The 44,973-nt window shown below is 60.9% G+C and carries 42 protein-coding genes (1 of these 42 only partly in view); 21 read left to right on the top strand and 21 right to left on the bottom strand.

The genetic code is table 11. The features are described from left to right. Positions 1-110: 110 nt before the first annotated feature. The gene (gene tyrS, locus H7995_RS06355) at positions 111-1,310 is read right to left on the bottom strand and encodes a tyrosine--tRNA ligase (protein ID WP_166591538.1); all 1,200 of its coding nucleotides are present in this window, start codon (positions 1,308-1,310) and stop codon (positions 111-113) included. A gap of 209 nt (positions 1,311-1,519) precedes the next feature. Here tyrS and H7995_RS06350 point away from each other — a divergent pair, with 209 nt between their 5' ends. Both H7995_RS06350 and H7995_RS06345 read left to right on the top strand, forming a co-directional pair. Beyond that, positions 1,520-2,938, top strand: coding sequence for a peptidoglycan DD-metalloendopeptidase family protein (locus tag H7995_RS06350; RefSeq protein ID WP_166591539.1), 1,419 nt, complete (start codon positions 1,520-1,522; stop codon positions 2,936-2,938). Between the two features lie 3 nt (positions 2,939-2,941). Beyond that, positions 2,942-4,033, top strand: a complete 1,092-nt coding sequence (locus H7995_RS06345; protein ID WP_185818132.1) for an anhydro-N-acetylmuramic acid kinase — start codon at positions 2,942-2,944, stop codon at positions 4,031-4,033. A gap of 72 nt (positions 4,034-4,105) precedes the next feature. Here the strand turns inward: H7995_RS06345 and erpA are convergent, their stop codons facing one another. Next, positions 4,106-4,456: an iron-sulfur cluster insertion protein ErpA gene (gene erpA / locus H7995_RS06340; protein ID WP_027617200.1), complete on the bottom strand. Its 351-nt coding sequence runs from the start codon at positions 4,454-4,456 to the stop codon at positions 4,106-4,108. 166 nt (positions 4,457-4,622) lie between these two features. After that, positions 4,623-5,657, bottom strand: coding sequence for an N-acetyl-gamma-glutamyl-phosphate reductase (gene argC, locus H7995_RS06335; protein ID WP_182342579.1), 1,035 nt, complete (start codon positions 5,655-5,657; stop codon positions 4,623-4,625). Positions 5,658-5,792: 135 nt separating this feature from the next. Here argC and hemJ point away from each other — a divergent pair, with 135 nt between their 5' ends. The 6 genes from hemJ to coq7 all read left to right on the top strand — a co-directional run bounded on the left by hemJ (position 5,793) and on the right by coq7 (position 10,233). Further along, positions 5,793-6,224, top strand: a complete 432-nt coding sequence (hemJ, locus tag H7995_RS06330; RefSeq protein ID WP_095170520.1) for a protoporphyrinogen oxidase HemJ — start codon at positions 5,793-5,795, stop codon at positions 6,222-6,224. Between the two features lie 33 nt (positions 6,225-6,257). Continuing rightward, entirely contained in the window at positions 6,258-7,226 is a 969-nt protein-coding gene (locus H7995_RS06325) for an NAD(P)H-dependent flavin oxidoreductase (RefSeq protein WP_182342582.1), read from the top strand. A gap of 77 nt (positions 7,227-7,303) precedes the next feature. Beyond that, positions 7,304-8,209 (top strand): DUF805 domain-containing protein, encoded by a 906-nt coding sequence (locus H7995_RS06320; RefSeq protein ID WP_166591543.1) that lies wholly within the window; start codon positions 7,304-7,306, stop codon positions 8,207-8,209. Between the two features lie 62 nt (positions 8,210-8,271). Next, positions 8,272-9,060: an SDR family NAD(P)-dependent oxidoreductase gene (locus H7995_RS06315; protein WP_159998201.1), complete on the top strand. Its 789-nt coding sequence runs from the start codon at positions 8,272-8,274 to the stop codon at positions 9,058-9,060. Between the two features lie 81 nt (positions 9,061-9,141). Then, complete coding sequence (locus H7995_RS06310) at positions 9,142-9,480, top strand: histidine triad nucleotide-binding protein (protein WP_166591544.1); 339 nt, start codon at positions 9,142-9,144, stop codon at positions 9,478-9,480. Between the two features lie 105 nt (positions 9,481-9,585). Beyond that, on the top strand, positions 9,586-10,233 hold the full coding sequence (gene coq7, locus H7995_RS06305; RefSeq protein WP_095170529.1) for a 2-polyprenyl-3-methyl-6-methoxy-1,4-benzoquinone monooxygenase: 648 nt from the start codon (positions 9,586-9,588) through the stop codon (positions 10,231-10,233). A 111-nt stretch (positions 10,234-10,344) separates the two neighbouring features. Here coq7 and H7995_RS06300 read toward each other — a convergent pair whose 3' ends face one another. Continuing rightward, a complete protein-coding gene (locus tag H7995_RS06300) occupies positions 10,345-10,767 on the bottom strand; it encodes an OsmC family protein (RefSeq protein WP_005792019.1) in 423 nt (140 codons plus the stop codon). A gap of 238 nt (positions 10,768-11,005) precedes the next feature. Here H7995_RS06300 and crp point away from each other — a divergent pair, with 238 nt between their 5' ends. Beyond that, a complete protein-coding gene (gene crp, locus H7995_RS06295) occupies positions 11,006-11,650 on the top strand; it encodes a cAMP-activated global transcriptional regulator CRP (protein ID WP_166591545.1) in 645 nt (214 codons plus the stop codon). Here the strand turns inward: crp and H7995_RS06290 are convergent. The 4 genes from H7995_RS06290 to H7995_RS06275 all read right to left on the bottom strand — a co-directional run bounded on the left by H7995_RS06290 (position 11,647) and on the right by H7995_RS06275 (position 14,900). After that, on the bottom strand, positions 11,647-12,348 hold the full coding sequence (locus H7995_RS06290; RefSeq protein ID WP_166591546.1) for a lipoate--protein ligase family protein: 702 nt from the start codon (positions 12,346-12,348) through the stop codon (positions 11,647-11,649). The genes crp and H7995_RS06290 overlap by 4 nt on opposite strands. Positions 12,349-12,414: 66 nt before the next feature. Continuing rightward, on the bottom strand, positions 12,415-13,251 hold the full coding sequence (gene trpC / locus H7995_RS06285) for an indole-3-glycerol phosphate synthase TrpC (protein ID WP_185818131.1): 837 nt from the start codon (positions 13,249-13,251) through the stop codon (positions 12,415-12,417). Further along, positions 13,248-14,297, bottom strand: a complete 1,050-nt coding sequence (gene trpD / locus H7995_RS06280; protein WP_166591548.1) for an anthranilate phosphoribosyltransferase — start codon at positions 14,295-14,297, stop codon at positions 13,248-13,250. Before trpD ends, trpC begins: the two co-directional genes overlap by 4 nt. 9 nt (positions 14,298-14,306) lie before the next feature. Continuing rightward, positions 14,307-14,900 (bottom strand): aminodeoxychorismate/anthranilate synthase component II, encoded by a 594-nt coding sequence (locus tag H7995_RS06275; RefSeq protein ID WP_166591549.1) that lies wholly within the window; start codon positions 14,898-14,900, stop codon positions 14,307-14,309. Between the two features lie 400 nt (positions 14,901-15,300). Here H7995_RS06275 and estP point away from each other — a divergent pair, with 400 nt between their 5' ends. Then, entirely contained in the window at positions 15,301-17,211 is a 1,911-nt protein-coding gene (estP, locus tag H7995_RS06270) for an esterase EstP (RefSeq protein WP_185818130.1), read from the top strand. 66 nt (positions 17,212-17,277) lie between these two features. On the opposite strand, the gene trpE is transcribed toward estP, so the two are convergent. The 10 genes from trpE to H7995_RS06220 all read right to left on the bottom strand — a co-directional run bounded on the left by trpE (position 17,278) and on the right by H7995_RS06220 (position 29,443). Continuing rightward, entirely contained in the window at positions 17,278-18,759 is a 1,482-nt protein-coding gene (trpE, locus tag H7995_RS06265; protein WP_182342594.1) for an anthranilate synthase component I, read from the bottom strand. A 70-nt stretch (positions 18,760-18,829) separates the two neighbouring features. Next, complete coding sequence (locus H7995_RS06260; RefSeq protein ID WP_166591552.1) at positions 18,830-19,648, bottom strand: phosphoglycolate phosphatase; 819 nt, start codon at positions 19,646-19,648, stop codon at positions 18,830-18,832. Further along, positions 19,645-20,319, bottom strand: coding sequence for a ribulose-phosphate 3-epimerase (gene rpe / locus H7995_RS06255; RefSeq protein ID WP_095170546.1), 675 nt, complete (start codon positions 20,317-20,319; stop codon positions 19,645-19,647). Before rpe ends, H7995_RS06260 begins: the two co-directional genes overlap by 4 nt. Positions 20,320-20,399: 80 nt before the next feature. Beyond that, positions 20,400-21,548, bottom strand: a complete 1,149-nt coding sequence (locus H7995_RS06250) for an iron-containing alcohol dehydrogenase (RefSeq protein WP_182342597.1) — start codon at positions 21,546-21,548, stop codon at positions 20,400-20,402. Between the two features lie 151 nt (positions 21,549-21,699). Continuing rightward, on the bottom strand, positions 21,700-22,524 hold the full coding sequence (locus tag H7995_RS06245; RefSeq protein WP_027926741.1) for an ABC transporter permease: 825 nt from the start codon (positions 22,522-22,524) through the stop codon (positions 21,700-21,702). 13 nt (positions 22,525-22,537) lie between these two features. Further along, positions 22,538-23,785, bottom strand: coding sequence for an ABC transporter permease (locus tag H7995_RS06240; RefSeq protein WP_166591554.1), 1,248 nt, complete (start codon positions 23,783-23,785; stop codon positions 22,538-22,540). Between the two features lie 136 nt (positions 23,786-23,921). Further along, a complete protein-coding gene (locus tag H7995_RS06235; protein ID WP_166591555.1) occupies positions 23,922-24,965 on the bottom strand; it encodes an ABC transporter substrate-binding protein in 1,044 nt (347 codons plus the stop codon). A gap of 44 nt (positions 24,966-25,009) precedes the next feature. Then, positions 25,010-26,134 carry an ABC transporter ATP-binding protein gene (locus H7995_RS06230; protein WP_166591556.1) on the bottom strand — a complete coding sequence of 375 codons (1,125 nt, stop codon included), beginning with the start codon at positions 26,132-26,134 and terminating at the stop codon, positions 25,010-25,012. Between the two features lie 259 nt (positions 26,135-26,393). Continuing rightward, positions 26,394-27,023 carry a response regulator gene (locus H7995_RS06225; protein WP_084318557.1) on the bottom strand — a complete coding sequence of 210 codons (630 nt, stop codon included), beginning with the start codon at positions 27,021-27,023 and terminating at the stop codon, positions 26,394-26,396. 17 nt (positions 27,024-27,040) lie between these two features. After that, complete coding sequence (locus tag H7995_RS06220) at positions 27,041-29,443, bottom strand: PAS domain-containing sensor histidine kinase (RefSeq protein ID WP_185818129.1); 2,403 nt, start codon at positions 29,441-29,443, stop codon at positions 27,041-27,043. A gap of 74 nt (positions 29,444-29,517) precedes the next feature. Here H7995_RS06220 and H7995_RS06215 point away from each other — a divergent pair, with 74 nt between their 5' ends. Next, positions 29,518-30,507: an alpha/beta hydrolase family protein gene (locus H7995_RS06215; protein WP_166591558.1), complete on the top strand. Its 990-nt coding sequence runs from the start codon at positions 29,518-29,520 to the stop codon at positions 30,505-30,507. A 16-nt stretch (positions 30,508-30,523) separates the two neighbouring features. Here H7995_RS06215 and H7995_RS06210 read toward each other — a convergent pair whose 3' ends face one another. The 3 genes from H7995_RS06210 to H7995_RS06200 are packed head-to-tail and all read right to left on the bottom strand — an operon-like array spanning position 30,524 to position 32,986. Next, a complete protein-coding gene (locus H7995_RS06210; RefSeq protein WP_166591559.1) occupies positions 30,524-31,291 on the bottom strand; it encodes a TerB family tellurite resistance protein in 768 nt (255 codons plus the stop codon). A gap of 1 nt (position 31,292) precedes the next feature. Beyond that, positions 31,293-31,964, bottom strand: coding sequence for an N-acetylmuramate alpha-1-phosphate uridylyltransferase MurU (murU, locus tag H7995_RS06205; protein WP_185818128.1), 672 nt, complete (start codon positions 31,962-31,964; stop codon positions 31,293-31,295). Then, on the bottom strand, positions 31,961-32,986 hold the full coding sequence (locus H7995_RS06200) for an aminoglycoside phosphotransferase family protein (protein WP_182342607.1): 1,026 nt from the start codon (positions 32,984-32,986) through the stop codon (positions 31,961-31,963). Before H7995_RS06200 ends, murU begins: the two co-directional genes overlap by 4 nt. A gap of 130 nt (positions 32,987-33,116) precedes the next feature. Between H7995_RS06200 and H7995_RS06195 the strand changes: the two genes are divergently transcribed. From H7995_RS06195 to H7995_RS06150, 10 genes are all read left to right on the top strand, one after another. Continuing rightward, positions 33,117-35,930 (top strand): LPS-assembly protein LptD, encoded by a 2,814-nt coding sequence (locus tag H7995_RS06195; protein WP_185818127.1) that lies wholly within the window; start codon positions 33,117-33,119, stop codon positions 35,928-35,930. Next, on the top strand, positions 35,911-37,227 hold the full coding sequence (gene surA, locus H7995_RS06190) for a peptidylprolyl isomerase SurA (protein ID WP_166591563.1): 1,317 nt from the start codon (positions 35,911-35,913) through the stop codon (positions 37,225-37,227). Before H7995_RS06195 ends, surA begins: the two co-directional genes overlap by 20 nt. Next, on the top strand, positions 37,224-38,213 hold the full coding sequence (gene pdxA, locus H7995_RS06185) for a 4-hydroxythreonine-4-phosphate dehydrogenase PdxA (RefSeq protein ID WP_185818126.1): 990 nt from the start codon (positions 37,224-37,226) through the stop codon (positions 38,211-38,213). Before surA ends, pdxA begins: the two co-directional genes overlap by 4 nt. After that, positions 38,210-39,022, top strand: a complete 813-nt coding sequence (rsmA, locus tag H7995_RS06180; protein ID WP_095170572.1) for a 16S rRNA (adenine(1518)-N(6)/adenine(1519)-N(6))-dimethyltransferase RsmA — start codon at positions 38,210-38,212, stop codon at positions 39,020-39,022. Before pdxA ends, rsmA begins: the two co-directional genes overlap by 4 nt. 208 nt (positions 39,023-39,230) lie before the next feature. Beyond that, positions 39,231-39,611 (top strand): Co2+/Mg2+ efflux protein ApaG, encoded by a 381-nt coding sequence (gene apaG / locus H7995_RS06175; protein ID WP_166591565.1) that lies wholly within the window; start codon positions 39,231-39,233, stop codon positions 39,609-39,611. Next, entirely contained in the window at positions 39,611-40,492 is an 882-nt protein-coding gene (locus H7995_RS06170) for a symmetrical bis(5'-nucleosyl)-tetraphosphatase (protein ID WP_185818125.1), read from the top strand. The genes apaG and H7995_RS06170 overlap by 1 nt, the downstream gene beginning before the upstream one ends. A gap of 33 nt (positions 40,493-40,525) precedes the next feature. Continuing rightward, entirely contained in the window at positions 40,526-40,855 is a 330-nt protein-coding gene (glpE, locus tag H7995_RS06165) for a thiosulfate sulfurtransferase GlpE (protein WP_166591567.1), read from the top strand. A 286-nt stretch (positions 40,856-41,141) separates the two neighbouring features. After that, on the top strand, positions 41,142-43,064 hold the full coding sequence (locus tag H7995_RS06160) for a PrkA family serine protein kinase (protein ID WP_095170580.1): 1,923 nt from the start codon (positions 41,142-41,144) through the stop codon (positions 43,062-43,064). Positions 43,065-43,267: 203 nt separating this feature from the next. Next, entirely contained in the window at positions 43,268-44,539 is a 1,272-nt protein-coding gene (locus tag H7995_RS06155; protein ID WP_166591568.1) for a YeaH/YhbH family protein, read from the top strand. Then, positions 44,536-44,973 carry the 5' portion of a SpoVR family protein gene (locus tag H7995_RS06150; RefSeq protein ID WP_166591569.1) on the top strand. 1,125 nt of this gene lie beyond the right edge of the window, so 438 of the gene's 1,563 nt are visible here — the first part of the coding sequence; the start codon lies at positions 44,536-44,538; its stop codon lies off the right edge, out of view. The genes H7995_RS06155 and H7995_RS06150 overlap by 4 nt, the downstream gene beginning before the upstream one ends.

Raw genomic sequence — 44,973 nt, 5'->3', positions numbered from 1 at the left:
ACGAAAACTGCGCAACTCATTGTTTACCAAGGAGTTTTCCGTTTCGACTGCGCCGGAAGTGGGGCGAATTATAGACTGTTACAATTCGCCGTCAAGCCCTTATTTCAACATTACTCGGATTTAAGCGTAATACGCGCAAATGCCTTCTTGCCAGCCTGGCAAACATGGGTCGCACCCAGTACGCATATAAAGGTGCGATCAACCACTTCACCATCAACGCGTACACCACCCGAACCGAGCAAGTCACGAGCAACCGCCGAGTTCTTTACCAGCCCCGCCTTATTAAGAACGGCCGCGATCGGCATATCTTCAGTGGCCGTCAGTTCGATTTCCGGCAGGTCGTCTGGCAGCTCGCCTTCTTTCATGCGATTGCCCGCCGCGCGGTGAGCATTGGCCGCAGCCTCTTCACCATGGAAGCGCGCGACGATCTCTTCAGCCAGCTTGATCTTGATATCCCGCGGATTGGCACCCGCCTCGACATCGGCACGCAACGCATCGATCTCTGCCATCGAGCGGAAGCTCAGCAGCTCGAAATAACGCCACATCAGCGCATCCGGAATCGAAACCAGTTTGCCGTACATGACGCCCGGAGCCTCCTGAATCCCGACGTAGTTGCCCAAAGACTTGGACATCTTCTTGACGCCATCCAGCCCCTCAAGCAACGGCATGGTCAGAATGCACTGAGCTTCCTGACCATAACCCCGCTGCAGCTCACGCCCCATCAACAGATTGAACTTCTGGTCGGTGCCGCCCAGCTCGACATCGGCGCGCAAAGCCACCGAGTCGTAACCCTGGACCAGCGGATAGAGGAACTCGTGAATCGCGATTGGTTGATTGGTCGAGTAGCGCTTGTCGAAGTCATCGCGCTCAAGCATCCGCGCCACGGTGTACTGCGAAGTCAGGCGAATGAAGTCCGCCGGCCCCATCTGATCCATCCAGGTGGAGTTGAACGCCACTTCGGTCTTCGCCGGATCGAGGATCTTGAACACCTGAGTCTTGTAGGTCTCGGCATTCTCGAGAACCTGCTCACGGGTCAGGGGCGGACGGGTCGCGCTCTTGCCGCTCGGATCACCGATCATCCCGGTGAAGTCGCCAATCAGGAAGATCACCTGGTGACCCAGATCCTGGAACTGACGCAGCTTATTAATAAGCACCGTGTGACCCAGGTGCAAATCGGGCGCAGTTGGATCAAAGCCAGCCTTAATACGCAGCGGCTGGCCGCGCTTGAGCTTCTCGATCAGCTCGGACTCGACCAACAGTTCTTCCGCACCACGTTTGATCAGCGCTAGCTGCTCTTCAACCGACTTCATAACCAACCTGCAAGGCTCAGATTCAAAGGGACCCAACCATACAAGATCGCGCACCAAATACAAGTTTTGCCCGGCGCACGGCCAGCAATCCACGAACAGAGCACTCGCGGCTTGCTTAAGAGATGATTTGGTTATATTTTATACAGTTATTTCATCTTCATCATGTCATTCATCTTTTCCAATTCATCTTTTCCAAAGTCAAATTACCTATGACCACAGAACCGTCTAAAGCGCCGCCGCTTTATCCGAAGACTCACCTGCTCGCTGCGAGCGGCATTGCCGCCTTGCTCAGCCTGGCGCTCCTGGTGTTTCCATCCAGTGACGTCGAAGCCAAAAAGACCACCCTGAGCCTTGAACTGGAAAGCCCCTTAGAACAACTGACACAAGATCAAGACGCTGCCGACACCGCCCAAGCCACAATTGAACCCGTAGAACCCCCCTTCGCCCAGATCGAAAACAGCACCGAAGACACCCCGCAAACCGCTCAAGCGGCCCCTGCTCCGGTGGTTGAAGAGAAAAAAGCGCCGAGCCACCGCGAAGTAATTGTTGCCAAGGGTGACACGCTGTCCACGCTGTTTGAAAAAGTTGGCCTGCCCTCCACGACCGTGAGTGAAATCCTCGCCAGCGACAAGCAAGCCAAGCTCTTCACCCAGCTCAAACGCGGCCAGAAACTCGAGTTCGAGCTCGGCCCGGACGGCCAACTGACGACGCTGCACAGCAAGATCAGCGACCTCGAAAGCATCAGCCTGAGCAAGAATGCCAAGGGTTACGCCTTCAATCGCACTACGGCCAAGCCGACCGTACGCACCGCTTATGTCCACGGCGTGATCAACAGCTCGCTGTCCCAGTCGGCCGCGCGTGCCGGCCTGTCCCACAGCCTGACCATGGACATGGCCAGCGTGTTTGGCTACGACGTCGACTTTGCCCAGGACATTCGCCAGGGTGACGAATTCGACGTGATCTACGAACAGAAAGTGGTCAACGGCAAAGCTGTCGGCAATGGCCCGATCCTGTCCGCCCGCTTCACCAACCGCGGCAAGACCTACACCGCCGTGCGTTACACCAACAAACAAGGCAATAGCAGCTACTACACCGCCGATGGCAACAGCATGCGCAAGGCGTTCATCCGCACACCGGTGGACTTCGCCCGTATCAGTTCGCGTTTCTCCATGGGCCGCAAGCACCCAATTCTGAACAAAATCCGCGCCCACAAAGGCGTCGACTACGCCGCGCCACGTGGTACGCCGATCAAGGCTGCCGGTGACGGCAAGGTCCTGCTGGCAGGTCGTCGCGGTGGCTACGGCAACACCGTGATCATTCAACACGGCAACGCCTACCGCACCCTGTACGGGCACATGCAAGGCTTCGCCAAAGGCGTGAAGACCGGTGGCAGCGTCAAGCAGGGCCAGGTGATCGGCTACATCGGTACCACTGGCCTGTCGACTGGGCCGCACCTGCACTATGAGTTCCAGGTCAACGGCGTCCACGTCGATCCTCTGGGCCAGAAACTGCCCATGGCGGATCCGATCGCCAAGGCCGAACGAGCGCGCTTCCTGCAACAGAGCCAGCCGCTGATGGCGCGCATGGAACAAGAGAAAGCCACCCTGCTCGCTTCGAGCAAACGCTAAGCCATGGCGCTCTATATCGGCTTGATGTCCGGGACCAGCCTGGATGGCCTGGACATTGCGCTGATCGAGTACGAGGGGGCGATCAAGCTGATTGCCACCCACTACATCCCCATGCCTGACTCCCTGCGCACCGAGCTGCTTGGCTTATGCGCCAGCGGCCCGGACGAGATTGCCCGATCGGCGATTGCCCAGCACAACTGGGTCACCCTGGCGGCGAAGGGCATCAATGCCCTGCTGGCCGCGCAACAGCTCCAAGCCGCCGACATCCGCGCGATCGGCAGCCACGGCCAGACCATCCGCCACGAGCCCGCACGGGGATTCACCGTGCAAATCGGCAACCCAGCCCTGCTCACCGAGCTCACCGGCATCAGCGTCGTCAGCGACTTCCGCAGCCGTGATGTCGCGGCCGGTGGCCAAGGCGCACCGCTGGTACCAGCCTTCCACGAAGCCCTGTTTGGCCAGCATCACGGCAATCGTGCGGTGTTGAACGTGGGTGGCTTCAGCAACCTGAGCCTGATTGAAACGGGCAAGCCGGTCTCGGGATTCGACTGCGGCCCCGGCAACGTCCTGCTGGATGCCTGGATTCATCAGCAACGCGGGGAAACCTTCGACCGCGATGGCGTTTGGGCGGCCAGTGGCCGTGTCGAGCCAGCCCTGCTGAATGCCTTGCTCAGTGACCCCTTCTTCCTGACCAAGGGCCCGAAAAGCACCGGCCGGGAAGTGTTCAACCTGCCCTGGCTGACTCAGCACCTGGCGCGCCTCCCAGCATTTGCCGCCCAAGACGTACAGGCCACGCTGCTTGAGCTGACCGCCCTGACCATTGTCGAATCACTGCAAGCCGCGCAGGTCGATACCCAGACCCTGCTGGTGTGCGGGGGCGGCGCCCACAATGCTACGCTGATGGCCCGCCTCGCCAGCCTGCTGCCCAATGCTGGCGTCGACAGCACCGCAGCTTACGGTGTCGACCCAGACTGGGTCGAAGCCATGGCCTTTGCCTGGCTGGCCCATTGCTGCCTCGAAGGTATCCCGGCCAATCGCCCCAGCGTTACCGGCGCCCGCGGCCTGCGAGTCCTCGGCGCCATCTACCCCGCCTGAACGCCAGACAGCAAAACGCCGCAAAGCCTTGGGCCATGCGGCGTTGAGTAAAGCGGATACTGCGTGTAGCGATCAGATCGAGAACGAGGAGCCACAACCGCAGGTGGTTGTCGCATTCGGGTTCTTGATCACAAACCGCGAACCTTCCAGACCTTCCTGATAATCCACCTCGGCACCGGCCAGGTACTGGTAGCTCATCGGGTCGACCACCAGGCTCACACCTTCGCGCTCGACGATGGTGTCGTCATCGGCCACTTCTTCATCGAAGGTAAAGCCGTATTGAAACCCTGAACAACCGCCGCCCGTAACAAATACGCGCAGCTTCAAGCGATCATTACCCTCTTCATCGACCAGGCTCTTCACCTTGTGCGCGGCACCGTGGGTGAATTGCAAAGCCGTGGGGGTGAAGGATTCGACGCTCATGCTGACTATCTCCCGGCGTTACGCCGCCATAATGCGTGATGACGGGCATTATCCGCTTCTCCCAGAAAATCGGTCAACTATTGTTATGGTATAGCAATCAACCTAACCCGCTTCCCAGACAGCAAAAAGGCCCGCTGACGGGCCTTTTTGTTCGACGCTGCGATGCTTAAGGCAGCATGCCCGCGTGGGACAGCCCCAGGCGTTCATCCAGGCCAAACAGGATGTTCAGGTTCTGCACCGCCTGGCCCGAGGCGCCTTTGACCAGATTGTCGATCACCGACAACACCACCACCAGGTCGCCATCCTGCGGACGGTGCACCGCGATCCGGCAGACGTTGGCACCGCGTACGCTACGGGTTTCCGGGTGGCTGCCAGCCGGCATGACATCGACGAACGGTTCGTTGGCGTAGCGCTTCTCGAACAATGCCTGCAGGTCAACGGAGCGATCGACCACTGTCGCATACAGCGTGGAGTGAATGCCGCGAATCATCGGGGTCAGGTGCGGCACGAAAGTCAGGCCAACGTCCTGGCCAGCGGCGCGACGCAGGCCCTGGCGAATTTCTGGCAGGTGGCGGTGGCCTTTGACGGCATAGGCCTTCATGCTTTCCGACGTTTCCGAGTACAGCGAACCGACAGCCGCGCCGCGACCCGCACCGCTGACCCCGGACTTGCAGTCAGCGATCAGGCGCGAAGTGTCGGCCAGACCCGCTTCCAGCAGCGGCAGGAAACCCAGTTGAGTGGCCGTTGGATAGCAACCCGGCACCGCAATCAGGCGAGCCTGCTTGATCTGCTCACGGTTGACTTCCGGCAGGCCATAAACCGCCTCCTCCAGCAACTCTGGCGCACCGTGCGGCTGGTTGTACCACTTGGCCCACTCATCCGCGTCCTGCAGACGGAAGTCGGCGGACAGGTCGATGACCTTGGTCCCGGCCGCGAGCAACTCGCCCGCCAGGGCGTGAGCGACGCCGTGAGGGGTGGCGAAGAACACCACATCGCAGGCACCCAGGGTCTTGATGTCCGGAACGCTGAATGCCAGGCCATCGTAGTGGCCACGCAGGTTCGGGTACAGGTCAGCCACGGCCAGACCGGCCTCGGATCGGGAAGTGATCACCACCACTTCTGCTTGCGGATGCTGTGCCAACAGACGCAGCAATTCGACACCGGTGTAACCCGTGCCGCCGACGATACCGACCTTGACCATAAACCTGCCCTCAACGAACCCACTGGAAAGCCGACGATAATAGGGGCCGCGCGCCCCTGCGACAACCGCCAAGGTGACGTGCGGGCGCTCAAGCCTCTACTATTCGGGCTACCGTGAACCTGGGAATAACTAAAAATGCTTTATCTGTGGCTCAAAGCTTTTCATATCATCAGCGTCGTGTGCTGGTTTGCCGGCCTGTTTTACCTACCGCGCCTGTTCGTCTACCACGCTCAAAGCGAAGACAGCATCAGCAAGGAGCGCTTCAGCCTCATGGAGCGCAAGCTGTACCGGGGCATCATGGGCCCGGCAATGATCGCCACGCTGATCTTTGGCGGCTGGCTGATCAGCCTCAACCCCAGCGCCTACTTCACCCAGGGCGGCTGGATGCACGCGAAGCTGACACTGGTGGTGTTGCTGATCGGCTACCACCACATGTGCGGCGCCCAGGTGAAGCGCTTTGCCCGTGGCGAAAACACCCGCAGCCATGTCTTTTATCGCTGGTTCAACGAAGTGCCGGTTCTGATATTGCTGGCTATTGTAATTTTGGTCGTGGTACGGCCGTTCTAATCCTACTGAACACTTTTCATCGGGGTACTTCCAATGTCGCTGCCCGCTTTGCTTGAACAACACCTGCGCCTGCCCGTCGTGGCGGCGCCGATGTTCCTGATCTCCAACCCACAGCTGGTGCTGGCGTGCTGCCGCAATGGCGTGGTGGGCAGCTTTCCGGCCCTGAACCAGCGCGAAAGCAGCGGCTTCAAGGCCTGGCTGGAGGAGATCGAAGCGGGTCTGGCGCTGCTGCAGAACCCCGCGCCGTATGCCGTGAACCTGATTGTGCACAACAGCAATCCACGGCTGCAGGCCGACCTGGCGATCTGCATCGAGCACAAAGTGCCGATCGTGATCACCAGTCTCGGCGCAGTGAAAGAAGTGGTGGATGCGGTGCACAGCTACGGCGGCCTGGTGTTCCACGACGTGACAACCCGCCGGCATGCCGAGAAAGCCGCCGAGGCCGGGGTCGATGGCTTGATCGCCGTTGCCGCCGGCGCCGGTGGTCACGCTGGCACATGGAGCCCCTTCTCGCTGATTGCCGAAATCCGTCAGTTCTTCGACAAGACCCTGCTGCTGGCCGGCTGCCTGAACCACGGCCATGAAATTCTCGCCGCGCAACTGCTCGGCGCGGACCTGGCCTACTTCGGCACACGGTTTATCGGCACCACTGAAAGCCATGCACCTGAGGCTTACAAGCAGATGCTGCTGACGTCCAGAGCAGCAGACATCGTTCATACGCCAGCGGTCTCAGGCGTACCGGCAAGTTTCATGCGCCAAAGCCTGCTCAACGCCGGTTTTGATCTTGAAGCGCTGCAAGGCAAGGGCGAAATCAACTTTGGCGCCAAGCTCAAGCCCATCAGCGATGAAGCCAAAGCGTGGAAAACCGTATGGTCTGCCGGGCAGGGCGTCGGTGAAATCGACGACCTGCCCAGCGTTGACGAACTGGTCGCCCGGCTGGATGCCGAGTACCGTAAAGCGCAGGAACTGGCGGCCCAACTGACCAAACGCTGGCCGCGCTAAGCCATCCACCCTGGGTCAGCCGGGTACGGTTGACCCAGGCAATGCCCCCCGATCAATCGCGACAAGGAAGTACCGGCATGAGCGAAAAACGCTTCAAGATCGTCTTCGACGGCGCCCTGCTGCCAGGCGTCGAGATCACCACGGCGAAACTCAATCTCGCCGAACTGTTCAAATGTGACGTCAGTGCCATCGAGCGGCTATTCAGTGGCGAACCCGTCGCCCTCAAGCACAACCTTTCCCAAGCCGACGCGCACACCTATCTCACGGCCCTGGCAAAGACCGGCGTTGATGCGCGGATCGAGGCCGAGCCTTCGATCGAACTCGACCTGAGCGAAGTCAAACCCGTCACGGCGCCGCTGCCGGAGGCCGACACCTCTCCCTACGCCCCGCCCCGCGCGCCAGTGGGTGAGGTCAACACGACGTTTTCCGAACTCAAGGTCTTCAGCGTCCAGGGCCGTATCGGTCGCTTGCGGTATCTGGCCTGGTCGCTGGCTGCGCTGCTGATCATGGGCGGGGTCGCCGGCACAGTGGGATTGGGCCTGTTGGCGAGCGATAACATGGTGTTAGCGGCAATTGTTTGTGTCGTCGGCCTGCTTGCCTACTTCTATGTGAATATCACCATCAGTGTGCAGCGCCTGCATGACCTGGGCTGGTCCGGCTGGCTGTGGTTTCTGAACCTGGTACCCGTTGTGGGCGGCCTGTTTCCCATCGCGATGGCGGTCATCCCGGGCAACCCCGGCGCCAACCGCTACGGTGCACCGCAACCGCCCAACAGCACGGCGGTGAAGGTGCTGGCCGGACTTTGGCTGGTGGTGATTGCCGTGGTGTTTGTCGGCGCATTGGCGGGCGGCCTCAGTGCCGTCACGCAAGAATACGAAAGCACCATGAGCAGCAGCTACGAGATCGACGAGCCGGCTGAAAACGTTGAGGCAGACGATGCGGCGCAACCTGCCCTGCCCCCTGTAGACTATGAGAAAGAATAAACGCGCTGGCGACCTGTGAGCTCTCTGTCCACAGGCCGCGAGCCGTTGCGATGGAGAACTGCATGACCCGTTACGCTCTGATCACTGGCGCTTCCAGCGGCATCGGTCTGGCCATGGCCGAAGCCCTGGCACGCCGAGGCCGCAGCCTGATTCTGGTGGCTCGCCAACGTGATCAGCTGGAAAGCATCGCCATCGAATTGACCCAGCGCTTTGGCGTCGAGGTGCTGTTTCGCGCCTGCGACCTGGGTGAACCGCTACGTTTGTCCGGCTTTCTGCTGGAGCTCGAAGAAGGCGAGCGGCAGATCGACCTACTGGTCAATTGCGCCGGCATCGGCACCTGCGGGCCATTCCTGGCCCAGGACTGGATGACCGAGCAAGACCTGATTGAAGTCAACATCCTCGCCCTCACGCGCCTGTGCCACGCCATTGGCAACAGCATGGCCCTGCAGGGTGGCGGGCAGATTCTCAACGTGGCCTCCGTAGCGGCCTTCAACCCAGGCCCCTGGATGAGCACCTACTACGCCAGCAAAGCCTACGTGCTGCACTTTTCCGAAGGCCTGCGGGTAGAGTTGAAAAAATGTGCGGTCAAGGTTTCGGTGCTGTGTCCCGGCCCGACCCGCACCGCATTCTTCCGCACCGCACAGTTGGACGACAGCAAACTGAACGCCAGCAAGCTATTGATGAGCCCCGAAGAAGTGGCGTTGTACACCGTGCGGGCACTGGATAAAAACCGCGCAATCATCATCCCCGGACGACGCAATCGCTGGTTCGCCTTCCTGCCGCGCCTGGGCTCGCGCTGGTTGACCCGAACCATCGTCGGCATGGTCAACAAGGCCTATTGCCCGCGCTGAACAACAACGCAATAAAAGGTCGGGCGCCGGAGTGGCCCCTTCAGTACACTCAGTGCGGCCCATCAACATGGAGAAACAGCTGTGGATACTCTGTTCACCAAGATCATCAACAGAGAAATACCTGCCAAGATCATTTACGAGGATGACCAGGTCCTGGCCTTCCACGACATCGCCCCGCAGGCACCCGTGCACTTCCTGGTCATCCCGAAGAAACCGGTGCGCACCCTCAACGACCTCACCGAGGACGACAAGGCGCTGGCCGGGCATATTCTGTTCACCGCCCAACGCCTGGCGCTGGAACTGGGCTGCGAAGAAGGCTTTCGTGTGGTGATGAACTGCAATGAACAGGGTGGGCAGACCGTCTACCACATTCATATGCACGTCCTGGGTCAACGCCAGATGCACTGGCCGCCGGGCTGATCCCCCTGTTGCTCCGGGTCGTGTCGTCAATCGTCATGACCCAGGGCAAACCTTCCCCTACCGATTGCGGTAAACTGGCCGCCGAGATTCTTCCCGGAGGTCAGCATGACTACCCAACGTCACTACTCGCCCATTGACCGTCTTCTGTTGCAAGCCGATACCGCGATGCGCACCTTGCTGCCCTTCAGTGGCCAGCCTTATCGCCCGTCTCCGGCCATCCTGCAGCCAGAAAGCAAAATGAGCGACGAAGACACCCGGCACGTCGCCGGCCTGATGCGCATCAACCATACCGGTGAAGTCTGTGCCCAGGCGCTGTATCAAGGCCAGGCCCTGACCGCCAAGCTGCCGCAAGTGCGGGCAGCGATGGAGCATGCGGCCGAGGAAGAGATCGATCATCTGGTCTGGTGCGAACAACGCATCCGCCAACTGGGTAGCCATACCAGCATCCTCAACCCGTTGTTCTACGGCATGTCGTTCGGCATCGGTGCAGTAGCCGGGTTGATCAGCGACAAAGTCAGTCTGGGTTTCGTCGCCGCGACCGAAGATCAGGTCTGCAAGCACCTGAATGAACACCTGGAGCAACTGCCGGCCGAGGACGAGAAGTCGCGGGCCATTCTTGAGCAGATGCGCATTGACGAAGAACAGCACGCCGAAAGTGCGCTGGATGCCGGCGGTTTCCGCTTCCCGGCGCCGGTGAAGTTCGGCATGAGCCTGTTGGCCAAGGTCATGACCAAAAGTACCTACCGCATTTGACACACCTCGACACCGGGACAAAAAAAGGGCGCTGATCTCAGCGCCCTTTTTTGTACCCGCAGCAATCGCATTAAAAGGCCCTGCCCCCCCCTTCGCGATGACGAACTCGACTCAACCCAGCTCGATGATTTCGTAGTCGTGGGTGATGGCAACGCCCGCAGCCCCCAGCATGATCGATGCCGAGCAGTACTTCTCTGCCGACAACTCGATGGCACGCTTGACCTGGGCTTCCTTGAGCGCCCGACCCTTGACGACAAAATGCATGTGGATCTTGGTGAATACCTTGGGATCTTCAGTCGCACGCTCGGCTTCAAGGAAGGCTTCGCAGCTTTCCACCGCCTGGCGCGACTTCTTGAGGATGCTGACCACGTCGAAATTGCTGCAACCGCCCACGCCGAGCAGGAGCATTTCCATCGGCCGAACCCCAAGGTTGCGACCACCGGCCTCGGGCGGACCGTCCATGACCACGACGTGACCACTGCCGGATTCACCGAGGAACATGGCTTCGCCAGCCCATTGGATGCGTGCCTTCATCGCCAAGTCTCCACTGTAAAAAAAGGGTCGCCAGCTTAGCACAGGGCTTGGGATAGGCAGCGTGCCACTGCAGCACGAGCCAGCCGCCGCGGTCATTGATAATTTCTCTAATGACGAAAGAATGTGTCTGTTAAGCTGGCGCCAATTCACTGGCGCGACACCCACCCTAAAACGCACGCTCTGCAGCGCCTCATAAAAACAACCACGTCATACCGTGCAGTCTTTTCGGGATTCAACCATGGTTGCTATTACCCCAACCCCCAAGATCAAGAACCTCGACAAGCTCCTGATGCATTGCCAGCGCCGTCGCTACCAGGCCAAGAGCAATATCATTTGTGCAGGTGACCGTTCCGACACACTGTTTTTCATTATCAAGGGTTCAGTCACCATCCTGATCGAGGATGACGAAGGCCGGGAAATGATCATCGCCTACCTCAACCCTGGGGACTTTTTTGGCGAATTGGGTTTGTTTGAGCAAGCAGGCCAGGAGCAAGAACGCAGTGCGTGGGTGCGCGCCAAGGTCGAGTGCGAAGTCGCCGAGATCAGCTACAGCAAATTCCGCGAACTGTCCCAGCACGACCCCGACATTCTCTACGTGCTCAGCGGGCAGATTGCCCAGCGTCTGCGTAACACCACACGCAAGGTCGGTGACCTGGCGTTCTTCGACGTCACCGGCCGGGTTGCGCGCTGCCTGCTGGAGCTGTGCAAACAACCCGACGCCATGACCCACCCCGACGGTATGCAAATCAAAGTCACCCGTCAGGAAATCGGCCGAATCGTCGGCTGCTCTCGGGAAATGGTCGGGCGCGTACTCAAGGACCTGGAAGAGCGCAACCTGGTGAACGTCAAGGGCAAGACCATGGTGGTGTTCGGCACCCGCTAAGGCGCCAGCACTTCGGCCAGCATCTGCCGATACAACGTGTCCAGGCGCTCAATAGCCTGGGGAGCGGCGAATTGTTCATGCAGGGCGATATGACTTGCCGCACGCACCCGCTGCTCAAGGCCGCACACCTCGTTAAACCGGTTGACTGCCTGCACCATCGACTCACGCTCATCGTCCAGCAGCAATGCACCATGCACCAACCCTACCGGCCGCTGCCCACCCTTGCTCTGGCGCCAGCGTTGCGCGGTGCCAACCATCTTGCGACCGTCGAGGTTGACGTTGAAGCGTCCATCACAGAACGCCCCCTCCACCTCCCCCAACGATGCCTTGCCGCCCAGCTCCGTCAGCAACGTGCAAATCGGATCGCACAGGCGCCGATAGGCGGTCTCGATGCGTGCGTGATCACCTTCGTGGCGCGGCGGCGCATAGACCAGCGCAATATTGATGGTCGCCGCCGACTGCGGCACCGGCTCCCCCCCGGTTTCACGCAATAATACCGGCCAGCCATTGGCGGCCGACGCCGCACAGGCGGCGTCGAACCCCGGCAAACGGCTCAAGCGCCGGGGCATGACCAGCGCACGATCGCTTGGCTGCCAGAACAGCAGAGCGAAATCCTGGTCGCCGGCACACACCGTCGCCAGCAAATCCTGCTCAGCTTGCAGGCCCGCTTCGACGGTCAAGGCAATGGGTTGGGTCATGGCAGGCAAATCCTTGGCTGTGGATACAAAAAAGCCGGCATCGCCGGCTTCTTGATTAAATCGGGTTCAGTCGAGTGTAGAACCGCTGATCGGCACACCACGCTCCGGGAAGAACAGACGTTGCAGCTCCGTCCCAGGGTTCTCGGCGCGCATGAAGGCTTCACCCACCAGGAACGAATACACCTCACTGATTTCCATCAGCTCGACATCCGCTCGGTTGAGGATGCCACTTTCGGTGATCACCAGGCGATCGCGAGGGATGCGCGGCAACAGATCGAGGGTGGTTTCCAGATTCACTTCAAACGTATGCAGGTTGCGGTTGTTAACCCCAACCAGCGGCGTGTCGAGGATGTTTAATGCCCGCTCCAGCTCGTCACCATCGTGAACTTCCACCAGTACGTCGAGGCCAACGCCTTTGGCAACGGCCGCCAGCTCAGCCATCTTGACGTCGTCCAGCGCGGAGACGATCAGCAACACACAATCGGCGCCCAGTGCACGGGCTTCAACGATCTGGTACGGATCAATCATGAAGTCCTTGCGAATCACCGGCAGGTTGCACGCCGCGCGAGCCTGTTGCAGGTATCTATCTGCACCCTGGAAGTAATCGACATCGGTCAGCACCGAAAGGCAGGTTGCCCCGCCCTTCTCGTAGCTGACCGCGATTTCGTCAGGAACGAAGTGCTCGCGGATCACCCCTTTGCTTGGTGACGCTTTCTTGATTTCGGCGATGACCGCCGGCTGCTTGAGCTTGGCTTGCTTGATCAACGCATTGGCAAAACCACGAGGTGCATCTGCAACCTTTGCCAGGGCTTCCAGTTCGGCCAGTGTCACGCGAGCGCTACGCTCAGCGACTTCCTCAACTTTGCGGGCGAGAATTTTCTCGAGCACCGTCGGTACACTCATGCTTCATTCTCCACTTTGAATACCGCAGTAAATGCACCCAACTCTTCGAGCTTCTCGCGCGCTAGGCCGGTGTGCAATGCGTCATGAGCCAGGGCAACGCCCTCTTTCAGACTGCTCGCATGATCAGCGGCATACAGCGCAGCACCCGCGTTGAGCACAATCATTTCGGCCGCTTTCTGGCCGTTCTCGGTTTTACGGCGACCCAGTGCATCGCGAATCAGTTCCAGCGAAGCCGCCGGGCTTTCCACTGCCAGACCGTGCAAACTCTGGCTCTTCATGCCCAGGTCTTCAGGTTCGACCCAATACTCGGTGATCTGGTCATTCTTCAGTTCGGCGACAAACGTCGGCGCCGCCAGACTGAACTCATCCAGGCCATCCTTAGAATGCACCACCAGCACGTGTTGGCTGCCCAGACGTTGCAATACCTCGGCCAACGGCCGGCACAACGCCTGACTGAACACCCCCACCACCTGATGTTTCACACCGGCCGGATTCGTAAGCGGGCCAAGCATGTTGAACAGCGTGCGCAAACCCAGGTCCCGCCGCGGACCTGCCGCATACTTCATCGCACGATGGTGGGATTGGGCAAACATAAAACCAATACCAACGTTGTCGATGCAACGTGCCACCTGCACCGGCGTCAGATTCAGGTAGATCCCGGCGGCCTCCAGCAAGTCGGCGCTGCCACTCTTGCCCGAGACGGCACGGTTACCGTGTTTAGCCACGGTGCAGCCGGCAGCTGCCACCACAAAAGAAGAAGCGGTCGAGACGTTGAAAATGTTCGCACCGTCGCCGCCGGTGCCTACCACATCCACCACGCCATCGAGGGTTTTCAGCTCGACCCGGTCCGCCAGTTCGCGCATCACCGACACGGCGCCGACGATTTCGTCGATGCTCTCGCTCTTCATGCGCATGGCCATCATGAACGCGCCAATCTGTGCGTCCGTGCATTGCCCGGTCATGATTTCGCGCATCACATCGCGCATTTCCTCAGTGCTCAGGTCCAGGTGGCCGACGATACGGCTCAGGGCAGTCTTGATATCCATGGAAAGTCCTTAGCGCGTGCCGCCGGTTTGTTTGAGGAAGTTGGCGAACAGTTCGTGGCCCTGCTCGGTCAGAATCGACTCAGGGTGAAATTGCACACCCTCGATGTTCAACGTCTTGTGGCGCAGGCCCATGATCTCATCGACCGAACCGTCTTCAAGCTGGGTCCAGGCAGTCAGCTCCAGGCAATCGGGCAGGGTTTCGCGCTTCACAATCAGGGAATGATAGCGAGTGACGGTCAGCGGGCGGTTCAGACCTGCAAACACACCCTTGTCCTCGTGGAATACCGGACTAGTCTTACCGTGCATGACTTGGCGGGCACGCACCACATCGCCACCAAACGCTTGGCCGATCGACTGGTGCCCCAGGCAGACGCCAAGGATCGGCAGCTTGCCGGCGAAATACTTGATGGCTTCGATCGACACACCGGCTTCGGTCGGCGTGCAGGGGCCGGGGGAAACGACGATGCGCTCGGGGTTGAGTGCTTCGATCTGGGCGATGGTCAGCTCATCGTTGCGCACGACCTTGACCTCTGAGCCCAGCTCGCCGAGGTACTGCACAACGTTGTAGGTAAAGGAGTCGTAGTTATCAATCATCAGCAACATGGGTTCAAACCTCTTGAATTCACTGACTTTTAAAACAGCCTTCGAATGATTGACCCGCACAGTGGCGTCGCTCGGTCAGATGCTGGAAGTGGAGCCAGCAAAAGCGGCAGTTCATACGGGTATAGAAGGCAAACGGGGACAGGTCCGGCCGGGCCGGCAGAGAAAGTTCAGGCGCGCCAACGCCAACGGGCGTGTGCCTTGACGACTTGATCCAAGAGTTTGCTGACGATCAACACGGGGAAGGTCTCATTCATACATTCCAGCACAGTAACTTAGCTGAGCAGAGGGTGCAATATGGCGTAGCGCTAGCGGGTGATACGGCCTTTAGCCATAGCTAAAGCGCAAAAGTTTTTGGTACTGTCGTTTTGTTCAACACAACAATAAATAAACGGACTTGATCATGATCAGACAGACGCTGTTTGTACCGCTGGCAGGAGGCCTTCTTGCGATGGCTTGCGCCCAAGCGATCGCTGCACCAACGCCTTACTCGAACTTCGTGGTCTTTGGCGACAGCCTCAACGATGCCGGCCAGTTCGCTGACCCGGACGGCCCGGTAGGCGCCACGCAGCGCTACACCAACCGCGTGGGGCCAACCTACAAGGACGGCAGCGGGGAAGTCCGTTCCGCCAACTCGACACAATTGCTGGGGGGCAAACTGGGGTTCTCGGATGATCAGACCGCCGCCTCGACCTCGGCGGTCCGCGCCGAGCAGGGCCTGGCCGATGGTAACAACTGGGCCGTCGGCGGTTATCGCACTGACCAGATTCTCGACTCCATCACCACCACCTCAGCCACCGGCGAGCGCTCACGCCCAGGTTATCTGCCCAGCAATGGCTTGCGCGCCGATCCCAACGCCCTCTATTACCTCTCCGGGGGCGGCAACGACTTTCTCCAGGGCCGGATTCTCAACCCCGCCCAGGCCGACGCGGCTGCCGGCCGGTTGGTCGATAGCGTGCAAACCCTGCAGCAGGCGGGCGCCAACTACATCATGGTCTGGCTGCTCCCGGATATCGGCCTGACGCCGGCAATCAACGGCAGCCCACTACAAGGTTTCGTCTCCCAACTCAGCACACAGTTCAACACCGAACTGGTGCGACAACTGCAGAGCGTTGACGCCGAAATCATCCCGCTGAACATTCCGGTGTTGCTCAACGAAGCCTTCGCCAACCCGGCGCAATTCGGCCTGGCCACCGACCAGAACCTCACCGCCACCTGCTTCAGCGGCAATGGCTGCACGGAAAACGCCCGGTACGGCATCAACAGCGCCACCCCCGACCCCAGCAAGCTGATCTACAACGACTCGGTCCACCCCACCGAAGCCGGACAGCGCCTGATCGCCGACTACGCCTACTCCTTGCTGGCCGCACCCTGGGAAGCCTCGCTGTTGCCCGAAATGGCCCACGGCACACTGCGTGCGCACCAGGATGAACTGCGCAACCAATGGCAAGCCGACTGGGAAAACTGGCAGGGCGTCGGCCAATGGCGAGCCATTGTCGCTGGCGGTGGCCAGCACCAGGACTTCGACGGCCAGAACAGCGCCGCCAGTGGTGATGGCAGCGGCTACAACCTGAACATCGGCGGCAGCTACCGCCTCAACGATGCCTGGCGTGTCGGCGTCGCAGCCGGGTTCTATCGCCAGAACCTGGAAGCCGGCAACAACGACTCGGACTACAAACTCAACACCTACATGGGCACCGCCTTTGCGCAGTACCAGCAAAACCGCTGGTGGGCGGACGGCGCCCTGACGGCCGGGCACCTGGACTACGACAGCCTCAAGCGCAAGTTCGACCTGGGCGTCAACGAACGCGGCGAGAAAGGCGATACCAGCGGTACCGTGCTGGCAGCCAGTGGCCGCATCGGCTACGACATCGCACAACAGGCGAGCAGCCCGTGGCACCTGTCACCCTTCCTCAGTGCGGATTTCGCCAAGGTCAAAGTCGACGGTTACTCCGAGGACGACAACACCGCCACTGCGCTGACCTATGATGACCAGACCCGCAACTCGCGCCGCCTGGGCATCGGCCTGCAGGGCAAGTACCTGTTCACTGCGCAAACCCAGGTGTATGGCGAATACGCCCACGAGCGCGAGTATGAAGACGACACCCAAGACGTGACCATGAACCTCAACACCCTGCCCGGTAACCCGTACACCCTGGCCGGCTACACGCCGCAGTCCCACACCAACCGCCTGAACCTGGGCGTCAGCCACAAGCTCACAACCGACCTGGCGTTGCGGGCCGGCTACAACATCCGCAAGGACGATGATTTCACCCAGCAAGGGGTGAATGTCGGCGTGGTGCTGGACTTCTAAAACACCGAGCCAAAAAAAACGCTGCCTCCTCGCGGGGGCAGCGTTTTTTTGTGCCGCGCTAAAGCCTCAGTCCTGAGGCGTTTGCTCGGCCAGTGCGACAGCGCGGAACATGGCGCGGCGCTTGTTCAGGGTTTCTTCCCATTCCAGCGCTGGCACCGAGTCGGCCACGATGCCGCCGCCAGCCTGTACGTGCAATTCGCCGTTCTTGATCACGGCCGTGCGGATCGCAATCGCGGTGTCCATGTTGCCGTTCCAGGCGAAGTAACCCACCGCCCCACCGTACACACCGCGTTTGACCGGCTCCAGTTCGTCGATGATTTCCATCGCGCGAATCTTCGGCGCGCCCGACAAGGTGCCGGCCGGCAGAATCGCCCGCAACGCATCCATTGCGGTCAGGCCGGCTTTCAACTGGCCCGTGACGTTGGAGACGATGTGCATCACGTTGGAATAACGCTCGATGACCATTTTCTCGGTCAGCTTCACCGAACCGATTTCCGACACCCGCCCGGTATCGTTGCGGCCCAGGTCGATCAGCATCAGGTGTTCGGCGATTTCCTTGTCGTCCGACAGCAGGTCCTCTTCCAGCGCCAGGTCGGCTTCTTCGTTGGCGCCGCGAGGACGAGTACCGGCAATCGGGCGCACAGTGATCAGGTTGTCTTCAACCCGCACCAGGACTTCCGGCGAACTGCCAACCACATGGAAGTCGCCGAAGTTGAAGAAGTACATGTACGGCGTCGGGTTGAAGCAACGCAGGGCGCGATACAAATCAATGGGCGCCGCCTTGAAGTCGATGGACATCCGTTGCGATGGCACCACCTGCATGCAGTCACCCGCCAGGATGTACTCCTTGATGGTGTCGACGGCGCGCTCGTAATCGGCTTGCGTGAAACTGGAGCGGAACACCGGATCCGCCGCCTGCTGCTTGCTGAAATCCAGGCCACGGCGCGGGGTAATCGGCTGGCGCAGTTGCTCCAGCAACTGTTCGAGGCGCGCCTGCCCTTGCTCGAAAGCGTTTTCCTGCGCCGGGTCGGCCAGCACGATGGCGTGCATCTTGCCCGCCAGGTTGTCGAACACCACCACCGCATCGGAAACCATCAGCAAGATGTCCGGCACGCCCAGCGGATCAGGGTTCGGGCACTTGCCCAGACGCTTCTCCACATAGCGCACGCAGTCATAGCCGAAGTAACCGACCAGGCCACCGTTGAAGCGCGGCAGGCCTGCAATCGTCGGCACGTTGTAGCGCGCCTTGAAGGTCTCGACGAAGGCCAGCGGGTCTTCGACATCGTGGCTTTCGACCTCGACCCCGTCGACGGTCACACTCACATGCAGGTCATGCACCCGCAGTACCGTGCGGCACGGCAGGCCGATGATCGAGTAGCGCCCCCACTTCTCCCCGCCCTGCACCGACTCCAACAGGTAGGAGTTGGGTTGATCGGCCAGTTTCAGGTAGATCGACAGCGGCGTGTCGAAGTCGGCAAGGGTTTCACAGGCAAGCGGAATGCGGTTGTAGCCGGCAGCGGCCAAACGCAGGAATTCTTCGCGGATCATGAGGTGCCTCGTGGCATGAGGGTCTAACGGTCAGGTGTGCAAACGCGCCGGCTAGCCGGCCAGGATCACGTCAGGCGCGCCAACGCCAGCGGGCCAGGGCCTTGATGACTTTCATCCAGAGTTTGCGGGTAACCACCACGATGGCATTTCCAGGAGGGGATTGAACAGCGTCGGGCAACGTTATCCCAGCGGCTGAATCCAGGCAACCGGGAATTAGCTTGCGCAGATCGTCGATCACCAGCGCGGGCGATTCTTCGGCAATCGGCCGGCCATGGTTATAGCCGTAGCTCAGGGCCACACACTTGACGCCCGCCGCCTTGGCCGCCAGGACGTCACTGCGCGAGTCGCCGACGAACAGCGACTGCGACGCCGGTACGTTGGCCATTTTCATCACGAAGAACAGCGCGGCCGGGTCAGGCTTTTTCTGCGCCAGGGTATCGCCGCCGATGATCCACTTGAAATAGCGGCCGATCTTCATCTGGTCCAGCAAGGGCGCGACAAAGCGCTCCGGCTTGTTGGTGATCAGCGCCATCTCGACACCCTGCTTGTGCAACCACTTGAGGGTGTCGCGCACGCCGGGGTAGACCACCGTCAACTCATGGCCGTCGGCATAGGCGTCCATGAAGATCTCCAGCGCATGTTCGGCCTCGACGTCATCGACCTGACTGTGGTCGATATCACCCGCCAGCGCGCGGCGCACCAGCACCGGAGCACCGTTGCCGACCCACTCGCGCACGGCGCCAAGGCCTGCCGGCGCGCGCCCCAGCTTGAGCAGCATGTGATCCACGGCCACTGCCAGGTCCGGCACCGAATCGATCAGGGTGCCATCCAGATCGAACATCACCAGCCGCGGCAATTGCCCTGGGAACAGCTGCTCAAAACCGCTCATGGACGAGCCAGCGCCAGTTCGGCACGCATCTTCTCGATCACTTCCTGGTAGTTCGGCGCGTTGAAGATCGCCGAGCCGGCCACGAAAGTGTCAGCGCCAGCCGCAGCGATTTCGCGGATGTTGTTGACGTTCACCCCACCGTCGATTTCCAGGCGGATGTCACGGCCCGAGGCGTCAATCAGCGCGCGCGCTTCACGCAGCTTGTCGAGGGTCGCCGGAATGAACTTCTGGCCGCCGAAACCCGGGTTGACGCTCATCAGCAGGATCATGTCGACCTTGTCCATCACGTACTTGAGTACGTCCAGCGGAGTCGCCGGGTTGAACACCAGGCCGGCCTTGCAACCGCCTTCGCGGATCATCTGCAAAGAGCGATCGACGTGAATCGTGGCGTCCGGGTGGAACGTGATGTAGGTGGCACCGGCCTCGATGAAGTCACCGATGATGCGGTCGACCGGCGACACCATCAGGTGTGCGTCGATTGGCGCGGTAACGCCGTACTTGCGCAGTGCCGAGCAGACCATCGGACCAATGGTCAGGTTAGGCACGTAGTGATTGTCCATGACATCGAAGTGGACGATGTCGGCACCCGCGGCCAGAACGTTGTCCACTTCTTCACCCAGGCGGGCGAAGTCGGCGGAGAGAATCGACGGAGCAATAGCGAAGGGCTGCATGACGCACCTTTTTTGAGCAGGATCACGATGGCGCGCATTGTATACCTCATGCTTTGGCGCGCGCACCGTGGCTGTAACGATCAGTAGGCCGCTCGATAGATCTTCTCGATATCAAGGGCCGTCAACTGACGCGGGTTATTGCGCATCAAACGCTCGATTCCCGCGGCCTCCAGCGCCATGGCCGGGATCGCATCCTGCGGTACGCCGACACTGCGCAAGCCCTGGGGGATCTCCACTGCGGCACACAGTCGCGCCATCGCCTCGACGGCATGATCCGCCGCTTCATCGGCGCTCAGGTGCGTGATCGTGAGGCCAAAGGCCTGGGCAATGTCCTGCATACGCTCCACGCACGCCATCTTGTTCCAGGCCATCACATGGGGCAGCAACAGTGCATTGCTCACGCCATGGGCAATGTTGAAGCGCCCGCCCAGAGGATAGGCCAGGGCATGCACCGCGCCGACCCCGGCGTTGCCGAACGCCATACCGGCCATCAGGCTGGCCGTGGCCATGTCCTCACGGGCCTGCAGGTTCGCGGGATTGGCATAGGCCTTGGGCAGCGCCTTGGCGATCAGCTTGATGGCTCCGATGGCCAGGGCGTCGGTGATCGGCGAAGCGTTCACCGACAGGTAAGACTCGACCGCATGCACCAGGGCATCCACCCCACTGGCGGCGGTGACACTGCGCGGACAGGTCAGGGTCATTTGCGGGCTGACCAGCGCCACGTCGGGCAACAGGTAGTCGCTGACGATGCCTTTTTTCAGTTGGGCGTGCTTGTCGGAGAGGATTGCCACGTTGGTGACTTCCGAGCCGGTGCCGGCGGTGGTCGGGATCGCGATCAGCGGCGGCCCCTTGCGTGGCACCTGGTCGACCCCGAACAAATCCTCGAGTGCGCCGTGATAACCGGCATAGGCCGCGACACTCTTGGCAATATCGATGGCACTGCCGCCGCCCAGGCCGATCAGGCCGTCATGCCCGCCCTCGCGGTAGACGCGCATGCAGTCCTCGACGATGGCAATTTCCGGGTCAGGCAACACCCGGTCGAAAATCTCGTAGGTGCGCCCACCCAGGTGTGCCAGCGCCAGCTCCACCGTGCCCGACTTGAGCAACGCCGCATCGGTAACAATCAGCGGGTGGTCGACATCCAGGCGGGTCAGTTCAGCGGCCAGTTGCTCGATGGCACCTGCGCCGGTGAGCAGCTTATGAGCGATTTTGAAAGAACAAAGACTCATGTGCGCAGCCTCTTATCGATAGGGGAGCTGGGCACAATAGTAGCTGTGGATTGGGTTTTGTCTGTTATTCAGCCAGTGAATGGCCAGAAACCCGAGCAGTGCTCCAGGTGTGAGCGTGCGTGCTCGCTCACACCTGGGGTGATGCCAGGCTTCAGACCTGTGCCGTACGCAATTTCTCACTGCGCCCACGCAACCACTCCAGGGTCAGCAGCAGGATTACCGAGAAAGCAATCAGCAGCGTCGCGGCGGCGGCGATGGTCGGGCTGAGGTTTTCGCGGATACCGCTGAACATCTGCCGGGGCAACGTCGCTTGCTCGGGGCCGGCGAGGAACAAGGTCACCACCACTTCATCGAACGAGGTCGCAAAGGCGAACAGCGCACCGGAAATCACCCCAGGGGCGATCAACGGCAAGGTCACCCGGCGGAACGCCGTCAGGGGCGAGGCGCCGAGGCTGGCCGCGGCACGCACCAGGTTGTGGTTGAAGCCTTGCAAGGTCGCCGACACCGTGATGATCACGAACGGCACACCCAGTACCGCGTGCACCACAATCAGCGAGAAGAAGCTATTACCCAGTCCCAGCGGGGCGAAGAACAGGTAACTGGCCACCCCGATGATGACCACGGGCACCACCATCGGCGAAATCACCAGGGCCATCACCAGCGCCTTGCCCGGGAAGTCGCCACGGGTCAGGCCAATGGCCGCCAGCGTCCCGAAGACCATCGCCAGCACGGTCGCGGCCGGGGCCACGATGATGCTGTTCTTCAGTGCGCGCATCCATTCGGCCGAGGCGAAGAAGTCCTGGTACCAGTGCAGCGAGAAGCCTTGCAGCGGATAGACCAGGAAACTGCCGGAGTTGAATGACAGCGGGATAATCACCAGCACCGGCAGGATCAGGAACAACAGAATCAAGCCGCAGAGAATCCGCAAGCTGTAGAACCACACCCGCTCAACGGGGGACATATAAGGACTCAGCATTTCGATACTCCCCTTAGCTCAGGCGCAGGCGGCTGGCGCCCACCAGCCAGCTGTAAATCAGATAAAGCACGATGGTCGCCAACAGCAGCAGCCCGCCGAGCGCCGTCGCCATGCCCCAGTTGATACTGGTGTTGGTGTAGAAGGCGACGAAGTAGCTGACCATCTGATCGTTCGGGCTGCCCAGCAATGCCGGAGTGATGTAGTAACCAATCGCCAGGATGAACACCAACAGGCACCCGGCACCGACACCGGCATAGGTCTGCGGGAAGTACACCCGCCAGAAGCTGGCGAACGGATGGCAACCCAGGGAAATCGCCGCCCGCATGTAGGTCGGCGAGATGCCTTTCATCACGCTGTAGATCGGCAGGATCATGAACGGCAGCAGAATGTGCACCATCGAGATGTACACCCCGGTGCGGTTGAACACCAGTTCCAGGGGTTTATCGATAATGCCCATGGCCATCATTGCGCTGTTGATCAACCCGCCCGATTGCAGCAACACGATCCACGCCGCCACCCGCACCAGGATCGAGGTCCAGAACGGCAGCAACACCAGGATCATCAGCAGGTTGCTTTGCCGGGATGGCAAGTTGGCCAGCAGGTAAGCCAGGGGATAAGCCAGTGCCAGGCAGATGGCCGTGATCACCAGGCCCATCCAGAAGGTGCGGGCAAAGATGTCGAGGTAGATCGCCTGGTCGGGGGTGGCCGGGGCGACTTCACCCAGATCGTCGATGCGGTGGTCAACGGCCGCCAACAGATAGTAAGGCGTGAGGCTACTGGTATTGCGGCGCACGGCCTGCCAATAGGCGGGGTCGCCCCAGCGTTCGTCCAGCGCTTCGAGCGCGTCTTTATAAGACGCCGGCTCGCTCTTGAACGGCAGCGCGCGGGCGGTTTTGGTCAGCAGGCTGCGATAGCCGGCCAACTCCATGTTCAGGCGCTTGGACAGGTCGCCCAAGGTTTGATTCTTACGGGCTTCGGCCAGGTCTTCGCTGGCAGCCTTGTACACCGGGTCCGCAGGCAGGCCTCGGCCATCCCAGGCAGCGATCGCCGCCACGGTGCGCGGCATGCCGCCGACCACTTCCGGGTTACCGACGCTTTTGTAGAGCAGCGCCACAATCGGCACCAGAAACACCAGCAACAGAAACAGCACCAACGGCGCAATCAAGGCTTGGGCCTTCCAGCGGTTGACCCGCTCGGCACGCGCCAGGCGCTGCTTCAAGGTGCGATGGGTGCCCTCGTTCAGGGGAACGGCGATGGCCATGGCGAACTCCGAAAATCTTTGATCGTTACAGAGGCAGACCAACAACCTGTTGGAGCGAACAAGCTCGCTCCAAAAGGGACTGCGGTGTCAAACCTCTAACTGACTGGCATTGAGCAGCCCTACCACAGGGTCGTGCTTACTTCGCGGCCCAGGAATTGAAACGCTGCTCCAGTTGCTCGCCGTTGTCCGCCCAGAAGCTGACGTCGATCTGCACCTGGTTGGCGATGTTTTCCGGAGTGGTCGGCATGTCTTTCAGAATTTCCGGGTTCAACAGCGGTACTGCCTGGGTGTTGGCCGGGCCGTAGGCGATGTTTTCCGAGTAGGTTTTCTGCTGTTGTGGCATGACCGAGAACGCGATGAATTTCTTCGCCGCTTCAGCGCGGGTCTTGTCCAGGCCTTTAGGAATGGCCCATGCGTCGAAGTCGTAGATACCGCCGTTCCACACCACTTTCAGGTTGCTTTCCTTTTGCACGGCAGCGATCCGGCCGTTGTATGCCGAGCTCATGACCACGTCACCGGACGCCAGGTACTGTGGCGGCTGAGCGCCCGCTTCCCACCACTGGATGCTCGGTTTGAGTTCGTCGAGCTTCTTGAAGGCACGGTCCTGGCCATCTTTACCGGCCAGCACTTTATAGACGTCTTTCGGGGCCACGCCGTCGGCCATCAAGGCGAATTCCAGGGTGTACTTGGCGCCTTTACGCAGGCCGCGCTTGCCCGGGAAGTTCTTGGTGTCCCAGAAGTCGGCCCAACTGGTCGGCGCGGTTTTCAGCTTGTCGGCGTTGTACGCCAGCACGGTCGACCAGACGAAGAAGCCCACGCCGCACGGCTGGATCGCACCCTTGACGTAATTGTCGGGGTTACCGAACAGCGCGGGGTCGAGTTGCTCGAACATGTCCTCGTCGCAACCGCGGGACAGCTCTGGCGACTCTACTTCCACCAGGTCCCAGGACACGCTCTTGGTGTCGACCATGGCCTTGACCTTGGCCATTTCACCGTTGTATTCACCGGCGACGATCTTGCCGTTGCCCGCTGCTTCCCAAGGCGCATAGAAGGCCTTGACCTGTGCGGCCTTGTTCGCGCCGCCAAACGACACCACGGTCAGGTCGGAGCCCGCGGCCATCGCGTGTGCCGCAGCCATCATGCCCAGAGCCAGGGTGGTGAATTTCAGGGATTTCAACATTTATTGTTATCTCCACGTGCAGGGTTGGTGAAGCAAGGGGGCGATCAATTCGCCTCTAGAAGGGGGTCGAGAGCACGTACGTGTTCGACCTGCCAGCCAAGCGGCACCACGTCTCCGACGGCCAGCGCCGGATCCAGCTCGGCGATCGGCTGTTTCACGAAGAAATCGGTCTTGCCGCAGACTTCCAGGCGCACACGGACGTGGTCGCCCAAATAGATGAATTCCGCCACCCGCCCGGAGAAACGGTTGACGCACGACTCACTGGAGCCATTGAGGCTGACACGCTCCGGACGAATGGACAGGGTCACCGGCTCGCCGGTCTTGCCGACATTCACCGCCAGCGCCTCGACCTTTTCCCCGCGCCCAAGCTCCACAATGCAGCGCTCGCCGGTCTGGCTGTGCAGACGGCCGTTGAGGCGGTTGTTTTCGCCAATGAAGTTGGCGACGAAGGTATTTTTCGGTTCTTCGTACAATGTGCGCGGTGGGGCGATCTGCTGGATTTCGCCTTGATGGAACACCGCCACCCGGTCAGACATGGTCAGGGCTTCGCCCTGGTCGTGGGTCACATAGACCACGGTCACACCCAGGCGCTGGTGCAGGTGCTTGATCTCCATCTGCATGTGTTCACGCAGCTGTTTATCGAGGGCGCCGAGCGGTTCGTCCATCAACACCAGTTGCGGTTCGAACACCAGCGCCCGGGCCAGGGCCACCCGCTGCTGCTGGCCACCGGAAAGCTGGGCCGGGTAGCGCTGGGCGAAGGCGTCGAGCTGGACCATGCTCAGGACACGCTTGACCCGGTCACTCACGTCGCTCTTGTTCAGGCCACGCACGGTCAGCGGGAACGCGAGGTTCTCGGCCACCGTCATGTGCGGGAACAGGGCGTAGTTCTGGAACACCATGCCGATGTCACGCTTGTGCGGCGGCACATTGTTGATCGAACGCCCGGCCAGCAGGATCTCGCCGGCGGTCGGGGTTTCGAAACCGGCGAGCATCATCAGGCTGGTGGTCTTGCCGGAGCCGGAGGGCCCGAGCAAGGTGAGGAACTCGCCTTTGCGAATATCCAGGTTGAGGTCTTTGACGATCAGGTTCTCGCCGTCGTAGCTCTTCTGCACGCCACGAAAGCTGACCAGTACATCATTGGTCCCCGCGCTTGAATCGACCTCGCTCATACCCACACCTTTATTGTTGATGACTGCCGTGGATTAAGCCTAGTGGCTGCAGACAGTCGCGCAAATCGGGGCGCAGGAGAGAATCGCCTCAGCCAGATGGAAGGTTGGGGGTAGGGATTGCCCTACAAGGATGGCGCGTTTGGACAGGTCGGCGGCGAGTTTCCAGCTACAGGCCACAAGAACAGGCCAAAGCGGTTTGCCGGAGTGTCGTAAATGGATATGTGCCGGGTACGTGGCAGGCGGATACCACAGGTACTTTTCAGAGCAGCTTGTGTTCCATGGCGTACTTCACCAACTCCGCCAGGGAAGTGATGTTGAGCTTCTGCATCAGGCGCGCCTTGTGGGTGCTGATGGTCTTGCTGCTCAACGCCAGTTGCTGGGCGATGTCATTGACGTTGGCGCCCTGGGCAAGCCGTTCGAACACCGAGAACTCACGCTCCGAGAGCAGCGAATGCAGGGGGCGCGAATCGGTCAGGCCGACTTCGAAGACCATTCGATCCGCCAGTTCCGGATCGATGTAGCGCCCGCCAGCAGCCACTTTGCGAATCGCCGTCAGCAACAGTGCCGGGTCGCTGTCCTTGGTGGCATAACCGGCGGCCCCGACCTTCAAGGCACGGGCGGCCATTTGCGCCTCGTCGTGCATCGACAGCACCAGAATCGCCGGGGGATTGTTCAACGCGCGAATCCGCGGGATCGCCTCCAGGCCATTCACCCCAGGCATGGAAATGTCCAGCAACACCACCTCACAGGGCACGTGGCGCAGGGTTTCGAGCAACTGCTCGCCATTGCTCGCCTCCCCCACCACCAGCAGATCCTTGGCCAGGCCGATCAATTGCTTGATGCCTTCGCGCACGATGGTGTGGTCTTCGGCTACCAGTACACGGATCACAGACTTCTCCAGAAAAATCAGCTGCACGCTTCATGCAAAGGCACACGAACCTCAAGGGTGGTGCCCTCGCCCGGTTCGCTGTCGAGCAGCAGTGTGCCACCCATGATCAACACTCGCTCGCGCATGCCCACTACCCCAAAGGACGTCGGCCTACCAGTTTGAGCGACAAAACCTACACCGTCGTCGCTGACGGTCAGGCACAACTGCCCGTCTTCCAGCACCAGCGTCAGCTCCACAGTATGCGCCTGGGCGTGGCGCATGACATTGGTCAGTGCCTCCTGGAGGATCCGGAACAGGCCTATGGCCTTGGCATCACTGAGCACCGGTAGGTTGTCGGGCACCTGCACCAGGCAGGGAATCTGGGTGCGCGCCTCGAAACGCCGGGCCTGCCACTCGATGGCCGAGGCGATACCGGCGTCGAGAATCGGTGGGCGCAGCGCCGTGGCCACGTCCCGCACCAGCTGGAACAATTGCGCGATCAGGCGCTTCATGCTGTTGAGCCGATCACTCAGGCCAGGGTCCAGATCGGCGTAGGCCAGCTCACACATCGAGGTTTCCAGCTTGAGCACCGTCAGCATTTGCCCCAACTCATCGTGGACCTCCCGGGCAATCCGCGCCTTTTCCTCTTCGCGCACACTCTCCAGGTGCGCCGACAGCTCACGCAGTTGCTCCCGGGAGCTGGCCAGCTCCAGTTCGATGCGCTTGCTCTCGCTGATGTCCCAGACGATCCCGTCCCAGACAAAGGCGCCATCGTCGAGGCGGCGGGTGATGGCCTTGATCTCGGCCCAGCGCTGCTGACCCTGGCGGGTGAGGATGCGGCCCTGCCACGACCAGTCACTGTCGGTGTCCAGCGCGTGATCCTGGGTGCGGTGATAACTGGCTCTGTCCTGGGGATGCACCACGCTGCGCAGGCCCATGTCGCGATGGCTCAAGGTGGCGGGCGAGTAGCCCACCAGGCTCTCACTGCCTTCGCTGATGTAGGCAAAGTCGATTTGCCCGGTCACCGGCGCCCGTTCAAGACGAAACACCAGGCCCGGGACGTTGGCGGCAATCCCCTGCAGGCGTGCCTCGCTCTCACGCAAGGCCGCCAGGGCCCGCCGGCGCTCGGTGACATCGTTGAGATAGACCACCAGGTATTCGCTGTCGCGAAAACGCAGAAAGCTCAAGGTCACGTCAGCCGGCAAAATGCTGCCATCGGCGCGCAGGCAATTGGTTTCGAAGCTCTGTGGCCCCTCCTCGCTGGCCCGCGCGCGTTTCCACAGGTTCAACCAGCGGTCCATGTGCAAGCTGGGCTCGAAGTCGATCAGCGGTCGGTCGATCACCCCGCCCACGGCATACCCCAGCATGTCTTCGGCCGCCCGGTTGGCGTAGCGCACGTGACTGTCCCAGTTGACCCAGAGGATCCCGACGGTGCTTTGATCGATGGAGAATTGCGTCAGGCGCAACGCTTCTTCGCTGGCCGCGCGCAGGGCAATGTCCTCCCGGGCGGCCAGCAAGCGCTGCTCGAGCAGGTGTTGCTGGCGTCGTTGCCAGATCACAATAGCCATGGCGCTCAGCAGCAACACCCCCAGCAACAGGCAGAGGTTCTGCCAGAACCCCGGGGACTCCGACAAACGTGGGTACTTGGGCTGCAGCCAGCGTGCGTGCAATTGCTCCAGGTCCTTGGCCGGGATCGCGTGCAAGGCACTTTCGACGATGCCGGCCAACTCCGGCCAATCGCGACGGGTAGCCACCCGCAGCAACTGCGGCAGGCCGATATCCCCCACCACGGCCAACCCGGCAAACTCCGGTTCTACGGACAGCCGGCTGAGTTGGGCCTCATCGATGACCGCGTAGCGCGCTTGCTGGGACAGCAGCAGTTGCAGGGCCTGGCGCTCCAGGGGGACGCCCTGCAAATTGAGGTTGGGGTAGTTGCTGCGCAGATAATCGGCAATCGCACTGGGCATCCGCACCGCGACCCGTGACTGATCGTCGAGTTTCTCCAGGTCCACCGCGCCGGCGCCCTTCTGTTGCCCCACCACCAATTGCGGCACACGCATGTAGGGGTCAGTGAATTGCCACAAACGCAGGCCAGCGGGGGTTTGGGTCAGGCCCGGGGCCATGTCGACCTCGCCCTCACGTACCGCCTGCTCCAACTGCGCGACATCGGGAAAATTACGCCAGGTCAGCTCGATCTTCAGGGCGCTGGCCAGCCACTGCATCAATTCGACGTTGGCCCCGGACAGGCGCTGCAGACGCCGGTCGTACTGTGCGTAAGGCGCCTGCAGCACCACACCGACCCGCAACTCGGGGTGACGATCCAGCCATTGCCGTTGCTCGCTGTTCAGTTGCGCCACGCGCGCAGGCGGCGCGCCAGCCGCCCAGGCCATCAAGGGAAGCCAGAAACAGCCGATAAGCAACAGGCAGCAAAGACGTTTCATGGGAACTCTCACACACTGACAAATACTGACCAACCCATTAGGCTGCCGGGAATACTTCTGGCCTGGAATATCCGATGCCCCCTGTCTACCGCCTGGCACTGCCAGCATTGTGCCTGTCGTTGATCTTGCCTGGCGTCTTTTCCGCCCAGGCTGCCGAGCCAACAGAACCTGCTGCCAGCGAACCGTCCGAGCAACGCCAGCCCCTGCCTGAGCGTAGCCAGGAAGAAGCCGCTGCCCTGCAACGCAGCTTGCCCTCTGGCGAACAGCAACAGTTGCCGGCGGGCAGCGAGACGTTCCTGGCCCTGTGGCAACCGGCCAACACCAGCGAGCCCCAAGGCACGGTGATTATCATCCCGGGCACGGGCGAAACCGCTGACTGGCCTCAAGCAATTGCTCCCTTGCGGCAAAAATTGCCCGACGCCGACTGGAGCAGCCTGAGTCTTACCCTGCCGGACCTGCAAAGCAATGCCCCACAGCCGCGCATCCTCGAAAGTGCACCAGCACCGACCAGCAGCGAGCCCCCGAGTAAAGACGCCAGCACCGCAGCCCCTATCGAGCAAGTAGCCGGTGGCGAAGGTGAGGTGGCGGATCAGCCGGTGGCGCAGACCCACGATGAGCAGCTCAAGGCCGATGCCCTGCGCATCTTTTTGCGCATCGACGCCGCCCTGGCCTTTGCCGAGCAACAGAACGCCCGCAGTATCGTCCTGCTCGGCCACGGCACCGGGGCTTACTGGGCCGCCCGTTACCTGAGCGAAAAACAGCCGGCTCAAGTCGCGAAACTGGTGATGGTCGCCGCCCAGGTTCCCGCCTCCAGCACTCCCGGGTTGACGGAACTGACCACCGGCTTGAAATTGCCGACCCTGGATCTGTACTACAACGACAAACCGTTGCTGCAACGCGCGGCCCAGGAACGCCTGCAGGCCAGCAAGCGGTTGAAGGATTCGAGTTTCCGGCAGATTTCCCTGAACGCCCTGCCCGGCAACAACGCCGCCCAACAGGAACAGTTGGTGCGGCGGGTGCGAGGCTGGTTGAGTCCGCAGAACAACGCTGCGCCGTTGCCCTAGGCAGGGCAACGGCGTCCTAGCGAAAGTCGCGCCGCTGACGGATCAACGCATAGGCGCTGTGCAACTCCCGGGTCTTCTCCGTCGCTTCGCGCACCTGGGACGGCGAAGCCCCGCTGCCAGCGATCTTGTCCGGATGATGCCGACTGAGCAGCCTCCGGTAGGCCCGTTTGATCTGGTCCGGCTCGCTGCTCAGCGTCACCCCCAGCAGGCGCATGGCGTGCTGGTAAGCCTCGCCACTGCTGGCCAAGGGTCGCTTGTGCGGTTCGTAATCCTGGGCCAGGGCGTGCACCTGCTCCGGCGTCCAGTCCAGCCATTTGCCCCACTGGGCCAGCAGTTCGCGTTCGGCACGTCCTGCACGCCCGTCTGCCCAGACCATCCGCCAGCACGCCCGCAGTACCCCTTCGGCGGCATGGGGCTGGGCACGCAGACGGCGCAGGTAACCGCGCAACCGATCATGCCCGCTCTTGCCACGATTGAACGCCGCAATGGCACGCTTCTGGGCAAACTCGTTCATCTCCAGTGCGCGCATTTCCTGGCGCGCCTGGTAGATATGACCGTCACCCACCCGGCCATCACTCTTGGCCAGGCGCCCGAGCAGCACGAACAGCAACTCATCGTTGCGCAGCATCGCACGCCCGCCCAGGCGCTCGCGCAGATGCCCCAGGCTTTGCAGTTGCAGGCGCCGATCCAGCGCCTGCCCCAACAATGCACCGAGCATGGCCCCCGGAATGCTGGCGATGGCAAACCCCGCCCCGGCTCCGATCAGAGTCCCTGGCCACAACATCTCAGCGGCTCGCTTGCAGCAAGTGTTCGGCCTCGGCCAGACGCTCATGGGTGCCGACATCCACCCAATGCCCCGGCAGTCGCTCGCCACTCACCTGTCCGTGGGCCATGGCGTTGCGCAACAGCGGCGCCAATTTGAAGGCACCGTCGGTGCAACCGGCGAACAGCTTGGGGTCGAGCACGGCGATGCCGCTGTAGGTCAGGGTCGGCGCATCGGCCTGGCCGTCGAACACCTGTCCTTCGACCAGGGCGAAGTCCCCACCTGGGTGGTGGGCCGGGTTATCGGCCAGCACCAGGTGGGCCAAGCCGGCCAGTGGCCGGCGCAACGCACTGAAGTCGTAATCGGTCCAGATGTCGCCATTGACCACCACAAAGGCACCCTCGCCCAGCAACCCCAGGGCACGGAAGATCCCGCCCCCGGTTTCCAGAGGCTCACCTTCCGGCGAGTACTGAATGCTCAGGCCATAACGCGAACCGTCCCCCAGGTAGTCTTCGATCTGCTGACCCAACCAGGCGTGGTTGATCACCACCTCAGTAAAACCCGCCGCCGCCAAAGCCTTGAGGTGGTACTCGATCAGCGGTACGCCACCGACTGGCACCAGTGGCTTGGGGGTGGTCAGCGTCAAGGGGCGCATGCGCTCACCCTTGCCGGCCGCCAGAATCATTGCCTTCATACACAAGCTCCGGGCGCCGGGCGCAGACTGGCCAGCAACTCAGCCAACTCCGCCAGCTCTGGCCGACGGGCCAATACGGCTTCTATATAAGCAAAGAACCGCGGCACGTCCGTCAGGTAGCGCGGCTTGCCGTCGCGGTGGCAGATACGGGCGAAGATCCCGATTACCTTCAGATGGCGCTGCACACCCATCAGGTCGCTGGCTCGCAGGAACTCCTGGAAATCCGCCTGGACTGGAATCCCGAGTGCGCCGGCCTGTTGCCAGTAACGCTCCAGCCAGTCGAGCACGCGGGCTTCGGGCCAACTGAGGAAGGCGTCCTTGAACAGGCAGGTCACGTCGTAGGTCACCGGGCCGTACACCGCATCCTGGAAATCCAGCACGCCTGGATTCGGCTCGCTGATCATCAGGTTGCGCGGCATATAGTCGCGATGCACCAGCACTTTCGGCTGGGCCAGGGCGCTGTCGATCAACAGGTCGCTGGCACGCTGCCAGAGGGCTTGCTGGTGCGCGTCGAACTCGATCCCCAGTTCGCGCTTCACGTACCACTCAGGGAACAGTTCCAGCTCGCGACGCAACAGGGCCACGTCATAACTGGGCAACGGCGCCACCATCGGCAATTGCTGGAAAGCCAGCAACGCCTGCAGGGCGTCATTGAACAAGCCATCGGCGTTTTCGTCGTTGATTACGTCCAGATAGGTCTGGTTACCCAGGTCATTGAGCAAAAGAAATCCGCGTTCGAGGTCCTCTGCGTAGATTTTCGGCACGTTAATCCCGGATTTCGCCAGCAAAAAGGCGATATCCACAAACGGTTTGCAGTTTTCCTGAGGCGGCGGCGCATCCATGACGACAAAACTTCTGCCATCACCTTCCCAGCGGAAATAACGGCGGAAACTCGCGTCGCTGCTGGCCGCAGTCAACGTGGCCTGGGGCACAGCCCCCCAGCCTTGTGCGGCAAACAGGATGGCCAATTGCTCATCGAGCCAAACTTTCAGGTGTATCAAGCGTACATCTTGATCAGGCATTGCAAGGGTCTCCGACGGCGCTAGCCGTCAAGCGGGTCATGCTTTATTATCCAGCATCTTTTTCAGACCATCGAGAGGCGTGCGGCCCACACCGCGGGCAGATGGCACGCAGGAAGCCCGGACTAATAAGATGGCATTGAAATCCCCCGCGTTTCGTAAAAAATTTCCGTTGTTGGTTACCGGCAGTCTGCTGGCCCTGCAACCTCTAGCCACTTCCTTCGTGGTCGCCGCGGAACAGTATGACTGCTCAGTCTCTGCTTCGGGTGCCTGGGATTGCGCGCCGAAAACCAACGCGGCTCAACTGCCTCCGCGCCCTGTGCATGATGCCAGTGCGGTCAGCTCGGGCAACGGATCGGCAGCAGACACCAACGTTGCCGACGAAACCGCGGACAAACCGGCGCTGGTCACCGAAGCCGAGGGTCGCGGCCTGAAGTCGCGCAGCACCGACTACAGTCACCTCGACTGGGTCCCGCGTGAACAGCTCACCGCTGCCCAACTGGCCGAAACCGGTCCGTACTGCTCCGGCGCCTATGTCGAACCGACCCGTCCTGGCATGAATGACAAGACGAGTAAAAGCGACTCGCCGACCTTCATCGGCGCCAAGGCCTCCCGCTACCAGCAGGAGCAGCAGATTGCCACCCTCGCCGGTGACGTAGTCATGCGCCAAGGCAGCATGCAGGTCGAGGCCGACGAGGCCAGCCTGTACCAGGCCGAGAACCGTGGCGAACTCAACGGCAACGTCCGGGTGCGCGACAACGGCGCGCTGATCGTCGGCGACCACGCTGACGTGCAACTGGACACCGGCGAAGCCAAGGTCGACAACGCCGAATACGTGCTGCACAAGTCCCGTGTGCGTGGTAACGCGCTGTACGCCAAGCGTGCAGAAAACGCGATCATCCGCCTCAAGGACGGTACCTACACCACCTGTGAGCCCAACAGCAACGCCTGGCAGCTCAAGGGCAACAACATCACGCTGAACCCGGCGACCGGCTTCGGTACCGCAACCAACGTGACACTGCGGGTCAAGGACATTCCAGTCCTGTACACGCCGTACATCTACTTCCCGATCGACGACCGCCGCCAGTCCGGCTTCCTGCCGCCGACCATCGGCAGCGGCAGCGATACCGGGATGCTGCTGGTGACGCCGTACTACTTCAACCTGGCGCCGAACTACGATGCCACGTTGTACCCGCGTTACATGAGCAAGCGCGGCATGTTGTTGGAAGGCGAGGCTCGCTACCTGACCAAGTCGAGCGAGGGCCAGTTCGGTGCTGCGTACCTGGACGACCAGGAAGACGAGCGCAAGCAGCAGTCCGACTACGAAAAAACCCGCTACATGTACAACTGGCAGCACAAGGGTGGCCTGGACTCGCGGGTATTCACCGAAGTCGACTACACCAAGATCAGCGATCCGTACTACTTCCAGGATCTGCAGACTGACCAGTTGGGCGTTAAAAGCGTTTCCGATTTCGTCAATCAGCAAGGTGCTGTCAGCTACCGTGGCGACACCTTCACCGCGCGGATCAATGCCCAGGCCTATGAATTGGCGTCGGTGTCCAACCTCACGCCATACGACCGCCTGCCGCAGATCACCTTCAACGGTTTCCTGCCACAGCAACCGGGCGGGCTGAACTTTGCCTACCAGACCGAGCTCGTGCGGTTTGACCGGGACCTGAAAACCGGCGACTTCGTGGATCAGGATGGCAACTCATCCCCACGCCTGGACAACAACATCCAAGGCCTGGCGCGCGCCACAGGTGACCGCCTGAACCTGGCACCTACGGTCAGCTTGCCGCTCGACTGGACGTACGGCTTCGTGAAGCCTGCGCTCAAATACCAATACACCCAGTACCAACTCGACCTGGACAGTATCGGCAAGAGCCAGATCGTGGCTCAGGATCAAGCTGCTGCCGCCGCCGGGACAGACAATGTCAACGGCCATTTCGACAGCAACCAGAGCCGTGGGGTGCCGATCGCCAGCATCGACAGCGGCCTGTACTTCGACCGCAATACCCAATGGTTCGGCAAGAACTATCGCCAGACCCTGGAACCTCGCCTGTTCTACCTCTACGTCCCAGAGAAGAACCAGGAAGATATTCCGGTATTCGACACCAGCGAATACACCTTCAACTACGCCTCGCTGTTCCGCGACAACCGCTTCTCGGGCTCCGACCGCGTGGGTGACGAGAACAAGCTGTCGCTGGGCGTAACCAACCGCTGGATCGAAGACAACGGCTTCGAGCGTCAACGCATCAGCGTCGGCCAGGCCGTGTACTTCAAAGACCGTGAAGTCCAGTTGCCGGGGATTGATGTGAAAGATCGCAAAGATGCTCAGTCGAGCGTTTCACCGTATGCCCTGGAATACGCATACAACTGGAACCGTGACTGGAGCACCACGGCCGACTACAACTGGGACCCGGACAGCCACAGCCCTCGCTCGGGCAGCGCGATGTTCCACTACCAGCCTGAAGACAACCCGAACAAGGTTATCAACGCCGGTTATCGTTATCGCAATGACCAAGTGATCTACAACCAGAACACTGGTAAATGGCAGTTCGGCGGCGACTACGGCACCCCGGGCCAGCCTGGCTACGTCAAGGATTACTACAAGATTCAACAGCACGACTTCTCGGTCATCTGGCCGGTCGTGCCGCAATGGAACGCCATCAGCCGCTGGCAGTACGACTACAACCGCAACCGTACGCTGGAAGCCTTCGGTGGTTTCGAATACGACAACTGCTGCTGGAAACTGCGCCTGATCAACCGTTACTGGGTGTCCTATGACGAATTCAGTCAGGAAGCCCCGCAAAACGAAAAAGGCGACCACGGCATCTTCCTCCAAATCGTTCTGAAAGGTCTCGGTGGCGTAGTTGGCACCAAAGTAGAGAGCTTCCTCGACAAAGGCATCCAAGGTTATCGTGAACGTGAAGACCAAGCTTTCTGATTGTCTGCGCCCGCTGATGCTGGGCGCGCTGTTCCTGAGTACCGCGGCCAGTGCCGCGGTGCAGTCCATCGACAAAGTGGTGGCCATCGTCGACAACGACGTGGTCATGCAGAGCCAACTGGACCAGCGGGTTCACGAAGTCCAGCAAACCATCGCCAAGCGTGGCTCGGCCGTTCCACCGGCCGGCGTGCTGGAACAACAGGTGCTTGAGCGCCTGATCGTCGAAAACCTGCAACTGCAGATCGGCGAGCGTTCCGGCATCCGCATCACCGATGAAGAGCTGAACCAGGCGATCGGCACCATTGCCCAGCGCAACAACATGACCGTGGATCAATTCCGCGCCGCCCTGTCCCGCGATGGCCTGTCTTATGAAGACGCACGCGAGCAGGTACGCCGTGAAATGATCATCAGCCGTGTGCGTCAGCGTCGGGTCGCCGAGCGCATCCAGGTCACCGAGCAGGAAGTGAAGAACTTCCTCGCCTCCGACCTTGGCAAGATGCAGCTGTCGGAAGAACTGCACCTGGCCAACATCCTGATTCCTACCCCGGAAAGCGCCAACTCCGAAGCGATTCAGGGTGCGTACCGTCAGGCGATGGAGGTTTACCAGCAACTCAAGCAGGGCGCTGATTTCACCCAACTGGCGATTGCCAAATCCGGCAGCGACAACGCCCTGGAAGGCGGCGACATGGGCTGGCGCAAGGCCGCTCAACTGCCACCGCCGTTCGACCGTGAACTGAGTGCCATGTCCGTCGGCGACATCACCCAACCTGCACGTACCCCTGGCGGTTTCATCATCCTCAAGCTGCTGGAAAAACGCGGCGGTGGTAATCAGACCCGTGACGAAGTCCACGTTCGTCACATCCTGATCAAGCCGAGCGAGATCCGCAGCGAAGCAGAAACCAAGCGCCTGGCACAGAAACTCTACGAGCGCATCGAATCGGGTGAAGACTTCGCCGAACTGGCGAAGACCTACTCCGAAGACCCAGGCTCCGCCCTCAACGGCGGCGACCTGAACTGGATCGATCCGAACGCGCTGGTACCGGAATTCCGTACCGTGATGAACAACACCCCTCAAGGTCAGTTGTCCAAGCCGTTCAAGAGCCCGTACGGCTGGCACGTCCTGGAAGTCCTTGGCCGTCGCGCCACCGACAGCACCAGCCAGGCTCGCGATCAACAAGCGATGACCGTGTTGCGTAACCGTAAGTACGACGAAGAGCTGCAAACCTGGTTGCGTCAGATCCGTGACGAAGCCTACGTTGAAATCAAGCTCCCTGGCGTCGACCAGGCGTCGAAGTGAAACCCAGACGTTTCGCTCTGACACCCGGCGAACCAGCCGGCATAGGTCCCGACCTGTGCCTGCTGCTCGCCTCGCACGCCCAGCCATACCCCCTGATAGCCATCACCAGCCGCGACCTGCTCCTCGAGCGGGCCGCGCAGCTGGGTGTGGTCGTTGATCTGCTGAGCGTCAGCCCCGGGCACTGGCCGGACGTTCCCGCGCCCGCCAACAGCCTGTACGTCTGGGATACACCGCTCACGGCCCCGGTCGTTGCAGGTCAACTGGACCCGGCCAATGCCGCCTTTGTCTTGCAAACCCTGACCCGCGCGGGCCAGGGCTGCCTGGATGGCGACTTTGCCGGAATGATCACCGCCCCGGTGCACAAGGGCGTGATCAACGAATCCGGGATCGCCTTTTCCGGGCATACCGAGTTCCTGGCCGACCTGACTCACACCCCCCAAGTGGTGATGATGCTTGCCACCCGTGGCTTGCGCGTCGCCCTGGTGACCACTCACCTGCCGCTGCGAGAGATTGCCGACGCAATCACCCCGGAGCGCCTGGAGCGGGTCACGCGGATCCTGCACGCCGACCTGCAACACAAATTCGGCATCGCCCAGCCCCGCATCCTCGTCTGTGGGCTCAACCCCCACGCGGGCGAAGGCGGCCACCTGGGCCATGAAGAAATCGATATCATCGAACCCACCCTTGAGCGTCTGCGCGGCGAAGGCATGGACCTGCGTGGTCCCCTGCCCGCCGACACTCTGTTTACCCCCAAATATCTGGAGCACTGCGATGCAGTGCTGGCGATGTACCACGACCAGGGCCTGCCGGTGTTGAAGTACAAAGGCTTCGGCGCGGCAGTCAACGTGACCCTGGGCTTGCCGATCATCCGCACGTCAGTCGACCACGGCACCGCCCTGGACCTGGCTGGCAGCGGAAAAATCGACACCGGCAGCCTGCAAGTCGCCCTGGAAACCGCCTACCAGATGGCCGAGACCCGTTTATGACCGAGCATTACCAACACCGGGCGCGCAAGCGCTTCGGCCAGAACTTCCTGCACGACGCCGGCGTAATCGACCGCATCCTGCGCTCCATCCACGCCAAGGCCGACGACCGCCTGCTGGAAATCGGCCCGGGCCAGGGCGCCCTGACCGAAGGCCTGCTCAACAGCGGCGCGCAGCTTGATGTCGTGGAACTGGACAAAGACCTGATCCCGATCCTCAACCAGCAGTTCGCCGGCAAGAGCAACTTCAACCTGCACCAGGGCGATGCGCTGAAGTTCGACTTCAACAGCCTGAACGCCGCGCCCAACAGCCTGCGGGTGGTTGGCAACCTGCCATACAACATCTCCACGCCGTTGATTTTCCACCTGCTTAACAACGCCGGGATCATTCGCGACATGCACTTCATGCTGCAAAAAGAAGTGGTCGAGCGTCTGGCGGCGGGTCCTGGTGGCGGCGATTGGGGCCGCCTGTCGATCATGGTCCAGTACCACTGCCGGGTCGAACACCTGTTCAACGTCGGCCCTGGCGCGTTCAACCCGCCACCCAAAGTCGACTCGGCTATCGTGCGCCTGGTGCCCCACGCAGTACTGCCGCACCCGGCCAAAGACCACCGCCTGCTGGAGCGGGTTGTTCGCGAAGCCTTCAACCAGCGTCGCAAGACCCTGCGCAACACCCTCAAGGCCTTGCTCAGCAACGCTGAAATCGAAGCCGCCGGCGTCGATGGCAGCCTGCGCCCGGAACAGCTCGACCTGGCAGCCTTCGTGCGCCTGGCCGATCAGTTGGCAATCCAGCCCGCGCCAGCCGCTGAGTAACTCAGAGCCCCTGTAGGAGCCAGCTTGCTGGCGATGGCGTCGGCAAAGTCGACAGATCCACTCGCTGGCAACCCAGCTCCTACAAGGCAGACCAGATCGTTCTCCTGTCCTCGGCCACAGCATCTCTGGCCTACAGCCTGCCAGTTGGCCTAGACTGATCACCTCTCGCGTTAGGTAATCTGCGCTTTTGCTTTTAAGGCCTTCTTGCATGTCCGATCCTCGTTATCAGGTCGACGTCAGCGTCGTCACTCGCTTTCTGGCAGAACAGTCGCAACCCGAGCAGAACCGTTTCGCCTTCGCCTACACCATCACCGTGCACAACAACGGCTCGCTACCGGCCAAGTTGCTCTCGCGGCACTGGGTGATTACCGATGGCGACGGCCATGTCGAAGAGGTTCGTGGGGCGGGCGTGGTTGGCCTGCAACCGTTGATCGCTGCCGGCCAGAGCCACACCTATAGCAGCGGCACCGTAATGACCACCCGCGTGGGCAACATGCAGGGCAGTTATCAGATGCTCGCCGAAGACGGCAAACACTTCGACGCCATCATCGCACCCTTCCGCCTGGCGGTGCCCGGAGCCCTGCACTGATGGCGACGTATGCCGTCGGTGATCTGCAGGGCTGCCTCGAGCCCCTGCAGTGCCTGCTCAAGCAGGTCGCCTTCGATCCGCAGACCGATCGCCTGTGGCTGGTCGGCGATCTGGTCAACCGTGGCCCGCAGTCGCTGGAGACCTTGCGCTTCCTCTATAGCATCCGCCAGTCGCTGGTCTGTGTGCTGGGCAACCATGACCTGCACCTGCTGGCCGCCGGGAACAATATCGAGCGCCTGAAGAAAGCCGACACCCTGCGCGAAATTCTCGAGGCGCCGGACGGCAAGGAGCTGCTTGAGTGGCTGCGCCAGCAAAAGCTCCTGCACTATGACGAAGTCCGCGACATGGCGCTGGTGCATGCCGGCATCCCGCCACAGTGGTCCTTGCGCAAGGCCCTCAAGTGCGCCGCCGAAGTCGAGGCTGCCCTGCGCGACGACAACCTGCTCGTCCCTTACCTGGATGGCATGTATGGCAACGAGCCGGCCAAATGGGACAGCGACCTCAAAGGCGTGCCCCGCCTACGGGTGATCACCAACTACTTCACCCGCATGCGCTTTTGCACCAGCGAAGGCAAGCTTGACCTCAAGGGCAAGGAAGGCGCCGACACCGCGCCGCCCGGCTACGCCCCCTGGTTCAAGCACAAGGATCGCAAGACGCGCGGCCTGAAGATCATTTTCGGTCACTGGGCCGCACTCGAAGGCCGGTGCGACGAGCCCGGCGTCATCGCCCTCGATACCGGTTGCGTCTGGGGCGGCGCCATGACCCTGCTGAACATCGACACCGGCGTACGCCTGAGCTGCCAGTGCGACGAGCACGGCCATATCGCGCTGCCAGTCGCCCCACCTACCCCCGAACCATTGTCGGCCAGCATCAAGCGCTAGGCTGCGCTATCAGTCTGGCCACAGGAGCCCGCCATGAGCGAATTCAAACGTATCCCCCCCGAACAAGCCCAAGCCCTGCGTGAACAAGGCGCCGTGCTGGTCGATATCCGCGACCCCGCGACCTACGCCGCGCTGCACATCAGCGGCTCCACGCACCTGGACAACCACTCCATCTCGGACTTCATCCGCGCCGCCGACCTCGACGCGCCAACGGTGGTGGTCTGCTACCACGGCAACTCCAGCCAGGGCGCTGCCGCCTACCTGATCAGCCAGGGGTTTTCCGACGTCTACAGCATGGACGGTGGCTTCGAGCTGTGGCGTACGACTTATCCTTCGGAAACCACGAAAAGCAGCGACGAATAATTTTTTTCAACGCTCCAGCCCACGTCCCCCGTGGGCTGACGAACGGTCGCACACAACAAATTGCGCATTGCTCCTTTACCTCCCGGATTACCAACTATCCTTAGCCTCAGGCCATCCAAAACAGGGGAGAGCCGGTACACCGGCGAGCGGGTCATCGGGAGTAGCTTTCAGGGTTGATAGCTTTGAAGGTGTTCTGGGGGGGTAAAAAGCAGCTGAAATTGCGGCTGCTGACCAGCATCGACTGAATGATCCGGCGTCGGCTCCACGTATCGAGCGAGGTGACGTCATGAGTATCTTTAGCCACTTCCAACAACGCTTCGAGTCCACACGCCAGGAAGAACTCTCGCTGCAGGAGTACCTGGAACTCTGCAAACAGGACCGCAGCGCCTACGTTTCCGCCGCCGAGCGTCTGCTGCTGGCAATCGGTGAACCCGAGTTGCTGGACACGTCGACCAACTCGAGGCTGTCGCGCATTTTTTCCAACAAGGTGATCCGACGCTACCCGGCCTTCGAGGACTTCCATGGAATGGAAGAATGCATCGACCAGATCGTCTCCTACTTCCGCCACGCCGCGCAGGGCCTGGAAGAGAAGAAACAGATCCTCTACCTGCTCGGCCCCGTTGGCGGCGGCAAGTCGTCCCTGGCCGAAAAGCTCAAACAACTGATCGAGAAAGTGCCCTTCTATGCCATCAAGGGCTCTCCGGTATTCGAGTCGCCACTGGGGCTGTTCAACGCCACCGAGGACGGCGCGATCCTGGAAGAAGACTTCGGCATTCCACGGCGCTACCTGAACACCATCATGTCGCCCTGGGCGACCAAACGGCTGGCCGAATTCGGCGGTGACATCAGCCAGTTCCGCGTGGTCAAGCTCTACCCTTCGATCCTCAACCAGATCGCGGTCGCCAAGACCGAGCCGGGCGATGAAAACAACCAGGACATCTCGGCACTGGTGGGCAAGGTCGATATCCGCAAACTCGAAGAATTCCCGCAAAACGACGCCGACGCCTACAGCTACTCGGGCGCCCTGTGCCGGGCCAACCAGGGCCTGATGGAATTCGTCGAAATGTTCAAGGCGCCAATCAAGGTCCTGCACCCACTGCTGACCGCCACCCAGGAAGGCAACTACAACAGTACCGAAGGCTTGGGCGCGATTCCGTTTACCGGGATCCTGCTGGCGCACTCCAACGAGTCGGAGTGGCACACCTTCCGCAACAACAAGAACAACGAAGCCTTCATCGACCGGATCTACATCGTCAAGGTGCCTTACTGCCTGCGGGTCAGCGATGAAGTGAAGATCTACGACAAGCTGCTGTTCAACAGCTCCCTGGCCAAGGCTCACTGCGCCCCTGACACCCTGAAGATGCTCGCCCAGTTCACCGTGCTCTCACGCCTCAAGGAGCCGGAAAACTCGAACATCTACTCGAAAATGCGGGTGTACGACGGCGAAAACCTCAAGGACACCGATCCGAAGGCCAAATCGATCCAGGAGTACCGCGACACCGCCGGTGTCGATGAAGGCATGAACGGTCTTTCGACCCGGTTCGCCTTCAAGATCCTGTCGAAAGTCTTCAACTTCGACCCGCACGAAATCGCTGCCAACCCGGTGCACCTGCTTTACGTGCTGGAACAGCAGATCGAGCAGGAGCAATTCCAGGCCGAAACCCGCGAACGCTACCTGCGCTTCCTCAAGGAATACCTGGCGCCGCGCTACATCGAGTTCATCGGCAAGGAAATCCAGACCGCCTACCTGGAATCCTACAGCGAGTACGGGCAAAACATCTTCGACCGCTACGTGCTGTACGCGGACTTCTGGATTCAGGACCAGGAATACCGCGACCCGGAAACCGGCGAGATCCTCAACCGCGTCGCCCTGAACGAAGAACTGGAGAAAATCGAAAAACCGGCAGGCATCAGCAATCCGAAGGATTTCCGCAACGAAATCGTCAACTTCGTCTTGCGTGCCCGGGCCAACAACAACGGCAAGAACCCGACCTGGCTCAGCTACGAGAAGCTGCGGGTGGTCATCGAGAAAAAAATGTTCTCGAACACCGAGGACTTGCTGCCGGTCATCAGCTTCAACGCCAAGGCCAGCAAAGAGGACCAACAAAAGCACAACGACTTCGTCACACGGATGGTCGAGCGCGGCTATACCGACAAACAGGTACGACTGCTCTCCGAGTGGTACCTGCGGGTCAGAAAATCACAATAACCCGCTGCCGGTCAGACCGGTTGTCGTTAGCCAGAGGCCTGTCTACGCATTTTCTGTTACACAGGCCTCTGGAAGGTGTTCGAAAGTCGGTAGCGAGGTACAGGCAGCACCCTGAGCGCTTGGGGGAGCGTGAAACGTCCCTTGGCCTGAGTCCATGCTGCGTCACCGCTCGCCCCTTTCAGGACAGCTTCTAAGGAGCAGTCATGAGCTATGTGATCGACCGACGTCTCAATGGCAAGAACAAGAGCACGGTAAACCGTCAGCGGTTTCTGCGGCGTTATCGTGATCACATCAAAAAGGCCGTCGAAGAGGCGGTGAGTCGGCGTTCCATCACCGATATGGAACACGGCGAGCAGATCAGCATTCCCGGTCGCGATATCGACGAACCGGTGCTTCATCATGGTCGTGGTGGCAAACAGACCGTGGTGCATCCGGGCAACAAGGAATTCACCAGCGGCGAGCATATTGCCCGTCCACCAGGCGGTGGCGGCGGCAAAGGCCCGGGCAAGGCCGGTAACTCCGGCGAAGGCATGGATGAGTTCGTGTTCCAGATTACCCAGGAAGAATTCCTCGAATTCATGTTCGAGGACCTGGAACTGCCCAACCTGGTCAAGCGCAACCTGACCGGTACCGACACCTTCAAGACCGTGCGAGCCGGCATCAGCAACGAAGGCAACCCGTCACGAATCAACATCATCCGCACCCTGCGCTCAGCCCATGCCAGGCGTATCGCCCTGTCCGGCAGCAGCCGGGCAAAACTGCGCGACGCCAAGGAAGAACTGGCGCGACTGAAGCTGGAAGAACCCGACAACTTCGGCGATATCCAGGAAATCGAGGCAGAAATCGAGCGCCTGAGTGCGCGCATTCACCGCGTACCGTTCCTGGACACCTTCGACCTCAAGTACAACCTGCTGATCAAGCAACCCAACCCCAGCTCCAAGGCGGTGATGTTTTGCCTGATGGACGTTTCCGGCTCCATGACCCAGGCGACCAAGGACATCGCCAAGCGCTTCTTCATCCTCCTGTACCTGTTCCTGAAGCGTAACTACGACAAGATCGACGTAGTGTTCATCCGCCACCACACCAGTGCCCGGGAAGTGGACGAAGAGGAGTTTTTCTACTCCAGGGAAACCGGCGGCACCATCGTATCCAGCGCCTTGAAACTGATGCAGGAGATCATGGCCGAGCGGTATCCAAGCAACGACTGGAACATCTACGCCGCCCAGGCCTCCGACGGCGACAACTGGAACGATGACTCACCGATCTGCCGCGACATCCTGATCAACCAGATCATGCCATTTGTGCAGTACTACACTTATGTGGAGATCACCCCACGCGAACACCAGGCCCTGTGGTACGAATACGAGCGTATCGCCGAAGCCTTTTCCGACACGTTTGCCCAGCAACAGCTGGTTTCGGCCGGGGATATCTATCCGGTCTTCCGTGAACTCTTCCAGCGCAGGTTAGTGACATGACCGCCAAAGAGCAGAAGCGCCAACCCATCTCCACCGGCTCTGAATGGACATTCGAGCTGATCCAGGCCTACGACCGCGAAATCAGCCGTATTGCGGCCCGCTATGCGCTGGACACCTATCCCAACCAGATCGAGGTGATCACCGCCGAACAAATGATGGACGCCTACGCCTCCGTCGGCATGCCCCTGGGCTACCACCACTGGTCCTATGGCAAACATTTCCTCAGCACCGAAAAATCCTACAGCCGTGGCCAGATGGGGCTAGCCTACGAAATCGTGATCAACTCGGACCCCTGCATCGCCTACCTGATGGAAGAAAACACCATCTGCATGCAGGCATTGGTGGTGGCCCACGCCTGCTACGGCCACAACAGCTTTTTCAAGGGCAACTACCTGTTCCGCACCTGGACCGATGCCAGCTCGATCATCGATTAC

The organism is Pseudomonas kielensis (assembly GCF_014236655.1).
GTDB classification, from domain to species: Bacteria; Pseudomonadota; Gammaproteobacteria; order Pseudomonadales; family Pseudomonadaceae; genus Aquipseudomonas; species Aquipseudomonas kielensis.
Note: the sequence above shows the minus strand (reverse complement) of the source record. Positions and strands in the feature narration are given on the sequence as shown.

Excerpts from the sequence above, each read along its gene's own strand:
- H7995_RS06210 (WP_166591559.1), bottom strand. The coding sequence starts at position 31,291 with ATGTTGTGGCCAGGGACTCTGATCGGAGCCGGGGCGGGGTTTGCCATC.
- H7995_RS06195 (WP_185818127.1), top strand. The coding sequence starts at position 33,117 with ATGGCATTGAAATCCCCCGCGTTTCGTAAAAAATTTCCGTTGTTGGTT.
- H7995_RS06200 (WP_182342607.1), bottom strand. The coding sequence starts at position 32,986 with ATGCCTGATCAAGATGTACGCTTGATACACCTGAAAGTTTGGCTCGAT.
- H7995_RS06245 (WP_027926741.1), bottom strand. The coding sequence starts at position 22,524 with ATGCTGAGTCCTTATATGTCCCCCGTTGAGCGGGTGTGGTTCTACAGC.
- hemJ (WP_095170520.1), top strand. The coding sequence starts at position 5,793 with ATGCTTTATCTGTGGCTCAAAGCTTTTCATATCATCAGCGTCGTGTGC.
- coq7 (WP_095170529.1), top strand. The coding sequence starts at position 9,586 with ATGACTACCCAACGTCACTACTCGCCCATTGACCGTCTTCTGTTGCAA.
- H7995_RS06235 (WP_166591555.1), bottom strand. The coding sequence starts at position 24,965 with ATGTTGAAATCCCTGAAATTCACCACCCTGGCTCTGGGCATGATGGCT.
- H7995_RS06320 (WP_166591543.1), top strand. The coding sequence starts at position 7,304 with ATGAGCGAAAAACGCTTCAAGATCGTCTTCGACGGCGCCCTGCTGCCA.
- trpC (WP_185818131.1), bottom strand. The coding sequence starts at position 13,251 with ATGAGTGTACCGACGGTGCTCGAGAAAATTCTCGCCCGCAAAGTTGAG.
- erpA (WP_027617200.1), bottom strand. The coding sequence starts at position 4,456 with ATGAGCGTCGAATCCTTCACCCCCACGGCTTTGCAATTCACCCACGGT.
- H7995_RS06315 (WP_159998201.1), top strand. The coding sequence starts at position 8,272 with ATGACCCGTTACGCTCTGATCACTGGCGCTTCCAGCGGCATCGGTCTG.
- H7995_RS06325 (WP_182342582.1), top strand. The coding sequence starts at position 6,258 with ATGTCGCTGCCCGCTTTGCTTGAACAACACCTGCGCCTGCCCGTCGTG.
- argC (WP_182342579.1), bottom strand. The coding sequence starts at position 5,657 with ATGGTCAAGGTCGGTATCGTCGGCGGCACGGGTTACACCGGTGTCGAA.
- H7995_RS06300 (WP_005792019.1), bottom strand. The coding sequence starts at position 10,767 with ATGAAGGCACGCATCCAATGGGCTGGCGAAGCCATGTTCCTCGGTGAA.
- H7995_RS06220 (WP_185818129.1), bottom strand. The coding sequence starts at position 29,443 with ATGAAACGTCTTTGCTGCCTGTTGCTTATCGGCTGTTTCTGGCTTCCC.
- H7995_RS06170 (WP_185818125.1), top strand. The coding sequence starts at position 39,611 with ATGGCGACGTATGCCGTCGGTGATCTGCAGGGCTGCCTCGAGCCCCTG.
- H7995_RS06250 (WP_182342597.1), bottom strand. The coding sequence starts at position 21,548 with ATGAGTCTTTGTTCTTTCAAAATCGCTCATAAGCTGCTCACCGGCGCA.
- H7995_RS06350 (WP_166591539.1), top strand. The coding sequence starts at position 1,520 with ATGACCACAGAACCGTCTAAAGCGCCGCCGCTTTATCCGAAGACTCAC.
- H7995_RS06155 (WP_166591568.1), top strand. The coding sequence starts at position 43,268 with ATGAGCTATGTGATCGACCGACGTCTCAATGGCAAGAACAAGAGCACG.
- H7995_RS06215 (WP_166591558.1), top strand. The coding sequence starts at position 29,518 with ATGCCCCCTGTCTACCGCCTGGCACTGCCAGCATTGTGCCTGTCGTTG.
- H7995_RS06290 (WP_166591546.1), bottom strand. The coding sequence starts at position 12,348 with ATGACCCAACCCATTGCCTTGACCGTCGAAGCGGGCCTGCAAGCTGAG.
- H7995_RS06160 (WP_095170580.1), top strand. The coding sequence starts at position 41,142 with ATGAGTATCTTTAGCCACTTCCAACAACGCTTCGAGTCCACACGCCAG.
- estP (WP_185818130.1), top strand. The coding sequence starts at position 15,301 with ATGATCAGACAGACGCTGTTTGTACCGCTGGCAGGAGGCCTTCTTGCG.
- H7995_RS06260 (WP_166591552.1), bottom strand. The coding sequence starts at position 19,648 with ATGAGCGGTTTTGAGCAGCTGTTCCCAGGGCAATTGCCGCGGCTGGTG.
- trpD (WP_166591548.1), bottom strand. The coding sequence starts at position 14,297 with ATGGATATCAAGACTGCCCTGAGCCGTATCGTCGGCCACCTGGACCTG.
- H7995_RS06230 (WP_166591556.1), bottom strand. The coding sequence starts at position 26,134 with ATGAGCGAGGTCGATTCAAGCGCGGGGACCAATGATGTACTGGTCAGC.
- H7995_RS06240 (WP_166591554.1), bottom strand. The coding sequence starts at position 23,785 with ATGGCCATCGCCGTTCCCCTGAACGAGGGCACCCATCGCACCTTGAAG.
- murU (WP_185818128.1), bottom strand. The coding sequence starts at position 31,964 with ATGAAGGCAATGATTCTGGCGGCCGGCAAGGGTGAGCGCATGCGCCCC.
- trpE (WP_182342594.1), bottom strand. The coding sequence starts at position 18,759 with ATGATCCGCGAAGAATTCCTGCGTTTGGCCGCTGCCGGCTACAACCGC.
- glpE (WP_166591567.1), top strand. The coding sequence starts at position 40,526 with ATGAGCGAATTCAAACGTATCCCCCCCGAACAAGCCCAAGCCCTGCGT.
- crp (WP_166591545.1), top strand. The coding sequence starts at position 11,006 with ATGGTTGCTATTACCCCAACCCCCAAGATCAAGAACCTCGACAAGCTC.
- rpe (WP_095170546.1), bottom strand. The coding sequence starts at position 20,319 with ATGCAGCCCTTCGCTATTGCTCCGTCGATTCTCTCCGCCGACTTCGCC.
- rsmA (WP_095170572.1), top strand. The coding sequence starts at position 38,210 with ATGACCGAGCATTACCAACACCGGGCGCGCAAGCGCTTCGGCCAGAAC.
- apaG (WP_166591565.1), top strand. The coding sequence starts at position 39,231 with ATGTCCGATCCTCGTTATCAGGTCGACGTCAGCGTCGTCACTCGCTTT.
- H7995_RS06275 (WP_166591549.1), bottom strand. The coding sequence starts at position 14,900 with ATGTTGCTGATGATTGATAACTACGACTCCTTTACCTACAACGTTGTG.
- H7995_RS06345 (WP_185818132.1), top strand. The coding sequence starts at position 2,942 with ATGGCGCTCTATATCGGCTTGATGTCCGGGACCAGCCTGGATGGCCTG.
- tyrS (WP_166591538.1), bottom strand. The coding sequence starts at position 1,310 with ATGAAGTCGGTTGAAGAGCAGCTAGCGCTGATCAAACGTGGTGCGGAA.